Here is a 54,538-nt window from a genome sequence, read left to right on the forward strand (position 1 = left end):
CCGCGCCGCGCATGAGCCGCTCGACCGTGCAACGCGCGATGACGACGCCCTCGCGGCGCGGCTGGGCGTGGACCTTCTTCGCCCCGTAGACGCCGAAGTTCGCCGCATGGACGCGGTGGATCTCGACCAGCAGTTCCTCGTCGCGTAGTGCTCGCTTCGAGGGTGGGCGGGTCTTGAACGCGTAGTACGTGCTCGGCGCGATCTGCGTGCCCGCGCGGTCAGCGTTCGACAGATCGGCTCGACGCCGAACTCATGCCTGTACTGGTCGATGTACTCCACGATCAACGCTGTGGGCGGTCGAGCTCCGCGATGCTCCTATGTCAAGTTTGATCGCTCAGGCGGCCATAAGCGTCATCGAAGACGCGGGATCCCCGATCGCCGGCGGTGCCAATGGGGCATCGCTCCCAGGCGCCTGCACGGCAGGGGCCACGTCCGCTCTCTGCGCAAAGATAGACGCGGTCCGAGAGTCGACGTCGTAGCGACCCGCGGCGCCTCTTTGCGAGTCTTGCCGGCGGTGATGAGCTTGTCGTAGTAGGCGGCACCTTCTGCGCCCATCCGGACCTGGGTGAGGGCGGCGGGGCCTGACCCTTGTTCGTGGACACGCTGATTCCAGCATCTGCTGGGGAAGCGAGATCATGAACCATGGCCAGGAAGAACTACTCCGAAGAGTTTCGCCAGCAGGCGGTTGACCTGTACGAGTCGACACCGGGAGCGACGCTCCGCGGTATCGCGGAGGACCTCGGGATCGTCCGAGGCACGCTGCGACAGTGGCTCGAGACCCACGGGAGTGGGAAGAAGACCGCGGCTGACGGCACGCTGACCGACAGTCCGTTGCGGTCCGCGCCGACGCCCAGCACGGCCGATCCCAATGAGCCGCTCGAGCAACGCGTCGCTCGCCTGGAAGCAGAGAACGCCCAGTTGAGAGCGGAGACGACGAAGCTCACCACGGAGCGGGAGATCCTCCAGAAAGCCGCTAAGTATTTCGCTGGGGAGACGCGCTGGTGAGTCGCTTCCAGTTCGTCGCCGACCACCACGCCACCTACCCGGTGAAGCGACTGTGCGAGCTCGTCGAGATCGAGCGTTCCTCCTACTACGCCTGGCAGGCAGGCGCCCCGGCACGGGCCGAGAGAGCCGCCCACGATGCGGAGTCGCTGGAGCGGATCCGCATCATCCACGCCAAGGACGACGCTCAGGGTGTCCCACGGATCACGGCCGAGCTCAACGACGGTGCCGCACTCGAGGACCGCGTGAACCACAAGCGGGTCGCCCGCGTGATGCGGACCGCTGGCCTCGCCGGGTTCGTCAAGAAGCGCCGGCACCGCACGACGGTGCCGGAGCCTGCCGACCAGGTCGTTCCTGACCTGCTGGGCCGGGACTTCACCGCCGAGGCGCCGAACCGGCGCTACGTCGGTGACATCACCTACCTGCCGCTGTCCGAGACCGGCGGGGGTGGGAACCTGTATCTCGCCACGGTGATCGACTGCTACAGCCGCCGCCTGGTGGGCTGGGCGATCGCGGACCACATGCGAACCGACCTCGTCGCTGATGCACTCAAGGCCGCCGCCGCGACCCGTGGATCTCTGGCAGGAGCGATCTTCCACAGCGACCACGGTTCGGTCTACACCTCGAAGGCCTACGCCGATCTCTGCGCCCGGCTCGGCGTGACCCAGTCGATGGGAGCCGTCGGCTCCAGCGCCGACAACGCGATGGCGGAGTCCTTCAACGCGACGGCGAAACGCGAGGTCCTCCGCGACGCCGCGTGCTTCACCGACGAGCTCACCGCCCGCCGCACGATGTTCCGCTGGCTGACCCGCTACAACACCAAGCGCCGCCACTCCTGGTGCCGCTACCAGTCCCCGAACACCTACGAACGCACCTACACCGATAAACTCGCGCTCGCGGCGTAAACAACCCCCGTGTCCACGAACCGGGGGTAGGCCCCAGCCATGTGCAGGGCGGTGTTGATCGTGCGGTTCCCTCCACGCGAGAGCCGAACCCGGACCTTGTTGCCTGACCAGACCGGGATCGGCGCGGTGCCGTTGAATCTCGCGTAGGCATCGCGGGAGCGAAACCTGGCGATTCCCGCTGTCTCGCCGATGATCATCGCTGCGCCCAAGGCCCCCATGCCCGGGACGGCGACCAGTGAGGGATGGCTGGCGCGCACCAATCGGCTTAGACGGCTCTCCAGCGTGTTGATCCTGACGGTCAGCTCGCGAATGTCGACCAGGAGGTCTCGAGCGATCTCGGCGACCGCCCCTTCGACTGGCTCCAGGTACTCGATCAGCTCGTCCAGGAGGTGGTATCGGCGCGGCGCACGGGAGGGAATATCCAGTTCAGGATCGATTTCGTGGAGGAACCAGCGGGCCTTGGACTGCATCGCTGTGCGCCGTGCGACCAGGGTCCTGCGATGGTCTGACAGGAGCTTGATGTCCCGGGACGCGCCCGGCGACTCAGCGGTCGGCAAGCCCTCTTCGCGAAGTGCTACCCGGGCCACGGCTTCCGCATCAATGGGATCTGATTTCCCGCGTTCTCGGTCGCTGCGCCTCATGCCAGCCATCAACCTGGTGTGCACGCGCACGACTCGGTGGCCGGCCTCGAGCAGGTCCGCCTCGAGTCGACGTGTCAGGTGTCGGCAGTCCTCGACTGCGACGGTGACGTCTTCGAAGTCTTCCAGCCAGGTCATGATTTTCCGGTGCCCGGTGGCACGTGCTTCGACCGTAAGTTCCTTGATCCTGCGACCCACTTCGTCCACCGCGACGAGCGTGTGCCAGTCCTTGTGAGCGTCGATCCCGATGACAGTCATGACAGTCCCTTTCCCAGGCCGGATACTGCTCGAGCAGCGGTGCCGAACGCGGGAGGGCACGCCTCAGTTGGGCATTCGAACCAGCAGGCTCCTATCAGGCCACGCCCACCTCCAGCACCGCGGGCCCCGGCGGGACGGCACATCGAGGACAAGCCGCGAAGGCAGCGAAAAAACGAGCCAGCCCCGCCGGGACACCCTCAGTCTGGTACTGACGCGAAAAAAGCCGAGGCTGACCTCAGGATCGAGTTCGCCCTGCGCGACTCACGCACTTCCTTCTCCAGCTCGACCAGGCGCTGGGACTCGCTGGTCGTGGTCCCGGGACGGTGCCCCTCGTCAACCTCGGCCTGCACAACCCAGTTCCTCAGAGTCTCAGGATTGATCCCGAGCCGCTCGCCCACACGGCGAAACGTTCCCGACCTCGTCGATGGATCGCGCCGTGACTGAACTGCCATCCTCGTGGCTCTCTCCCGAAGCTCGTCGGGGTACTTCCTCGGTGCCGCCATGCTCCTCATCCTCCCGTGGATTCAGAGCCTCCACCAGACCCGGGATGCTTCTATGTTGTGTCAAGCCGCGGCGGCGTCCGGGACGGGGTGGGCAACTGCGAGTGATCGGAAGATCTGGCGGCTGATGTAGCGCTTGAGGCGGCGTCGGATCTCTCTGGATGTCTTGCCCTCGCTTTGGCGCCGCTCGATGTAGGTGCGGGTGGCAGGATCGGTGCGCATCCTGGTGAGCACGATGGTGTTCAGCGCGCGGTTCAGCCGTCGGTCTCCACCGCGGTTGAGGCGATGCCTCGTGGTGTTACCCGAGGAGGCCGGGATCGGGCAGACTCCTGCGATCATGGCGAATGCGGCCTCGTTGCGTATTCGGCCGGGGTGCGACCAGACCGTCAAGATCACGGCTGCGGTGACTGCGCCGACTCCTGGCAGGTCCAGCGGCTCGGGAGCTGTGGTCTCCACGAGGTGAGTGATCCGTTCACGGTTCTCGGCGAGGTCCCTCTCGAGCGTCGTGATCTGCTTCGCGAGGCGTGTCGCTTCGGCGCGGGCGGTTGCTGTCCCCAGCGTCTCTTCTCGGCGACGCCAGCTCGCGATCGTCGCGATCTGCGGTCCGGTCAAGGCCCGGCGTGCATCGATTCCAAGGTCGTGGGTTCTCACGAGTGCGGTGAGGGCGTTGATGCACCGCAATCTGTCGGCGTTCTGTTGGTCGCGGGCACCGGTGAGGACTTGGAGCGCCGACTGCAGGTCACCGGTGCGACGATCTCGCAACGTCGTCAACGGCATGACGAGACTCGATCGGGCGGCGAGTAGCGCGTCGAGGGCGTCGGTCTTGCTTCGGGCTCGTGCACGACGCGGGGTCGGTGCCTCGACGACTCGGTAGCCGACCTGCTGCGCGACGTCGCTGAGAACTGCCCCGTAAGAGCCGGTTCCTTCCACGGCGATCAGCACACCGTCGAGGTCTCCCTCGGTGCGGCGCACGATCCATTCTCGTGCGCGTCGCAGCCCTGCAGGGCTGGTCGGGAAGACATTCTGATCGATGAGGCCGCCGTTCGGAGCCTCGATGATCGCGTAGGAGTGGGTTGCGGCGTGGGTGTCGACTCCGACGACGTATCGGTAGAAGTCCCCTACGGTGGCAGGCAGACTGTTCATGACGATGTTCCTCTCGAATCGCTGGGACGGGACGTCGTTGCCGGCGTCGGCCCAGGATGAGAGTCACTACGAGGCGGGCCTGTAATGAGCCACGCCGCCGAGATCGAGCTCCCGGCGGTGGACATGCTTCTGATCAAGCCATCGTGGTGGGCCAGGGCTGGCGCCGGCACCCGGCCCCCGCCGGACAGATCCCGGGAATGACACCCCGCAGGGGTCAGCCGATTCAGGAGTCACGACGGGCGCCGGGCTACCAGCACCAACCCTGCCAGCCAGCCCCGGGCCGGCCACCACGAACACTTACAGGCGATTCAGTCCTACCTCGTTTCTTCTGATGCGGCGCCGTCGGCGCTCAAGGCCTCCGGCGGCACCGCATCAGTGGGCGGCCACGCCGCCTCGCAGGACCGAGATCTCACTCGCGGACCGACCATGACGGACCGCCGACCGTCTGGATGCGCCTGCTGAGGTCGCGGAGAGCGCGAGGCGTCTCGTGGTCGAACCGCTGGTTGCTGGCGACGACGTGGATCCTCTTCGACCTGCCGGTCCGTGCGAAGTGGTCGAGCAGGGTCAGCACATCCCTCCCGTCTTCCGAGTGGCTGAGTCCGGCGAGCTCGTCCATCACCACGACCGCCGGCACCTCCAGGAACGGTACGGAGGACGCGGGCGCGTCGAGCTCCTCGAGACGGCCGCGCGATCGTCGCGACATCGGTGAGGACAGGGGCTTCGGATCCTTCCAGGTCGATGCCTCCCTTGACGGGGTCGCAGAGGATGACGGTGCTCTTCGGGGTCAACTGCCGGACGATGTCCCGAAGAACGCGGCTCTTCCCGGACCCGGTGGCACCTTCGATGAGGAGATGGGGCTCCTCGTCCTTCTCGGGAGCCCAGGCCATTCGTCCGACGCCGGACGCCGCAGGTCCGAGGTCGACCGCCGGCATCAGCCGGCCGGCGGGGGCGGCGAGATCTCGGGATGCGTCGAGGTAGGAACGGCCGGTGGCGTCCATGTGCTGTCGGGTCGCCTTCTTGCGGGCGCTGTTGCGGACCATCACGTGCTTCTTCCTGGCATCGTCTCGCGCCCGACGCCGAGAGACGTGGGTTCGACATGTCCGGTGATCCGGTGGACCTTGCCCCTCGAGCGGCGGAGGCGCGCGAGAGCCCTTCGCCTGGGTCGAGCGTCCTGGTGCGCTCACCACGTCCAGTGGGCGGGGGATTCTCCGGCGTGCGCTCAAGCCGCCGATCGCCCTGCAGCAGCGATGCTCCCAGGGGCGAGATCGAGTGCGGCCTCCAGCCTGGGCGCCAGGGCGAGGCGCGGGTCGTACTCCCCGTCCTCGATCGCGATCACCGTCTCCACCGGCACCTCGAGCCGCTCGGCGAGGTCGGTGCGGCTGAGCTCGAGGTTCACCCTGTGCACCCGTACCGCGGCTCCGATGCGCGCCGTAGACCCTGCCGCCGAAGGCGCGTGCTCTCGGAGGGGACGCATGCTCACGCCGCATCATCCAGCGGCCGGACGACGTCACCGTCCACGCGGCAGATCCAGACTCCCGGAGCGGCCCGCATGGGCCAGCCGTGGCACTCCGGGACCACCTGGTCCGGAGAGCGCGGCTCGATCGCCTGGTGGCGATGCTCCCACGGCGACAGGGTCGATCCGCTCTCGTAAAGGGCCAGCAGCGAGGAGTACGCGTCGAAGTCTCCGCGCAGGACGAGCAGATCGAGCGGCTCCTCGGTGGACTCCGGCGCCCCGTCGGGCACGTCCTTCGCGACGCCGACCACGTCGCCGTCCTCGGCTCGCCATCGGTAGTCGGCGAGGTCATCTGTCCAGATGCGACGCATCGGGGTGCCGCAGACAGAGCAGGTCGAGATCGTGACGAGGAGGGGAGGTGAAAGTGGGGCCGTCGAGCGGGTCATGGGCGATTCCTCTCTGCTGATGCCTGGGACGACTGGGGCGGTCACCGGGCGGCGCGAAGTGCTTCTCCCAGGTCGGGAGCGCCGAACGGGGTGAACAGCGCGCGGATCGAGAGCCGGTACTCCTGCCGCGTGACGCGGAGAGGGAACGCGGCGTCCTCTGCCACGTCGAGCCGTCGGATCAGCTCCGGAAGCACGTATCCGGTGGGGTCACCACCGGCCGTGCTGATGGCGGCGAGGTGAGCGCACTTCAGGGTCTCTGCGTCCAGGCCGTCGAAGGAGTCCGCGATCGTCTGGGCTGCGACGTCGACGCCGGCACTCATCGACGTCTCCGTGAGCGTCTCGGCGATTCGCTCGAGCGATTCGCTGGCCGGGCCGGGATTAGCCTCCTGTGCCTGCGTGGCCTCGGTTGGATTGTCTGCCGGTCGCGTCATGGTGGTCCTCTCGCTGCGGTGCCGAGTCAGTGGGCGAAGTGGTCTCCTCACAGGACCGCCCTCTCGACGCCCGAATCGGCCTACTGCCCAGCGCACATCCCGAAGGAGCCCCCGATGCGTGCCGCGAACCCGAACCTCATCGTCTGGATCGACACCGAGACGACCGGGCTGGACCCCGATCGCGATCTGCTCGCTCGAGGTCGCCGTGGTCGTCACCGACAACGCGCCGCACGAGCTCGGAGCGACCTCAGTCGTCATCGCCCCGGAACAGGGAGTCGAAGACGCCCTCGCGCGCATGGATCCGTTCGTCACGGCGATGCACTCGTCCAACGGGCTCATCTCCGAGCTCGACTCCCCTGCGGCGCTCACCCTCGATGCCGCGGACCGCTGGATCGCCGCCCACATCGACCAGGTCGCCGCCGGTACTGCCGGGCCGTTCCTCCTCGGCGGCAACTCGATCACCCACGATCGAGGCTTCCTCGACCGACATGCCCCTCAGACGTTCTCCCGCCTGCACTACCGCAGCATCGACGTCTCGAGCATCGAGCAGGACATGGTCCGCGATGGGTACGCCGACGAGATCGCGGCAGAGCGGCGCCGCAATGCGCCGGCGGGGAACCATCGCGCGCTCGGCGACATCCGTGACTCCGTCAGCCAGCTCGCCTCTCTGCGCGAGATCCGCCGATCGGTGATGGCTCATGCCTGACGGCGTGGTCGACCAGGTGGCCCTCGAGCGGTTCGGGATCCGCCTGTCGATCCCTCGCAAGGGTCGGTCCGGCCGCGAGGAGGCTCAGGCAGTTCTCCGGGCGGATGGCCAGTACGAGACGATCCTCGAGCGGCCTTCGGAGAAGACGAGCCGTCGCACCTTCTACGGCCTGTCCTTCATCCCGTCGTCACCCGACCTGGAGAATCTCGCCAAGCGATGGGTCGAGGACCTCAACGGCCCGATCGAGTCCTATCTGTCCTGCAGCGAGGAGACGGTGGCGATCCGGTGCCTGAGGGCGCCCAATAGCCACGGAGTCTCGGTCGTGACGATGAGGCTGTTCTGGCAGGGTCTGTCTCGCTGGAGGCGCCTCGCGAGGCATCTCGACGCGTCCCTGGCCGCAGGCTCGCCCCTCGTGTCCGAGACGCCGTACGCCACCGAATGGTCCCCGCTCAACGGCGTGGTGCGGCCCGACATGGTCACCACCAGATCCACCGCCTTCGCTGCGCTGTGGCACTGTCCACGCTGTCGGACGGAGTGGTACATCGATCCCGGCAACCGCCGCCGCTGCGAGGGGTGCAAGGCCCGAGTGTCCGCCCCAGAGGTGCAGACCTACCTCGCGCGCAGCAGGCTGCTCGGCGCGGCCGGTGCGGACGTGGAGCTCGGCAGGGTCATCGCCACGGGACTCGGCTCCGCCACCGATATCGTGATCACGCACGAGGAGCGCCTGGTGTGCATCGAGTACGACGGCTCTCGAGCCCACTCCCGCCCGGGCATCGCCGAGCGAGAGATGAGGAAAGACGCCCAGGTCCACGCTCTCGGCGGCGTCACGATCCGCCTGCGCGAGGGGATGGCCGAGCCAGAGAACCCCGGCTCCAGGACCAAGCGCCTCGGCCCCTCGGCATTTTCGCACACGATCGATATCCCCACCCGCACTCGGAGCGATCTGGTCTACCGGATGTGGCCGCATCTGGCCGAGCGTCTCCAGCGGATCGGAGTGCCGTGCCCGACGTTGTCCGAGACCGACGCGAAGGCGATCCACATCGCCAACATCGCGGAGACAGGGCGGATCGTGGCGCGAAGCGTCGACTGGAGGACGTCGGCGAACCCCGATCTGTCTCTCGTCGCGTAGGACGTCCCGCGACGGGGCATCACCGCCCACTGACCTCCCATCACTCGAGACCGGAGGTTCCCCGTGAGCGCCCTGCGCATCTACATCGCCGGCCCCATGAGCGGGCTCCCCGACTTCAACTACCCTTCCTTCGACCGTGCCGAGCAGGACCTGGCCGCAGCGGGATACGAGCCGCTCTCCCCGGCTGTGCTCGCTCACCTCTCCCCCACCGATTCCGGTGTGCTGGCTGACGGCCTCTCCTACGAGGACGTGCTCGCCGCCGGCCTGCAGATCTTGCTGAACGCGGATGCCGTCGCGCTCCTGGGCGGCTGGGAGAGCTCGCACGGAGCACGCCTCGAGGTCGCCCTCGCCAGGCGCCGCGACCTCCTCACCGCCCCGGTGGCCCACTGGCTCTCCCTCGAGCCGGTGAGCCCTGCGCCCGAGGCCGACCGGGCGGGTGCCCCGCTGGATTCGTCCCGGGTCGCCGAGATCGAGAGGAACGCTCCGACGGTGATGGTCGATCCGCTTGGCACACCGGCGGACCTCCGCGCGAGCCTCATGCGCCTGGGCGACAAGGTCCGCGCCGACGCCCGCCGAGGTGGGAAGAACCGATGAGCACCGAGGAAGCCATGCGTGCCGTACGCACATCATGGTCGGCCGATGGTCAGCTAGGCGACCTGGTCACCGCGACGGACTTGTTCGCCGGGGCCGGCGGTTCGTCGACCGGGCTCGAGCAAGCCGGGTGCAGGGTGATAGCTGCAGCGAACCACTGGCCCACCGCGGTGCGGACCCACCAGGAGAACCACCCCGACGCGGTCCATCACACCGCGAACTTGTCCGAGACGGACTTCCGCCTCTTCCCTTATACGACCATCCTGTGGGCGTCCCCGTCGTGCGTGTGGCATGCCCGTGCCGGCGGCAGGAAGCGGCCCCCGGCGGGGAGTGAGCGGCTCATGACCGATGCCGGGGCGATCGACCGCGCGACGGCGTTCGCTGTGATCGCCGCGGCGGAGGTGCACCGCTACCCCGTCATCGTGGTGGAGAACGTCGCGGAGTTCACCCGGTGGAGCCTGTTCCCGTGGTGGCTGGACGGGCTCCGGGCTCTCGGCTACGGCGTGCAGGACACGCTCATCAACGCCGCGGACCTCGGCGAGGCGCAGTCCCGCACCCGGTGGTTCGGCATCTTCACCCAGGGCGCGCCCGTGGACCTGACCCTCCCGGTCGTGGAGCGCCGGCACGCCGACCAGATCCTCGACCCCGACCCGGGGAAGCCGGTCATGCGGCCGCTGTACGTGACGCCGCAGATCGAGCAGATCACCGAGCGAGACGTCCCGCACCTGGTGACCTATCGGCGGAACGCTCGCCCGCACCGCGCCGACCGGCATCCGCTCGCGACCGTCACGGCGGGCGGCAACCACCACGGCATCGCCACCCTCACCAGCGAGGGGCCGCGGTTCCGGATGCTCACCCCGCGCGAGCGAGCCCGCGCGCAAGGATTCCCCGACGAGTACCGGTTCCATGGCTCCCAGCGTGACGTCGTGAAGCAGATCGGGAACGCCGTCCCGGTCCGCGTCGCCCGCTTCCTCGGGGAGCGGGTCGCGGCGTCGCTCGCGGGGGCGGCGTGATGGACCTGTCGACCATCCCTCTGCCCGAGCGGCGCTGCGAGGTCACGGTCATGTCGCACACCCAGACGTACCCGACGGTGCCCGGATGTACGTCCGGGATCGTCGAGCACGTCGACGGCGGTCGCACGACGGTGCAGTGCGCCGTGTGCCTGCGCACCGCCACTGGGCAGCGGGTCTCCGATCCGATCGTCCATGCGGGCTGGAACCACGCCGGAGACGACTACGACGTGCTGATGGGGCCGCGGAACCCCGCGACCCCGTACAAGCGCCGCCCGGACTGCCAGACCGCACGCAAGCACCCCGAGAGCTGAGCACACCATGGACTTCACCGCGATCAACCACACCGACCTTGCCGCCCAGGCCGCTCGAGCGCGTGCGACCGCACGTCGGATCGAGAAGGGCAACTTCACCTCCCAGAGCGACCGGGTGCTCGCTCAACGAATCGGCTCCCACCTGCAGCGAGCCAGCGAGGAGATCGAGGAGGCCCGGACGCGGCTCCCCGAGGCCGGACTCGACTTCCACGGCGACCCCGCCTGACCTCGACCCCTCAACGCGTGGCGCTGTTCGCCCCGCCCACTGGTGCAGACGGGTAGGTCGAGCAAGGAGGTACGTCGTGGGGTTCCGCATCCAGAAGCGCGTGAAGGTCGGGAAGAAGTCGCACGTCAACGTGTCGAACTCCGGCGTCAGCACGTCGGTGAAGATCGGCCGAGTCACGCTGAACTCCCGCGGCCGCAACTCGATTCGCCTGTTCAAGGGCCTGAGCCTCAAGTTCTGAGGAGGACGCCATGCTTTCCTTCCGCGAAGCCTCCATCGGTCAGCCGATCCTCGGTCTGATCGTCGGGATCGTGCTGATCTTCGCTCTGCCCGACGGCCTCGCCGGCGTCCCCACCTCAGCCGTCGGATGGATCGTCGGGGCCTGGTCGTTGGTCTGGCCGCTCGGCGAGATCATCGCCAACGGGACTGCCCGAGCCCAGATGAACGGGAACCTCATGTTCCGCGAGGCCAACATGCGAGACCCCAGCATCCTCGGCGCGCTCGGCACCGGTCTGCTCCTCCTCGCCCCGGCCGAGGTCGCACAGATCCCCCTGCACACCATCGGCTGGATCATCCTCGGCGGCGCCGTCCTCTGGCTCGTGCTCGAGGCCATCGCCAACGGGGTCACGCGATCCCGTCGACGGGCCCGACAGCCTCAGGACCCCGAGACGTCTCCGCGGATCCTGTGAGGCCGCAGGCGTGAGTTGCGATCCTGCTCGCGCCCCCGCCCACTGCTCGGAGCATGAACACCCGCGCGCCTGACACCGTCCTCGTCCCCCTGTCCTCGAACGCGCCCCCGTACCGCATCGACGACGTCTCCACCGGCGACCACTACGTCCGCATCCGCAAGGTCGGGCCGGACGTTCTCGCTCTCGTTCCCCCCGGCGACGACGCCGCCGGATTCCGCGACACGCTAGTTGCCGAGCCGCGGGCGTACTCCCTGCGCGACATCGCCACGCGCGCTACGACCGCCTGCTGTACGCGTCGCTCTTCGTCGCCGTCCCGATGGTCGGGATGGCGTTGCTGGTGTGCCTGTCGCTGGACGTCTTCACGGTGCTTCGGGGGTCCGTCCTGGAGAAGACCGCCCAGCCGATCGTCATGGCCGCACTGGTGGCCTACGGCGCGCTGGTGCTCGCTGCCGAAGGTCGGCCTGGCCCACACGCTCACGTCGGCGCGCTACCCGGCTGATCCCGAGTACGCGGCGCGGGAGATGTCGGAGTCAGGGATCCGCTACCTCACCGAGGACGACCTTCGCGACGGAAGCGCGGCGATGGACGCTCTGCGCCATGACGTGCTCGGAGATCCGAGATCGGTGCGCGCCGAGGAATGGGCAGTGCTGTGGGTCCTCGCCGCCCGGGACGAGCTCTACGGCTCCGCCCTCGTCACCACCCGCAAGCTCGCCCAGATCCGCCTCGAGGAGATCATCGCCCGCCGATCTCGGGAGTTCTCCGCGGAGATGCAGGTGTCCCTCGAGGACCTCGAGAACACGCCGTCGCGCCCCCGCCCACTTCACCGGGTGAGGACCACGAGAGGGAGGCGGCGAAGATGAGCCAGGACAGGAAGATCCGCAAGCGCGACACCGGCGAGAAGGGGAACAAGGGCCAGTTCGGCACCGTCTCGCGGGCGGACGCCGACGTGGCCGTCCCTCAGGCTCGGTTCGTCGAGACCGACGGATCGCCCCAGTCGGCCGAGCAGTGGTGGCAGAAGGCCTCCCAGCTCACCGACAGCACGGGCACCGTCCCCACGATGGGGCGCGACGACGGCCGTCCTCAGCGCCGCACCTACAGCGGGGCCGACTACTCGATCACCATGCCCTCGCACGCTTCCGTGCGACGCTTCGCCGCGCAGGTCGCCGAGCGCACCGGTGACGAGTCGAGGCCCTTCGAGATGCCCATCGAGTACACCGGCCCGGACGGGTCCCCCACCATGAGCGCAGTCCGCGTCTCCAAGAAGGGGCGCTCCTTCGAGGTCACCATGCCCTCCGGCTTCGACCCGGAGCGCAAGGTGCAGGTGTCCGAGTCCGTGCGCGCGACCCTCGAGTCCCGGCGCCCCACCCTGACCCGCGAGCACACTGCCCAGCTGATCGCCACCTACCGCCACCGCGCCTCCGGCACCGGCGTGGAGACCCGGAAGGTCGCTTCCACCTGGATCAAGGAGATGGGCTACAACGCGGACGCCCAGCAGGCGACTTTCGTGATGAGCCCGAGCAAGAACAACCCCACCGGCGCCTACGTCTACGACATGGACCCCGAGACCTGGGGACGCATGTCTGAGTCGAGCTCCACGGGTAAGGCGTACAACACCTACGTCCGCAAGGCCGGCAACGCGAGCGTGGACGTGGCAGTCCAGTGCGAGGACTGCGGCCGCTACTACGGAACGTCGACGACCCACAGCCGCCGCACCAAGGTGTCCTGAACGTCCCGCGAGGTGCCCATACCGCCCACTCCTCCCACGAACTCACAGAGAGAAAGGGCAGGACATGGACACCTCGCAGGACACTCCGGTCCACTGGACCAGCCGGCTCCCGGCACAGATCGCCGCCCTCCTGGCCATCCTGTGCGCCACCGTCGCGTTCTTCTGGAACCACGGCCTGTCCTCCTTCCTGCTGTCTTTGGTCGGGGTCGGGTTCGCAGTCGCGATGACGCGGCTGACGGTGGACGGCTGGTCGCTGGGTGAGGAGAAGGAGTGAACTCCACCGGCACCATGAAGGCCGCTGAGGTCGCCGCCCAGCACCGGGAGCAGGCCGCCCGGACCGGCAAAGCGATCCGCCGCATGTCCGAGACCCTCCCGAGTCTGCATGCCCGCGAGAAGCTGTTCGTGTGGGTCGAGAAGGGCAGAGTGTGCACGTCCGACGGGCCGATGAAGGGCCGGGACATCGCTGCAGTCCTGATGAACACCGACAGCGACTCCGAGTCGCGGCGCGAGGTCGTCCTGCCCACCCTCCGAGACCTCCGGATGCTGGTCCGAGCGTTCTCCAAGGCGCGCTTCAACACCATCGACGAGCGCAACGCCGTGCTCGCGGCCCGCCGAGTCCTCGACGCCGCCCTTGCCACCCCCTGGTACTCGACGCTGACGGTCATCACCCGAGGACTGGCGGCACGGTACTGGGCGCCGTTCGAGGACACCGACGACCTGTACGCCTGGGCGAGGGCGCGCAGATCTCCGACCCCCGCTCAGTGGGCGGCATGAGCGACCTCTACCGGCTCGCGATCCGCGGCACGGTCACGCACGGGGACCTGTGCGGCAAGATCACCACCGCCAGCGATCGCATCACGCGGTCCCGCTCCTTCCCCAGCGCGCTCAGCGATGCTCAGGCGTACGTCGCCATGGAGGGGCTCGGCGACCAGTGGCGTGCCCTGTGCGCGATCGACGAGACCTTGCGCCCCTTCAACCTCGCCGGACGCCGCACGGTCGGCGCGATCCCCCAGAGGCCCACCCAGGAGAGGACGGTGGAACGGTGCGTGATCCCCGCAGGGGCGATCCCGTTCCGCGACTCCTCGACCGTGTGGGTGGTGGACCCCCAGAACCCCGGTGCGGGTCTGCACGGTGGACGGGTTGCCGGATTCGGCTACGACAGCGGCCAGTTCGTCCTCGAGGTCGATCCCGACCGCAAGGGAACCTGGTCCTTCCGATCCGCATACGGCAGGGAGGTCTTCTTGGTGGAGGCTCCGTTCGGTGGAGCCCCCCGCTTCACCACTCAGGAGCCCTCTCCGTGGGACGGCGGGGTCCCGCCTGAGGATCCTGTCGAACGGATCGTGCCTGCGGAACTGGCCCTGGCCGGGATGGACGCCGCGCCCGTGTGATCGTCCCATGGGCGTGGCGTCCCGCCCACTGTCGGAGCATGACCAGCACCCAGGAAGCAGTGTTCCGCGCCGCTGTGGCGGCGAACGTCCCCGTCTTCATGAAGGGCCTCTCGGGCATCGGGAAGTCCTCGATCGTCCGCGACTACGCGTCCGCGTCCCGTCGCCACCTCGAGTCGGTCATCATGGCCCACAAGGAGAAGTCCGACGTGGCAGGTATCCCGTCGCTGCACGAGGAGACCCACACCACCGAGTTCGCCGTCCCCGGATGGGCGACACGCCTGATCGAGGCCACCAAGGGCCTGCTGCTGCTGTCCGAGTTCAACCTCGCCGACGAGGACGTGCAGAAGGCCTGCATGAACATCCTGCAGGAGCGCCAGGTGGGCGAGAACGCCTACCTCCCCCAGACCGTGGCGATCGTGCTGGACGGCAACCCTCCCGAGTACTCCGCCGGAGCGAGCGACCTCACCGGCCCGATCGCCAACCGCATGCTTCACCTGAACTGGGAGCTGGACCGCGACGCCTGGCTGAACGGCATGGCCGAAGGGTTCCCGATGAGCACCGAGCGGATCGTCGACGACGCCGATGTCCGGCCCGAGAGGATCGCCCGCGAACGGTCCCTGGTCCTGTCGTTCCTGGACAACCATCGCCCGTTCATCCACGACCAGCCCATGGATCCGGCCCGCGCCGGTGGCCCCTGGCCCTCCCCGCGTTCCTGGGACAACGCGATTCGCGTCCTCGCCCGCATCGACGAGTCCCGCACCGACGCCCAGAACGTCGCGCTGACCGGTCTGGTCGGGGAGACCGCCGCGCAGAGCTTCCTGCGCTGGCGGATCGAGGCGGCGGACTTCGATCTGCAGGCCGTACTCGCCGACCCTGCCGCCGAGGACTGGACCGACCACCACCCCTCCAAGACGCTCACGGTTCTCGGCGCCGTGGCCTCCTTTGCCGTCGACCGCGGGGACCTGGACACCTGGAAGGCGGCGCGCGTGTGCTCCTCCACTGCGCCGAGGCCACCGGGCGCAAGGACGTGTGCCTGCGCTCGGCCCGCCTGCTGCTGTCCCGCGCCCCGAAGGGTGCCCAGATCCCTCGCCGCGCCGAGGAGACGTTCGGCCCGATGCTCCGCGGCGTCGGCGCGTGGCGCTGAGGCCGTCCCGTCGCAGGCGGCCTCCGCCCACTGATCAGGTGTCCCACTCGAAGGAGAACACCCATGTCCGGTCACGCACGAAAGCTCACCACCGAGCAGGAGGACCACCTGGCGGTGTGGCGCGTGCTCGCGGAGAAGCGAGCCCCCTACGCCTCCGCGCTCCTGTACGCCGCCCGCTACGTCAACGTGCCGGGCATCGAGACGCTCGGCGCCGTCGACTCACGCCTGCGGGTTTTCCTGGACGTGGACGAGATGCGCAGGTCATGGAGCGATGACGAGAGCGCCCAGGTGCTCATCCACCTCATGTACCACGTCATGTTCGACCACCACGCGCTGGCCGAGCAGAAGTTGCAGGTCGACGGGGACCTCTCTCCCCGACCTGTGGCGTATGGCGGCCGACGCTGCGGTGAACGACGACCTCGAGGACGCGGGGGTCCCCTTCCCTTCGACCGTGTCGAGCACCGCCGAGTCGCTGGGTGCGGAGCGCGGTCTCAGCGCCGCCGAGTACTACGACGAGCTGGCTCGCAGGGCGCGTGACGCCGAGATGGACCTCTTCCACGTCGGCGAGATGGTCGACGGCCTGCTGGACGGCGCTCTCGCACTCGGCACCGACCTGCGGGACCGTGCCTCGCTGGACTTCCTCACCCGCACCTGGGAGGACCTGGACCTCCTCGCTCCCCCGGCGGAGGACTTCGAGGTCGTCGCCGCCGTGCACACCGTCGCCGAGGAGATCCTCAAGGGCAAGGGGGTCGGCGCGGGCCGTCTGGGGCGCTGGGCATCGGAGGCCACCGCTCCGAGCGTTATCCCGTGGCAGACGATCATCGGCGGGTACCTGCGCAAAGCCGCTCATCGCAAGCCTCGCGGCATGTACAAGACGTTCTCCCGCGCCTCGCGTCGACAGGCGGTGCGGGTGCGCATGCCCGACGGCTCCAAGGGGCGAAAGATCCTCCTGCCGGGCACGTTCCGGCCCGAGCCCACGGCAGTTTTCATCCGCGACACCTCCGGGTCCGTCGAGGACCGCGAACTCGGCGAGATGGGGCGCGAGATCGAGGCGTTGGCCGTTCAGTGCGGCATCCATGAGGACCGGGTGCTCATCCTGGACGTCGACGCCGCGGTCTACAAGGCGCGTCGCCTCTCCGAGAAGAACGTGCGCGCTCGGCCTCCGGTGGTGGCGGCACGGACATGCGTCTGGGCCTCGCCGCGATCCCCGAGCTGTTCGACAGGGAGCCGGATCTCGTCATCGTCGGCACCGACGGCGGCACCCCGTGGCCGGAGTCGCCGACCACGTTCCCCACCATCGCTCTGATCACCTCGGACGGCACCGACAGCACGCCCGACTGGATGCCGTCGGTGTCCACGAAGGGCCAGGTCGTGTGAGCCCCATCGGGCGGGGCCATGCGTCCTGCGGACGTGCGGGTCCGCCCACTAGGTGGAGGAACCAGTCAATCGGCGAAGGAGACTCCCCGTGGCGCTGAGCGCGAAGGACCTCAACACCCTCGGCATCGACACTTCGAGGGCGCCGAGGGTGGAACCTTCTCCCGAGGAGGTCAAGGCCGCGCGGGATCTCCCGCCCTGGCGGCGGCTCGTCCCCGGCTCCGTCCTGTCCAAGGCTCTGTACGAGACGGCGTCGGGGCGCAGGGTGACGGTCATCGACTCCCCGCCCGGCTCGGGGAAGACCACCTTGCTCGTCAACGCGGCGCTGTGGCTCGGCGCGAACACGGACCTCACCCTCACCATCGCCACCCCGACCCGCGCAGCGGCCAACTCGGTGGCCGAGCGCATCGCGGCGGTGAACCACGATGCGTCCGTGGTCCTCGCTATGAATGGGGTCGACAGTGCCTCCACGACCGCGATCCACACTCCTGGCAACGGATCCTTCCAGGGCGAGGCGGGAGACATCGTCGTCAAGACCATGGCGTCTCTGGGCATGGGCACGAAGTCCCGTGCCGAGCCGCTGATCGTCGATGAGGCGTACCAGTCCACGTTCGCGGCTCTCGCCGCCGCCGCAAAGAGCAGCGAGCAGGTGCTCATGGTCGGCGATCCGGGGCAGATCGGACCAGTCACGACCGCCGACACGTCCATCTTCGAGGACAGCCAGTACCCGCCCCACGGGCGCGCTCCCGACGTTCTGCGCAATCATCCCTCCGCGCGGGTGCTCCACCTGCCGACCTCGTACCGGCTCGGGCGGCGCACGGTGGACGCGATCACCCCCTTGTACGACTTCGCCTTCGACTCCGGCCGCCCGGACCGCTCCGTGGCCGGGCATGAGGAGATCGAGGCGGTGCAGGTGAGTCACGCCGACCCCGTCGATCTGTACGCGGAGGTGGCCCGCCTGGCGCATTCCTTCGTCGGCAAGGAGGTGACAACCGAGGACGGGACCCGTCCGTTGACGACGAGCGACGTGTGCGTCGTGGCCGGGGACAACATGGCAGTCAACGGGATCGCGGGGTTCCTTTCCACTCTCGGCGCGTATCCGGGAATCACGGTGGGCACCGCGGACCGGCTTCAGGGCGGGCAGTGGCATGCCGTGGTCGCGGTCGATCCGCTCGCCTCCGCGTCGACCGTCTCCGACCACCACCTGTCCTTGGGCCGCCTGTGCGTCATGGCCTCGCGCCACATGACTCACCTGACGTGGATGCACGGACCGGACTGGCGGTCCCTGATCGACGCCCAAGAGGTGGAGGACGCCGACCGAATGGTGTCCGTCCGAGAGAACCTCGGAGCCTGATGTGGATGGAGGTCAGCCGGCGGCCACGCGTTGGGCAGCGGCGAGTAGCTCGGCGCGCGACCCCTCGAGGCTCGTGGCCAGGGCGACCTCCTCCCTCACCTGCTTCGAAGCGCCGTCGACGGTGATCGTCCCGGCCAGCACGATCCGGTCGCCCTCGCGGAGGATGTCCAGCTCGCCGTCGGCAACGCCGTCCCCGTTGACATCGATCTCGAGGTCGTCCTCGAGCTCCATCTCCTCGATCGCCTCGATGAGGTCGCTGTCGCTGATCGCGGACAGGTCCAGCCTGGCTTCGGAGCGCGCTGTGCTCCCGAACTGCCCTCCGTTTCCCTGTTCGCCGGTGTCACGCTTGCGGGTCTTCGCCATGGGGTTCGCCCTTCACTGGGGGTGCGTTCTCTTCCTGGTCAGTGGGCGGGGACCGACACCTCGAGGATCTCGCAACGCGGGACGAGCTCCGCCGCCGGTGCGCGGCTCCCAGCGCTCCCGCCCACTTCACCAGTTGCATACCCGGTGCCGGAGATTCCGGCGCCGTCGCCCCTTCGAAGGAGAGAAATCCCGATGACCGTCACGCTCTACTCCAAGCCCCTCTGCGTGCAGTGCGATGCGACCAAGCGCGCTCTGAACAAGGCCGGGGTCCCCTACGACGTCGTCGACATCACCGAGGACGCCGATGCGCTTGCGAAGGTCAAGTCGCTCGGATTCGCCCAGGCACCCGTCGTGATCACCGATGAGGACCAGTGGTCGGGCTTCCGCCCCGACAAGGTCAAGGCGATCTACGCCCTGGCCGCCGCCTGACCGATCTCGCGACAGCGGCCCGCCCACCGGATCGGTGGGCGGGTCGCTCGCTGTCCCGCGATGGACTGGTCCCGCCCACTTCAGGTGTCGAGGCCGCACTGAGGAGGATGGCGATGGCGAGCACGAAGATCCGCAGGAAGGACACCGGAGAGCTGGGCAACGGAGGGCAGTTCGGGACCATCCCGCGCCCCGAAGCGGCCGTGGAGGTCGAGCCCCGACCGGACGCCGCGCCCGGGCGCACGATCTCCCTCTCCCCTGCCGGACGAGAGCTCGCTGAATCCGTCGAGTCGTCCTACGACGACGAGGGCCGCACCGTGGTCGCCGTGCAGGCTGCGCCGGGACCAGCCGCCCACCTCAGCGTTCCATGTCGGGTCCGCACCGTGGGAGGTCGCCGACGAGGAGGTGCCCGATGAGCAGGTCGACTCCTACCTCGAGGAGTGCGGCGACGACCCCGACCGGTTCGCCGAGGACCTCGGATTCCCTGGCCAGGCCCGCTGGAACTCGGCCAGCGGCACCCTCGAGCTGACCTACACCGGATACGAGGGCGCAGAGGACGGTGAGGTCTCCGTCCTCGTCGACGACGCGTTGCGGGATCTGAGGGAGGACCTGCAGGTCCACGACTGGTCCTGAGACCTCCGTCCTGCCAGATCCTCGGCCCGCCCACTTCACCGGACGAGACCTTGATCGCGACGAAGAGGAGCGGACCATGGCAGAGAAGGCCCAGAGGGTGCGCAAGCGCGACACCGGCGAGCAGGGCAACGGAGGCCAGTTCGGGTCGACCCACCGCGGTGAGGCGGACGTCGAGGTCTCCTACGATCCGCTGGACGACTCCCTGGAATGGGACCACGATGACGCCGGCATCTGCTGGGACTACCCAGCCGCCGGCACCACCCACTACGACAACGGGCTGGTCGCCGACCGGGTCCTGCTCGATGGCACCGTGGAGCACCACGACGAGGACGGCACTCTCTCCCGGGTGACGCTCGACGACGGGTCGACGGTCGTGATCGACGGCAACATGGACCACCCCTACGTCGTGCACCGCAAGCTCTCCGAGTTCGCCTTCGAGACGCACGAGCTCTCCCCTGTCCAGTCTCGGGCACGGTTCGCCGAGATGAGCCCAGCCCTGTCCGCCCAGGATCCGCAGAACGCCGACCGATTCGCCGACGCGATCGCCGAGCGCGTCGCTGCTGATGACCTCTACGAGGTCGAAGAGCTGTGCGAGTCCGCGACCCAGCAAAGACGCCCTCGCGACGTGGTTCCGGGCTCACCCTCGGCCGCGGGCGGAGGAGCTTCTCGACGCGAATGCACCGGGGACACCGCGTGGAGCACGCGCCATGCGCGACAGGCTGTTGGAGGTCTTCGACGCCGATGTCCAGTCCGAGCACCTGCCGAGCGGCCCGGGGTACACGCCGATCATCACCATGGAGAAGGGGCGCATGCCGTCGCTGACGGTCGAGGTGCGCAACGTGCCCGACGCGCTGACGCGCGACCGCTACGACGACGGCGCGGGGTTCAGCCCTCCCGGGCAGGAGCCGCGGGATCGCGTCGAGGAGGCATGCCGTCGTGTGGGCGTCAGGGTGGACGAGGTGACCCTCGAGTCCGACTGCCGGCGCGCCATCCGGCGCCTGCGCACCCACCGCGACACCCTGCTGCGTGAGGCCGCGGCATGATCGTCGCCGGAATCGACCTCTCCCTGGCGTGCACGGGCCTCGCCCTGGTCCGCTCCCCGGAGCGCGTGGAGACGTCCACCGTGACGTCGAAGCCCCCGAAGGCCGGCACGGAGACTCTCCGCTCCCGCTTCGAGCGGATGGAGCAGATCTCCTCGAACGTGCTCGAGGCGGTCGCCGGTGCCGACATCGTCGGGATCGAGGCACCTGCCTACGGGATGCGCAATGCCGGGAAGATGCACGATCGCTCGGGCCTGTGGTGGCGGATCGTGGGCGCGCTCGAGGACCGCGGGATCCCGGTCGTGGAGGTCTCACCGACCTCGCGGATGATGTACGCGACGGGGAAGGGCAACGCCGGCAAGGATCTCGTGCTGGTCACGGCCGCGGCGACCTACCGGCAAGCCGAGATCACGGGCAACGACGTCGCTGACGCCGTGGTGGTCGCGGCGATGGTGTCTCGACTGGTGGGGCGACCGATCGAGCGCGCGAGCCCGCGCAGGCGAAGATGAAGGCGCTGGGCAAGGTGCATATGCCCGCGATCGTGGAACCGGCGGCGTGAGTGGCAACGATCCAGTCCCGCGCGCCCACCCGAGGCCGCCTCGCGCGACCCACGATGGTCTCTCAGCGGTCCTTGAAACTCTTGAGCGCCTTCCTTCCCCCTACGGGTGTGCCTGGGTCCTCCCCGCGCGGCTCGGCGTCGATCTGCTCGGACGAGTAGCCATGTTCGATCAGGTCGACGGCGTAGATCTTCTTCGCAGTGGTCGAGACGGAGTCGACCTCGGCGCGGAGCTCAGCCAGACGCTTGCGCAGAGCGGCGCTGTCGTCTGGCAGGCGGGTGAATGCCTCCGGATGGCGTGCCGCGTAGCCGGGCATGGCGTAGCGCGTGGACACCTCTGCGGGAGTGCCGGTGTAGTCCCCGACGGTGACCTTGGCGGTCTCGACCTCTCGCCGTTCCTCGGTGGGGAGGGTGTAGCGGTAGGTCCAGGCCAGGTGCATGCGGACGGCGTCGCGGACGGCGAACCGGTCGAGCTCCTCGGGGATGTGAGCCTTCCACTGCGCATGTCTCTCGTTGTGCTGGTCCGCAGACTCCCGGACTCGCGCCTCAAACTCCGCCTTGCTCCAGTCGGGTACGCCGCTTCGGGGCTTCCCACTTGCCCACGATGGAGTTGACCGTGACCGTTCGCGAGTTCTTGTAGTCGTCCATCACGGACTGCAGGACCTCGTCCGGGACCGGCACGCTCGACCACCACGCCAGGTGCTCCTCGGCGCTGTGCAGGCGCTCAGGGTAGTAGATCGATCCGTCCGACGCGTCGGTGCTCATGGGCACGAGTGTGGCATCCGCGCCCACTTCGGAGCGAGCTTTCGACGCGAAGCGCCCACCCTCTGGCGCTCCCGCCGGCATCCTCGGTCGCGTACTCATCGCTCATCCCCTCTCATCTCGTCCGAACACTCCTCGTTCGGTCAGCTCTCCTCGCCCGTAGGCTCCGGCGCCCGATGACGGCCGCCGGACGAAGCGCCCGAGTCCCCTGCCGGCGCTCCCCCTGAGAGGTCGAAGGGAGCCTGTGCCGGGGCGGCGGTCGTCACGGGAATCGCGACAGGCTCCTGTGCGGACAGCGGGTCGAAGGACCGTCCGTCGAGCGCCGGGGCTCCCACGCGGGGGCGGAGGCGTTGCCCAGCCCCGGCATCTCGAGCGACCCCTGTCGAGGGTCGAGCCCTCGCACCGACTGTGCGTAGAAGGGAAGGTCCCGCGTCGCCTCCAGCATCTGCTCACGCCGCATCTGCTCGCCATCTTCGCTGCAGGTGGGTCTCGAAGATCTGTCGCGCCTGAGCGGTCTCCTCGGCGGTCTTCTGCTCGAACAGTCGCCGCGGCTGCGGGTCGTCGTTCATCGACGAGTAGAACGGCAGATCGTCGACCATGGCGGCTCGCTCCTGCGGCTCCGGGGACCGTCCGTTCTCGGCTTCGAAGGCGTCGAAGGACGCGGTGGCATCGCGGCTCGGCGGTCAGCTGTCGCTCCTGCACCACCGGCAGACCATGGGCGAGCTCCGTGATCGGAGTGGGCAGATCCTCGCTCTGGTCGCGGCGGATGCGGGACTCGAGCTCCATCGACTGCGCGCGTCCTGGCGGTCGCTCTGGCTCATCTCCGGCACCCCTGCCCGGTACGCGCTCTTGGCGATGCCGGTGAGGGCATGCGCTCCCACACCGGCGGCACCCGCCGCCCCAGCGGCCAGAGTGTTGCGGTGACGGAGCAGGGCACGCCCGCCGAGCACGGCAGCAGGCACGGCCAGGCCGCCGGACGCCAGAGTGAGGCCGCCATAGAGTGCGGCGCCCTTCAGGGCCCTCTTATAGGTTGCCGGGTCCTTGGCGGCCGCGGCGAGCTTGCTGCCCGCGGTGCCGACGACAGAGGTGGCGGCGCCGAATCCCTTGGTGGCGAGGTACTGCCCGACCAGCGCCTTGTCGTTCCACAGTGCGCGCGTGCGGCCTTCCCGTCTGCCCAGCGCTGGCGCAGTGCCTGTGCGCCGCCTGCGATCTGTCGGCGCACGTTGGAGGGGATCTGGGAGGCGCGAGAGATCGCGAGGCGTCCGTCCCGGCCGAGGTTCGTCACCCCGGTCCCGACGGCGGTCGCGGCACCGGCGATGCCTGCGGCGGTCCTGTCGATCCGGTCGTCCTGGCGGCCATTCGCGTCGAAGTCGGCCACGCGCTGGGCGAAGCTCGATCGAGCCTCCTGCGCGTCGGCGCCTTCCTCCGACGGGTTCAGCGCGCCTGCGACCATAGCGGCGTCAGCGACGTAATCCTTCACGTCCCCCTCCGCAGCGTCGTCTGCACCGGCGCCGACAACGCCTTCTCCGATGACGCCATCCTGCGCGCTACCCTCCACGCCAGCTCCACCGGCGGCACCCGAGTTCACCGCGTCCTTCGCGGAGTCAGTGCCCAGGCCCTCGGTCGGGACCGGGTTCTCGGCGTCGCCGAGGATCTCCTCGTTCGCCGCCGCGGACTTCGAGTCGGCAGAGACCTTGCCGCCGCCGAACCTACTCCCGACCGACTTGACCGCGGAGCTGGTCAGCTGACGGCGGCCTCGATCCAGGAGTTCCTTCGCGATTCCGCCACCCGCGAGAGCAACACCACCGATCAGCGCCGGGTTGCCTGCCATCGCCTGCATGCCGCGCGCCGTGAAGGGGGAGTTGGTCTTGAAGAGTCGCCGGAACGCCCAGTTCAGAATGAAGATCGCCAGTGCGGGACACAGTCCGATCCATAGCATCATCGCAAGCGACCACTGGCCGAGGACACTGTCCCCTGTGCGCACGAGGGCGAGGGCAACCATCTGCACGAAGGCGAACAGCGGCGTGGTCACCGAGGTGATCGCGGTGTAGCCGATCCAGTTCTTGAGGAAGGCCACTGAGGAGCCGAAGCCCTGACTGACGATGCCGGCCAGGGCTGCGATGATCAGGAAGAACGCCATCACGTAGCTGAGGAGCTTCATGATGAAGAGGACCCCGGCGAGGATGACCATGGCGATGCCGCCGATGAGCGCGCCGATTGCGTAGACGATGACGTTCATGGTGGTGGTCGTGCGGATCGTTCCCGCCGCGTTCGAGACGTAGTAGTACGCCTGGTCGCTGTCCGCGAGCCCGTTCTCGGGGTCGTCCAGGGTGCTCTTGTCGCCGACGACGGCGAACTGGACCTCGGCGAGCTCCTTGACGGTCGTGTCCGCCGAGACGGCGTCCGAGAACGGCGGCGAGAAGACGAACCCCGTCTCGTGCTTCGCCCCGTCTCCGGTGAAGATTTGCGTGCACGCTTCGGGAGTCAGGGGGCCACCGATCTTGCCGCCCTCGATCCCCTCTGCGGGCAGGTCCGAGCGCGGCGTGTATGCACCGTTGGCGTCCACCTGGCACAGTCCCCATGCCTGGTTCTGGCGGCCGAGGCGGTTGGCGTTGGTGTCCCCGCCAGTAAGCATGGGGGAGCCCGTCGGTGGGACAGCCGCGGAGAAGTCCTCCTCGCCGCTGCTGTAGGCGCCGGTGAGGATGGAGTTCCGGGAGGCGTTGCTGACCTGCGCCTGGGTCTCGAGCCGCTGGCAGGCGGCGTAGTCGGGGCCGAGGTTGGACTGGTCGCCGTACTGGACGTCGCTGAATGCGCGGTAGGCCGTCTCCTCCCACCAGCGGGACATCACTGCGAGCGCGGCGGGTGCGGACTGCCCGTTGCCCCTGTAGTAGCCGGTGTACTGGTTGTGGAGCTCGTCGATGTAGCTCTTGCAGGAGGTCGGGTCCCGCTTCGCGTCCGAGGAGAAGACGGTGGAGGATTCCGAGGAGCGGTCGGAGAGCGGGGTGGCGATGGCATCGGAAGCCGACGAGAAGGCCCCGGAGACCTCCTGGACGAGCCACGCCGGGGAGCCGGTCCCCGGGACGTAGTCCGTGCCCTCGCCGGCATCGTTCATCGACCCCCAGATGAGCACGAAGAACGCCGAGAGGGTCGCCGAGCAGGGCGAGGAGTCGGCGGACGTTGAAGCCGCCGCGGGTGGCGGAGAAGACGATGCCGGCCGCTCCAGCGAGCAGGACCAGGAAGATCGCCCCGGAGTCGACGATCGACGTGCCGAAAGTGGCAGCGAAGTCGTTCAGCGGCTTCACCAGCTGGGCGCTCGCCTTGTAGTTCGTCGCGGCGTTGACGATCAGGGCGACCACCAGCCACACCATGTTGCCGAAGGTGAGGATGCCGGTATAGCTGGACTTCTCGATGATGTTGACTTCGACGCCGCGCGGCGGCTGGGTCACGTTGAACTCGACGGTGTTGCCCAGGTCCATGGCCATGGCCCATCGCACGATGGGCAGGCACTTGATCGGGTCCGTCTCGCCTGCGACCGTTGCGCACGCCGGGACGGATCCGGTATCAGGCCGGTCGACGCCGCCCTGGGCGCCCACTGCCTGCGCGACGGTCTCACCGGGGGCGACCTCGAGGCTCTGCCCAGGGGAGGTCAGGTCCAGTGCGTTGGCCGGCGACAGCAGGAAAGTGAACGCCGCGGCGAGGATCGCGATCGGGCCGAGCACTCGCGCCCACGCCTTCACCCGGTGGCGGGTCTGGGTCCTCATTCGGTGACCTCCTCGAGGATCAGTTCGGTGTCCCAGTCCCGGGCGAGGGTGTTGGGGGTGCCGGCGGGGACGATCCGCAGGGGCGTCGAGGCCAGTGGGTCGACGACGGTGCCGTACTGGATGAACACCCCGACCTGCGCCCGTCGGCGGTCCCAGAAGGCTTGCCACTGGGCGACACGGAGTCCGCGGCGGGACCGGTAGAGCATCGCCCACAGGACCAGGGCGTAGACGACCATGCCGATCACGAGGAAGGACCAGATCGGCACGAGGGGGATGACGCGCACGATGGGGAAGGAGATCAGCATCGAGATGGCGGTGACGAGCACCGCGAGGATGTTCGCGTTGCGGGTGGCGCGTCGCATCTCGATCGTGAAGTGGACGTGGCGCCGGTCTTCCTGCGCGCCCTTCCCCGTCATGTCGGTGAGGTTGTACAGGAACACCTCGCGCTCCTGTTCGTCCTTGATCTCCTTGTCGCTCACGCGCCCCGCCTCCCTCGCTGGTTACTCATCACGGTGTCGCTCCGGCTCACCCCGCGAGACTGACGACCACGATGAGGAGGTTGATGAATCCGTCGGCGATGATCAGGAGCAGAGGGATCAGCGCCGCGGGCGCAGCGATGAGACCCGCGATCAGGAGCCAGACGGTGAGGGATCGCGCGGCGCCTCCCGCGCCGCCCTGCCGGCGGTTAGCGAGGATGAACGAGGCGATCTGCCAGACCGCGATTCCGATGGCCACGAAGACCAGGAAGACTGCGAAGCCTTCGATCTCCGGGCTCACCTTCGTCCAGATCTCACTCCATGCACCACTGAGGTTTGCCCTCTGGTTATCCATACCTGTCGCGGTCTCCCGCTTCCCCCTTCGCTACGTATGTCCTGGCGCGGTTCTCGCCTCGTCTGACGTAGTGGGCGGGAGATTCTGTGTCGTGCGACGAAGCCTTCGCGGGGCGCCGAAGCGGGTGGCGTGGACGAGTGGGGCACTGCCTGATCCGCACCGTGCGTCCCCCTCCTGCCTCGTCACGCCTGGTCGTCCATCTGGGAGGGGAAGTCGAAGTTCTTCAGCTGGGGGTCCGCGCGCCGCGCCGCCGATCCCCACAGCTCCTCGGCGTAGGCGTTGTTCTCGAAGCGGGACGCGAACGCCTCTCGCCGCTCCTGGTCGATGTCCCCGAAGGGGAGGAACAGCGCCTCGGTGCGCTCGTCTCGGACGCCGTCGAGGTAGTCAGCGCACACCCCCTGGACTCCGCGCTCGTGTCCGCGGACGATGCGGCCAGCGCCAAGCGCCTGGCGGTGGGTGATGGAGTCGGGGCGAGCAGGAGGGACCCGCATGGACTGAGCGAGGGTGTTGTAGATCGTCGTGCCCGTGCCGCGGGAGTGGATCGGCACCGGGGACTCGTCCTTGTTGCGGACGAAGTAGAGCATCTCGGCCGCATCCATCTGGGAGCGATCGATCGCCTCGGGGAACGGCTCCTCCGCACTCGGCTCCAGCGCGCTCTCGTCCGCCGACACCGACAGGGCGGACTGCAGGGAGCGACGGGTCTGACGGTCCAGCCAGCTCTCCTCGTCGAAGCCCGTCTCGGAGACGTCCTGCTGGACGAAGCGGTCCCTGTGGCTCAGCCAGAAGTCCTCCGGGGGACGGTTGTTGGCCGGGAAGGACATGCGCACCTCGGCGGCGAGCTGGGAGCGCTCTCGGGCCGAGAGGTCGCGGCCGAGCTCCTGCCGCCGCTGTGCTTCTCGCTGCGCAAGGCGCACCTGCCCGGAGCGGACCTCGGAGCGCTGGATCTCGCCGGTGAGACGGTGGTTGAGGTGGCCGTTGACCATGCGGCGCACCAGGGATGCCGTGGCGACGGCGCGAACCTTGGAGTCGCGGTCCTCGCTCTCGCGGATGCGCTTGATGACGTCGTGGGCGGTGTCCATCACGACGTCGTCGATGTGCTCCATCGCTCCGCGGCGCCGGCACAGCCGTTCGGCGTCCTCCCGGATGCGGTCGAAGACCGAGTTCTCGTCGAGGAGCTCCCGATTCGCATCGACCTCGGCGCGGGTCAGCAGGGCGCTGGCGTCGAAGTGGTTCCGGAGCTTCTCGTTGAACCAGCCGACGGTGAGGTAACGGGTCTCGGGGTCGTTGGCGGAGGTGATGGACAGGTTCGCCTCGCAGCGAGCCAGGGCGCCGAACTGGCCCCCGTTGCCCTGTTCCCCCGTGTCCTTCTTGCGGACCTTCCCTCCGGTCGCGGAGTCCCTGCGGTTGTTCCTGGCGATCTCGCTCATCGCGTCCTCCCACTCGATGGCCTGTGCCAGGGGTAGTGGGCGGGAGCACGCGGGAGACGTCGTTCAGTCGCGGGCGAGGAGCGTGTGGTCCGGGGGGCCGATCTTGGTGACCGTGCCCTTGCAATCGATGGTCCACGGGCGGCTCTTGGGCGGCGCGGATCCTGCGAGGAATGCCCATCGCAGACAGGTCGTGCACTCGGCGACGGTGGTGATCACGGAGGGGCGGTCGCCGACTCCTCGGCGGAGGCCGCGCACGGTCTGCTCGTGGGCGTCGAGGTTCTCGAGGTCCTCGAGGGGGAGGTTCACCCCGAGGCGGATGGAGGAGGCGCGCTCCGGGTCGGTGCGCATCACCTCGGCCAGCTCGTCCCAGGTCGCCGTCTTCGAGGCCTGCAGGATCACGAGCGCGTGCTGGACTGCCCGTGCCCGATCGCTGAGCAGGTCCTCGAGCGCCCACTGGATGCTGAATCCGGACACGCTCATCCCTCGCTCAGCAGGGAGTCCCAGTCGATGGGGTCGACCATGGTGCCCAGCGCCGCCCGCTGGGTGCGTGCGACGGAATGCGGGTCGGAACCGAAGATGTTGGCGATGGCGGACAGCATTCCGGCCGAGACCAAGATCAGGTTCTTCGTGGTGTCCTCGACGCTGAGGCCGCGGGCGATCGCGTCGTAGAGCGGGCTGAGCGACCAGGAGGAGGAGTCCTCGAGGCAGACGACCTGGGTGATCGCGAGCGGCTCTTGCGGGTGGTAGGGCACCGACCTCGATTCGAGTCCGGAGACGACCAGCCCGGCGATGAGGTACGGGGCGAAGGACTCGGAGATCCCCTGGCTGTGGGCGAGCACGTCGTATCGCACGACGCGGGCGTAGTTGAACGCCCCCTCGGCGTCGAGATCGGCTGTCGGGGAGAACTCCTGGGCATCCAGGGTCGCCAGTGCCGAGCCCACGGCGGCATTCATGGAGAAGACGGATTCGTTCATGCCGCCATAGTGGGCGTCCGGGCGGTCTCGCGGGACAGCGCCACCGGTTCGCGGTAGGTCTGCTCGCAGTGAGCGATGCGCGGGAGCAAGACGCCTTCGACGACGTCCCCCTCGTCCAGGGCGATGCCCGTCACGCGGCGGCCACCGCCGTCGGCGTCATTCAGGGCCATCGCGACCTCGAGGCACGTGCCGGAGCCGAGGAACGGGTCGAGGATCCGGGCGTCAGGGCCGGCGACCGTCGCGAACCAGCGGGCGAGCACCTCGACGTCCTTGGGGAAGGGGAACTCGCCGGCACCGGGGACCTTGGCCAGGTGACGAGCTCCCTCGCGCTCCTGGCGGAAGACCGATCGGGGGACCACGGTGGAGTTGTCGGCGAGCATCCGCTTGAGCTTGGGCTGGGTGGTGTGGTCGGGGCCGAACTCGACGAGCTCTGCGGCGAGCATGCGGTCCATGGACACGTCGCTCATCCGCCAGCCACGCTTGGGCACCGGGCACTCCTGTCCCGTCGCAGGATGCACCAGAGGGCGGAAGGAGCGCCCGGCCTGCACCGAGGGAGCTCCGGGGTCCGAGACCCGGTAGAGGCGGCCTTTCGGGTCGATCCGGTCGTACTCGGTCAGCCCGCGAGGCGGCGTGGCGCGGCGCGGGCGCGACCAGGCGCGGAACTTCTCCTGCGCACTTTGGGCGTCGTGGCGAGCGGCATTCCAGGCGGTCTCTGCTTTGCGTCGAGCATTGCCTGGGCGTCCGGGCGATCCTGCCGCCAGCGGGCCCCGGATGCCTTCAGCGCGGCGAGGTCCTTGGCGTAGATGACCAGGTAGTCGTGGGAGACGCTCAGCAGGTGCGAGGAGTTGATGGTCGACCCGTCCCACACCACCGTGCCGACGTGATTGTGGGCACCGAGCAGATCGTCCAGCAGGACTCGCAGGTGGTGGACTTCTCGGTCATCGATGGAGGCGACGACGATGCCCACGTTGGCCAGGAGGCGGGGAAGGTGCGCGAGGCGCGGCGCCATGAACCCGGTCCAGTCGTCGAAGCGGTCGGCGTAGGCGGTCACCACCTTCCCGCCGGTGTTGTAGGGCGGGTCGAGGTAGACGAGGTCGAACGGCCCGTCCAGGTCGGGCAGGACGTCGAGGTTGTCACCGAGGTGGACCGTATGGGAGGGCGTGGCGCTCATACCCTTACCAATGGGCGGGGGCCGGGCGGACCCGCGATCCTTCGGCGTTCTGCCTGGTCACCAGGATGCGCGGGAGCGATGGGCGGAACCGTAGCTGTGCCGTCGCACTCCGATGCCGCGAAGATATGCGTCGCGCGCCGCCTCGTCGGGGTCCTCGAACGACTCGCTGAGCTTGTCCCGGGCCGAACCGTCGTCTTCGGCGGTCGCGCGGAGAAACCTACCGACCGGCTCGCTGTCGCCGTCGGGCGTGAACCCGTCGTCGATCTGAACGTCGAGCGGGCTCAGGGTGTCGTCGGAGTCGAAGGCGTACGTCGAGAAGACCTCACCAGTCTCGAGATTGATGGTGGCCTGCGTCAGCACACCATCGTTGGTCCGCTGGTTGTAGAGGTACTCGACGTGGATCTCGTCCTTCCCCGAAGGACGGAGGTAGAACTCGCGGGCGCCGACCCCCTCGCCGGCGGTGAAAGCACCGGCGAAGCCCCCACCTCGTTCGACATCGATCTCGGAGCACAGGTCGGCGATGACCACCCCGGAGTTTCCCTGGGCTCGCAGTTCCGTGGCGTGATCGGGCTCCACGATCGTGGCGCTCACGTCCACGTCGGCGTCCTGGCGGGCGACCGATCCGAACTCGCCGCCGTTGCCCTGTTCGCCGGTCTCACGCTTCCTCACGATGCTCATCTCGCTACCTCTCTTGTCCCGGTGCCCCTCGGTGGCGACAGTGGGCGGGGCCGGATCGAGCAAGCAGTGCGGGGGGCACAACGACTACCGCCTCGGGAGCGGCACGAAAGGGCACATGGACCACGGAGTACACTTCGCTACACTTGAGTCAATATGTAATCAAATGTAGGAGCCGTGTTCGTATGCGGCTCAGCCCATACACCCCCGGTCGTGTAGCCCACGAGGTCCCCGGCCGTGAGGCACAGCTTCAGGAGATCGGCGGGATGCTCGCACTTCCCGCTCTCCATGGCCTGTTCTCCGGGCGCATCCGGGTGGATATTGGCCCTCGCGGCGTCGGGAAGACCAGCCTGCTACGCAAGGTGCGGCAGGACGCACTGACGATCGGTCTCTCCCCGATCTACGTCACTGCCGGCAACGGGCCCCTCTCCGCTGTCATCGCCGACGAGGCTCGCTCTCAGATCCAGCGTTGGGGTATCCCCGGCGGCCCCGGGGACTGGCTGGACCGCCTCTCACTCACCCTCGGCGTACCTGGAGTTGCCAGCGTCACCGCCCAGGCCTCACCCCATTCCCCTCTCCCCCAGGCGACTCGCGCCTTCCGCGAGCTCATCGAGCGCACCGCCTCGACCGCCAGGGAGCAGGGGCACAAGGGGGTCGCCGTGCTTGTCGACGAGCCGCAGGATGCCGACGACGAAGGACTGAAGACCGTCGCCTACGCCTGGCAAGAGCTCCAGGACAGCAAGACCCCCGCCGTCTTCCTCGCCGCCGGCCTCAGCCATACCCCGGACGTGGTGACAGAGGCGGTGACCTCTGCGGAGAGATTCGCCTTCCGCCCCATGCGGGACCTTCAGGACCACGAAGTGCGCGAAGCGCTCACCGACCCCGCCTCCGCCCTCGGCGTGCGCTGGGAGACGCGCGTCCTGCAGGACGTCGTGGCGACCACCTGCGGGTATCCGTACGCGGTGCGGCTCTGGGGCGATGCGATGTGGTCGGCGGCGGGGTCCCCAGACTCCGGAGGCGTGCTGGGCGCCGGAGCGTTCGACGCCGCGCGGGCGTCCGTCGACCAGGACATGAACTCCCTCCACCGGGCGCGCTGGTCCAAGACCAAAGGCCGTGAGCGAGAGCTCCTCACCGCCATGGCACAGCTGGGCGGAATCGATGTCGCGCGCAGCGAGATCGCTCGCGTGCTCGGCCTGGCGTCCTCCGCTCTGGGACCTGCCAGGCAGTCCCTGTTGGACAAGGGCATCGTCCAGATCGCAGGCCACGGCCTGCTCTCCTTCACGGCGCCGGGATTCGCCGAGTACGTCCTCGCGCTCGAGTAGGGCGAGCCCCGGCGGCGCTCAGGCGGGCGCTAGCTCCCGACGTCGTGCACTAGCCTTTTCGCACTTGCGCAGCGCAGCGGCTCCGCGAGCTCCCACATCACGTCGCCGATGGCGAGGGAGTTCATGTCCTGGTCGTGGACCGCGACCCGGTGGCCGGTACCGCCGATGACCGCATCGAGAACCTCGATGTTGGAGCGGAGCACCTTCTGGATCGTGTGGTCCAGGGTGCCGGGGGCGACCATGGTCGTGACCATGACGGTGCGGTCCTGGCCGATGCGGTGCTGGCGGTCCTCCGCCTGGGAGATCAGGTCGGGAAGCCATTCGGTCTCCACGAACAGGGCGTCGGATCCGCGGGTGAGGGTGATGGCGACACCGGCGGCGACGATGTTGGCGAGGATCACCGCGATCTTGCCGGCCTGGTAGTCGTCCTTGATCCGGTCGCGCTGAGCCATGGAGGTCTTGCCGTTGATCACGGCGTGGGCGACACCGAGCTTGTCGAGGTGCTCGTCGAGCGCGTCCATGACCACCTGGTGGATGCCCCAGACGATCAGCGGGCGGTCGTAGACGGTCGTCCCGTCCTCCTCGTGGCTGGTCGATTCGACCCACTCGGCCACGTGCTCGGCGGCCGCCGGGATCTTCGCCAGTCCTGCCGCGCGACGAAGCTGGGAGACGCGGCCCATCTGATCCGAGCACCAGGCGCGCAGTTCCTTCTCGGAGGGAGGGGCTCCGAGTTCGCGAGTCCTCTCCCGGAGGTAGTCGGCGATCTTCTCCCGCACCTCGCGGGTCGCCTTCCGGTACTCGGTCGGCGGGACGTCGACGATCATCGTCGAGTGGGTCTTCTCGGGCAGGTCGCGGAGGACCTGATCCTTGGTGCGGCGGACCCACACCTTCTCGCGCAGGATGTCGCCGAGCTCGCCCAGATGCTTCTTCGCAGGGACGATCTTCTGGATCGTCTGGTTGCCGACGTGGATGTCGTAGCTGCGGGTGTAGCGGCCCATGAACGCGGTGCGCGAGCTGAACGTGGGCTTGAGCCGTCCGGCGATCGCGAGGATGGAGGGGAGGTCGGCGGGGTTGGACATCATCGGGGTGCCGGTCAGGACGAGACGGTCCTTCGCGGTGACGGCGAGCTCACGCATCGTCCTGGCCCGCTGGGACTCCCAGTTCTTCGCTCGGTGCGCCTCGTCGTAGATCAGCAGGTCCGCGCTCTGCGCCTGGAGGTCCTCGAGCAGTCCTCGCCGGGACGGCGCGGCCAGCAGTGAGTCGGTGACGATGACCATGCCGGTGCGGGGGCGGCTCCGGCACCTTCCGCCCCGGGCGGATCACGGCGATACCCGCCTCGGGGTGGAGGTTCTCCGGGACGCGGCGGCGCTCGATCTCCGCGGCCCAGTTCGACTGCGCGACAGGGGGACACACGACGATCCAGCGCCGCGCGCCGAGAAGGACCCCGGCGAGGATCGCCTGGACGCTCTTGCCCAGGCCTGGGGCGTCGGCGAGCAGGCGCCGGCCCCCCGCGGCGATGCACAGCGCGCCGATGCGCTGGTAGGGGTAGGGGTCCATGCCGAACCAGTCGGGCACGTCCCCGACGGCGGCGGTGAGGATGTCGATCTCGCGCTCGTAGCCCTCGATGCCGGGGGCGACGGAGGCGTTGTAGGCGGCCTCCTCCGGGGTAGTCGGGTTCAGGATCCGCGCAACCTCGGGTGCCGTCTCGGCTTCGGGTGCCTCAAGGACGCGCGTGGGCCCTGTGCTCTCCTTCTGCACCGCACGCAGCGATGCGGGGAGCATGCTGATGGGCCAGTCGGAGACGGCTCCTGCTGGTGCGAGGAATGCGCCGCGGCGGGCGTCGAACGTGGCCTCCTCCCCCAGGTCGAAGGCGACATCTGTCGGGTCGGCCAGTCGGGGGTACACCTCGATCCGGCCGCGGCCGATGTCGTGGATGATCGGCTGGTGCAGGGAGGAGAGGGTCTCGGGGAAGTCGAACGCGTCGATGGCCACGCCCGAGTTGAGCGTGACTCGGCAAGCTGGGCGCCGGTCGGTGCGTCCAGGGACCAGGTGCCGAGGTCCTCGTGGAGTGTCGCGTTGCGCATCCCCTGCAGGAGCTCGTGGAGTCGGGACCCGGGAGCGGCGGCGAGCTTCAGTCGGGGGCGACTCACGGGTCCCGGTGAGCACCGCGTAGCGCACGGGTCAGTCCTCGTCGTCCTGCAGGGCGTGCGGCCAGCGGCGGCGCCAGGCCCGAGCCAGGACGATCCCGTACCCGCCGATCAGCGGCGCCACCCCGTACAGCGGGACGGAGGTGAAGAACATCAGCCACACCAGGGCGTACTCGTACCAGTGCCGGCGACGCTCGCTGCGCGACAGGGCCATCACCACGACTCCGGGCAGGGCGACCATGACCAGCACGAGGAGCGTGTTGGCGGTGGCTTCGGTGACGGCGGCGATCGCGGCGAGCCACACCGTGGCCGCACCGATGCTGACAGCGAAGGGCAGCAGGTAGACGCGCAGCAGCCAGGAGGTGGTGGCGAGCAGCGACATCGCGCTCGCGCTGGCGCGCGGCCCAGGGTCGACAGCTTGCTCACGAGCGGAACCTCCAGGGGGTCGGGGTGAAGTAGATCGGGTCAGCGACGGGCAGCGGGTCGATGAACAGGGCGGTCAGCCCGGACCGGAGGTCGAGGTCGCTGACTCCCATCGCCGCCGCCGCTTCCTTCAGTCGGGCGGGGAGGCGCTGGGCGGAAGCGGCGCGCGCATCGACGTCTGCCGAGGACAGTGGGCGGCGGATGCGGTCGAAGTCGGTGTGGGTCTCGACCTCGGTGTCGAGGAAGGCGTCGAAGGCCGCGGCGGCCGCGCTCTGGGCGGATGATGGGGCGGCATCGAGCACCCGACGGCGGGCGCGGGCGAGATCTCCGTTGCGGCTCTGGGGGCGCGGCAGGGGGCGCGCGCGGCGAGGCAGAGCAGGTGCGGGATGTCGCGGGTCGGGGTGGACTTCTCGAGCATCGCGGCGAGGTCGTCTCGGGACCATCCCGACCACAGGGAGGTGAGCGCTTCGTCCGCTCCGGCGACGTTGCGGTTAGCGGTGAGGGAGCGACGGGCAAGGGTCGGGTCCTCGTTCAGGCGGTGGGTGAGCTCGATCCGGTGCGCGGAGGTCAGGCGCCACGAGCGCAGGGGAGGAAGGCCGAGCAGCTGGTGCAGGGCGGAGGCGTGGACGAGGCGGATCGTGGCGCTCGTGGCGGGGAGACCTCTGGTCTGGTCCTCGACGTCGACGGTGTGCTCGTCCAACGCCGTCGCCTCTGCGCTCGAGGCGGAGGCGGGGTCTGTGTCGCCGAGCAGGTCCACGCGCGTGGTGGCGTCCTCGTGCATCCCTCGGAGGATCCGAGAGGCGCGCATGGCGCCGATCACCTTGCCGACCCACCCCGAGGCGGAGGAGGTGCCGTCGGCGAACCGCGCGACCTCGAGGTGGCCTGGTCGCTCGCTGTTGGTGAGGGCGTAGCCGACGAGCATGGTGGTGACGGTGCCGGTGATGTCGTCGATGCTCCAGCGCGAGGCGAGCTGGCGGTGGTGTCGGGCGCACATCTGTCGCACGACGCCGCTGTCGACGGCGGTGGCGAGCACCTGGCAAGCGCCTCGTCCGCGTCGAGCTCTTCGGCGGCGACGCGGAGGCCGAGCTGTCGCGCATGCTCGTCGAGCCGGGCGGGGCCGGCGTCGAGGGTGCTGGTGCGCGGGATGTTCACGCGACCGCAGTGGGCGGGGCGGCGGTCTCGTAGGACACGCGCTCCGCCTGTCGCGGCTCAGAACACCTTGCGGCCTTCTCGCCGGGCCCGGTCCAGGGCGTTGGTGGAGGTCTTGGCGAGAAAGTCGCTCGGGATCTTGATCTCCACGTCCACGGCACGGTCGTCGAGGTCGCAGTACAGGCCGATGGCTCCGCGCAGCGGCTCGGTGCGTTCCCCGGCGTCGTCGTAGCGGAACAGCGGCTTGCGGGAGCGCCAGTTCGCCCCGCCCTTGCCGATCCGTTCCGGGGCGGTGGTGAAGCTCATGCGCTCCTCGGTAGCGTCGACGCCGAAGAGCTGGAACGCGGCTCGTGCCTCCTTGGGGTCCTTCGTGTGCAGGATGATTCCGCGCGCGATGTGGTTGGTCAGGTTCGCCTCGAGCAGGTCGGAGATGCGCTGGGTGAACAGGATCGGGAACACCTCGAGGGAGCGGGCGAGGCGCCCGAGGCGCTCGACCTCTTCGGCGCCGGCGTCCAGGAAGACCCATGCCTCGTCCAGCAGGAGCACGCCGCGGCGATCGCGCGGCGCTTCGGCCGAGCCATAGACCATCATGCGGATGAGGGTCGCGGAAACCCTCTGGGTGAGGCTGAGGGAGCTCTGGTCCACGCCGGGAGGCGGGAGCTCGAGGTTGGCGTTGCCGACCTTGATGTAAGTGATGCCCTCGGAGGCGCTGAGGATCTCTCCCTCGTCCTGCAGGCCGACGATCGCGCCGAAGAGGGGGTCGTTCTGGGACTGGCGGATGATCGGATCGGCCAGCTCGGCGGTGGCCTTGCCGTCGCGCTTGGCGATCATGAGGGCAGTTCCGATGGCGCGGGCGCCCTGGGAGATGCCCCACTTGAGGGCGGCCTGGAGGTCCGCCTCGAAGTTCTGCGTGGAGTTGTTCTCCCAGACGCGGGCGAAGTGGAGCATCGACACTGCGGTGTTCACGCCGTCCGCTGGGGTCTTCGAGAAGCGCAGCGGGTCGAAGACCCCAGTCCCTCCCACTCCCCCGGCGCCGGTGGCATCGCCGGAGAACGAGTCCAGGGAGTACGTCGTGACCGACTCCCCGAAGCCTTCGGAGAAGTCCGACCCCTTCTTCGGGTCGATGATGATCACAGGGCGGCCCTCGCCGTGCTCGGGGTCCCCGTACTGATGCCCCAGGAAGGTCATCAGCTGCGACTTCCCGGATCCGGAGCCGCCGACCACCGCGGCCAGAGGATAGGTGTCCTGGTCGGAGGACGCGGTCGCCGACATGAGCGCTTCCTGGCCGTCGCGGACCGTGAATCCGACTGTGGCCCCGCTGGAGTCCCCGACGGTGGCGAGGTTCGGCAGACCCGAGTAGGCGACCGCAGAGGAGGGAAGGTCCATCAGGTTCGGGTTCGAGCGCACCGGTGAGCCGACCCAGCTCTCGGCGAGGGCGATGGCCTGGCGGTTGTCCATCGGGGCCACCTCGAAGGCCGTGCCGTGGCCGAGGGTCTCCAGCCGCTTCTTCCCGTCGGTGTTGAAGGCGGCCACCACGCTGGTCTCGACCAGCGTCGGGAATGCCTTCCCGCCGGCGTAGGCGGCCTCGACCGATTCGATCGTGCGCGACCGCTCCTCCTGCTCCTGATCATCCATCTTGCCCTCTGCGCGAGCGTTGCGGATGTCGGCGAGGTAGCGAGCCCGCTGGCGGCGCGGCTCCTTGCGGGTGATCGGGCTGGGCTCGACCTTCCCGCGGATCGACACCATCACCGCGCCGCGGTCCAGCAGGGACGTCACCCAGGCGCTCAGCGGTTCCTTTGCGGCCTGGAAGGGGAGGTCCAGGCCGTACACCGATCCCATGCGAAGCACGTGGTGGCCTTCGATGCCGGTGGGCCACGACTTGCAGGATTCGACGTCCAGACGTGCCGCCGTCTGCGCGCCGGCAACGGTCTGGAAGACGTGGAAGTGGTCGGCGTGCGGGAGAAGGGTCGCGCCGGTGGATCCGCCGGCCGCCCACCAGGACTCCGCGAGGTGGAAGTCCTTGGTGGTGGGGATCGTGAACCCCGAGCGCGTGAGCATGTCGTCGACGTCTTCGAGGTCCTGCTGGTAGTCGCTCATGGGCACCTCGTAGGTGGCCAGGGAGGTGGCGATCGAGTCGACGACGTCCCGGAAGGACCGGTCCGCTCCACCGACAATGTCGTTCAACCGGGTGCCGAACAGGACGAGCCGGTCCTGGACCCGCTCACCTCGGAACCACTCCTGCTGCTGACGGGCGTGGCGAGACCGCGGCGGAGGACTGTAGCGACGAGGGAGGTTCACCGCGAGCAGGTGAAAGGGCCGGTAGCGGGCCCGCGCCATGGACCGCCGGGCGGTCGCGTAGGTGGTCTCCGACGCGATCTCCTCGAACGCCTGGGCGATGGGGTCTCCGACCAGGAGCGCGTCACCATGCGTCTTGGCATCCTTGACCGGTGCCAGGGGGATCTTGCGGTAGAGCCAGAGCCCGCCTCCGACAGGAAGGATCCGCCCGTCGCCGTATCGGACCTTCGTGGCCGTGGGCATGTGGGGGACGGTGTGCTCCTCCAGGTGGATGTCCTGCCTGGTCGTGGTCTTCGCCATCACTCGCTCCCCTCGGTCGATGCGTCGCCGGTATCCGCGGCCGGGTCCTCTCCGCCGCCGTCGGAAGCGCCTCCGGACGGGCCGGTGGGGGCAGAGTCGACGGCACCGTCCAGGGAGACGGCGTTCTCGTAGTCGCTCAGTCCCGTGCCGGAGCCGACAGGTCCCCAGGCGGTCACGTAGGGGGCGGCGGTGTCCGCCTCTCGCACGAGCACGTCGTAGGTGACGGTGGTCCGGGAGGACTCGTCGTCTTCCTCGGCGTCTGCGTCCAGCGACTCGATGGAGACGGTGGCGACGAGGGTGGATTCGTCGACTTCTCCTCGGTCGTTCTCCGGGATCCAGGCGGTGCTCACCGACACCTCTGAGGTCGTGACGCCGGTGAGCGTCCCGTAGACGTGGTCGCTGTCCCCGTCGCGGGTGGCGAGCTTGAGTTCGCTCGGAGAGGTCGTCAGGGCTCCGGCCCACGAGGTGATGGCGGAGGTGGCGGCTTCGTTCGCCCCGGTGGTGGTCCAGCCCGTGGTCGGCTCGACCGGGTCCCATTCGGAGACGGCGCTGGGGTCGACCGGGGTGATCGTCGGGGCGCTCAGGACCTTGACGCCCCTCGTCGGGGCGTAGGCGGTGCGCACGGCCGCGTGGTAGGAGACGCCGTCCGGGGTGCGGATGGTGAAGTCGTGGGTCGTCAGCTGGTAGCCGATGTCGTCCTGGGAAGCCTCGACGTTCTCGGTGCCGCTGGTGCCGTCCCAGGACGTGATCGTGGATCCGCCGAAGACCGTGTCGTCGGAGCTCAGCCACTCCTGCAGCGAGCTCTCCGCTTCGGTGCGGCCGGTCTGCGTCGCCGAGATCTCGACGGCGGCGCCGGAGGAGTTGTCGACCCCGTTGAGCACCAGGCTGACGGCGGCGACCAGGCCGAGCGCGTTGAGCGGGGCCAGCAGCAGTGCGAAGACCAGCAGACGGCGGGTCAGCCGGTAGCGGCGCTTGGGCTTGTCCGAGACGGAGCTCGAGGGGACCACATCGGCAGAGTCGTAGATGTCGTCGGTCTGGTTGCGCTGGCGCTTGTTCCGGGCCATCAGCGTGTGCTTCCCATCTGGTCGGTGCCGGAGTCCTCGATCTGGTCGGCGGCGAATCGGGCGATGCGGTCTCGGGCTGCGAAGGACACGGGGGCGTCCATGTCATCGGTCATGTCCTCGAGCACCTCGAGCGGGATGTCGTCGCGGGAGACGACGGCGGCGCGCACGGCGACCGATCGGTGGGTGGCCAGGCGCGCCAGCAGTCCTCGCAGAAGCTCGTCCCAGGACGGCGGGCGGCGAAGCAGGGTCGCCAGCAGAGTCGACAGGTCCCCGGATCGTGCGAGAACGGGTGGTCCTCGCGCCGTTCGGCGGGGCGCCACGCCTGGCAGGTGTTCCTCCCGGCGGTGAACGGGTTGCGCATCGTCGAGCGCTCACTTCGCCAGCAGTCGGACCAGCCGATCGACCGCCGCTTCGTCGATCTGGGCCGAGCGCACCGGGTCGACGAGCACGAGGGTCGCGTCGGTGGACTTGGCGGGGATCTTCTCGGGCAGGGCGACGTCGGAGAACGTGGAGACCAGCTGGTGCAGGGCCTTCAGCTCGTCCTTGGACATGCCAACCAGGTGCACGACGGCCTCTGGGATCTCGCCGTCCTGGATGATGGTGAGGTCGGCGACGGCGGCCTCGACCGGGGTCCTCTTGGCCTCCATGATCGCCGTGGTGAGGTCGGCGACGCCTGAGGAGGCGGCACCGGTGAGGTCTGCGACGAGTCGCCGGGTGGATCCGTCGGTGTCGACGATCTCCTCGGCCTTCTCGGCGATGCGGCGGACGGAGGCCCGGGACGTGCGGCCGGGCGAGCGTCCCTTACCTCGGGCGCTGCGACGGGTGGGGGCCTTGGCCTGGGCGGTGGCTCCCTCCGCGTCGGCGTGGGAGTCCTCCGGCGGGGTCTCGAGGGTGGGCACCTCGTCGGCGAGCTGGTCGGTCATGGTGCTCCTCTGCGGTCCAGGGGGTCGGTCACTTGTCCCAGTGGGCGGGGGATCTGCGATCGGCAGGTCTGCCCCATCTGTGAGGGGTGGACACCCGGGCATGCGAAGGGCCACCTCGCGGGCGGGGTAGCTCGCTGCGGGTGGCCCTCCGAAGCCGTCAGGCGTCGATGGTCTGGGTCTCGGCGTCGTACCGGCTGTCCTCGCCGAGGTCCATGAGGTGCTGCAGCACGCGGGTCTTCTTGTTGGGGTTGTTGGTCCACGGCTCGAGGATGATCCACAGCAGGACGCGGTGCCCGACCAGGGCCTTCGACTCGGAGGCGACCATGAACCCCTCGGGGTCGTCGGTCCGCTCGGTGCGCACGACCTCGTAGCCGGCGGGGAGAACCCGTTCGGTTCCGTCGGGGTTCTTACCGTCCTTGACGTCCTGCTTCGTGCCCGTGTACAGCAGGAGCTTCCCGCGGGTGGAGGACTTCTCCTTGGTGACCTTGACGATCGTGCCCACGAAGCGCTTGAGCTCGACCCCCTCGGCGTTACCGGTGAGGCGGTCGATGAGCTTCCACGAGGCGGACCCCTCGGACAACTCGGCGACGAGCTCGCGGATCGACTTGGACACGGCCACCTGCCGCGGGACTGCCTTCTCGATCCCGGGGATCTGGACGAGTCCGTCCTCGGTGACCTCGAGCTTCGCAACGCGATCGTGTGCCGCCATGATGATCTGGGCGTGGTCGGTGGCAGTCATGGGTCAGTTCTCCTTGTCCACGGGGGCGATGGTGGCGAGGGTGGCGAGGTCGGCGTCCCGGTCCTCGGCCTCGGCCAGCCGCACAGCGGCGGCCGCGATCGATCGGGTGTGCCCGGTGACCTGCTTGATCCACATCGACCAGGTGTCCTCGTCCTCGCCGAACGGCGGGGGACGGCATCCAGCACGGTGCGCAGGACGCCCCGGACGCGGGTGTTGGTGCCGTCCTGGAAGGAGGTCGACCCGGTCAGACCGTCCTGGACGGTCGCGACGATGCCGGCGAGGGTCGTGGTGAGCGCATCGACGGCGACTCGCTGGATCGGGATGTGGTGCTTGTGCAAGACCTCGTAGGCCAGGGAGGCCATCCCGAAGTACCCGATCGCGGCGTAGGAGGTGCCGTTGAGCTTGTCGTCGACGAACTCATCCCAGGGCTTGCCCTCGGAGAGGGGATGCGGGGCCATGTGCTGTCCTTCCATCGGAGGCTCGAGGTCGTCTCCCGGCTCGTCCGGGGACACCTGAGCAGTGGGCGGGTTGTGTGCCTCGTGGGACGCCGGAGCGTCGTCGATCTCGATCAGGTCCGTGGAGCACAGCGCGGTCTGGCTGTCGGTGCGATCGGTGTCGAACTTCGATGCCTGGGCGGCCGGGCAGAGCTGGACCAGGGGGCACCACCCGCACAGGGGCCCGACCTTGGTGGGGAAGACCTGCTGCTCGACCATCTCGTTGTGGGTGTCCCAGGCGCGGGTGAACTCCCCGACGGTCTGGGCGACCCGCTTCTCGGAGACGGCGACGATGGTGCTCTTGCCGTGCAGGGTGTAGTAGACGCGCCCCTCGAGCACCGGCTCGTCCTGGAGCTTCCGCAGCGCCGCCGCGTACAGGCGGATCTGGTCTCCGTGGTCATCGCCGTAGCGCTCGATCTTGCGCTTGTCGGGGATGGTGCGGGAGGTCTTGTAGTCCACCGGCCGCAGTCCGGTGCGACCTCGGGAGGTGACGCGCTGGGTGAGGTCGACGAAACCAGTGAAGGGCACGCCGCCGAGCTCGATGTCGCTGAGAGGCCACTCGGTGCGCACCACGTCGATCTCCCGAGGGTCCTCGATGTCGAAGATGCCCTGGTACTTGCCGATCACGTCGGAGATGAACAGTCGCCGGGTGACTTCGTTCTGCAGGCTCTCGTAGGTGGTGTGCTTCCACTGCGCCACCAGGGCGAGCAGGATGTTCGCGGCCCGCCGTCGGGTGCGCTTGCCCTTGGGCAGGTTGTAGAGCTCCTCGAGCACAGCGTGTGCGGCGGTGCCCTGGCTGGTCGCGGCGAACGGGTCGGTCTCCCGCTCCCCGGAGATCTTGCCGAACGCATAGCTTGCCGCGCAGTTGTGCGCCAGGGACTTGGCGGTGGAGGCCGACAGCGCCGTGCGGCGTACCTTGGCGACGTCCTGCACGTCCAGATGCAGGCCCTCCCGGGTCAGCGTCGAGGACACCGGTCCTCCCTTCGTCGTGATCTGCTCCTCCTTGCCAGTGGGCGGGAAGACGCTCCGGCGGGACGGCACATCGCCGCGGCCGGGGGCTTTACTCGTCCTCGCCGTAGAGGGTCGTCATCGCGATCGGCACGCCTCGGAAGCGGGCTCCCCCGGCGCGGGTCTCGATGTCACCGGTGCGCGAGCCGTCGCGTACTCGCGGCTCCCAGATGCCTTCGGCGACGAGCCCTTCGTGCCAGACGGCCTGCCAGCTGGTGCGAGCGGTCTGACCGGCTGGGATCAGGTGGCGAGCGTGCTGGCGGGCGACCTGGAAGGCGTCGCGGGAGAAGACGACGACGTCGGTGCCCTTGCCGCGCGCGTCGGGGACGTACCGCCCGAGGATCTCGCCCCGGGGGTCGCGGCCGGCGGGCCAGCCCAGGCGGAGGTTGGTCGCGACATCGCCGGTGGGCGGGTCGCCGGCGTCCGCCGGGACGAGGGATTCGACGTAGCCCTTCTGGGACTCCAGCAGGTAGCGCAGGGCGTCGACGAGGGAGTGTCCTGCGGTGCGTCCCTGCTGGGTGCGGGAGAGGTCGACGGTCAGGGATGAGAGATCCTCGCGCATGGCAGAGATCCGGTCGCAGAACTCCTCGTCCATCTCGAGGTGCGCGCGTACTGCTCGAGCATGGTCACGGCCAGGAGGTACTCGCTGACGATCTGGGCGTGGCGGGTGGCGTTGACCTTGCTCCCCAGCTCTCGTTCGACGTGGCGGCGCGCATCGGCGGCCGCGTCGTCTCGCTCGGCGACGAAGGTGGAGCGGACGGTGGTGTAGCCATCGTGGGCGAACCAGTCGCACATCCATCGCAGCATCTGCGCGGACAGTTGCGCCTGGTCACCGCGCTTGAGCATGCCATTGAGGGTGGACAGCGGGTCGTCGGAGGCCGAGTTGATGAACCCGCCGCCGCTGTCGCTGTAGAGGGTCAGCATGCGGTCGCGCACGGAGTCGACCTGCGGCTCGTTCTCCGCGGTGACGACGACGAACGACCGCGGCGGGTTCTGCACGCGGGTCTTCATGTCGGCGGTCATGCGGCCCTTGCCGGTGCCGTTGAACGCGGACCGGACCATGGACTCGAGATAGCTGGTCTGCTTCTCCCACTGACGCTGGTCGGAGTTCGGTGCGAAGTCGTCGATGACCCACAGCATCGACTTCGACACGGAGTTCTCCATCCAGGCACGGGTGTCCTCCGCGGACCCGGGCAGGCGTTCGGTGCTCCACGCCCCGCCGCGGGACTGCCAGAACCCCTGGATCATCGAGGCGAGCCAGGACTTGCCGGAGCGACGCCCGCCGACGATGTAGAGCACGCTGTGCGGAGTGATCGGGACGATGGGGCGCGACCCGGCGAGGAGGCCGACCATGCCGAAGCGCGGGTCCACGAAGGTCTCGGCGGAGGTGTAGGCGTCGACGATCTCTCGCAGGAGCTCGCGCCGCTGGGAGAGGGAGAGGGTCCGGTCGATGACGCCGAAGTCGTCGATGCTGGGGAAATCATCGGCGGTGAGTCCGGCCTGGGCGCGCTCGTCGCCCTCACCCTCGGGTCCGATCACCTGGCGTCCGGCGATGAAGGAGGGGATACCGTCCTTGGTGGGGACCCATCCCTGGCGACCCCAGAGGACGTCGTCGGTGGACTCGGAGGCGCGGAACGCCTTGATGGCGCGGGTCCAGGCGAGGCCGGAGCGGGGGGGCCACGAGGGCAGGGCGGAGACCTTGGTCGGTACCTCGGCCTTGTAGCGGGTCTCCCACCGAGCGGGATCCTCGTCGAGCATGCCCTTGGGGCCGCGGATGATGGCGGAGTCGACGAGGCCGTCGGGGGTGCGCCACTGGACCGAGATGGCGACCTGCCGCTCGGAGCGGGAGACGGCGCCGGGGATGATGCGTCCCCCTTCGAGCTCGTCGGAGGTCGGCATGCGGAACTCCTCGAAGCTCAGCGACCGTCCGCCGATGTCGTCGACCTTCTGCCAGGTCTTGATGTCGGGCCCGCCGTGGGGATCGGAGCGAACGTTGCACACCTCGACCCGCAGACCGTCGGAGGTCACGCGGGTTTGCCCCTTCTCGCCGGCGTCGTCGACGGGGCGGGCGGGCGACTCGGTGATCTGGAGCTCGAGGGCGTCCTTCCAGCGGCCCGAGAAGGCCAGGAAGTCGTCGATGCCCCTCTTGGGGTCGACGGAGTCGTCCCCGCGGGGTGAGAGGTCGATGAAGTGGATCGAGGAGGTGTTGCGCTTGCTGAGGAACTTCTCGAGGCCGAAGGCGGCATCCCAGACGTCGCCGTTGCGGGCGATATCGCCGTCGAAGCAGATGATCGCTCGGCGGTCGCGGAGGTTCAGGGTGTTCCACTCGTCGTTGCGGCGCCAGGACTGCACCCCGGGGATGGCGAGGATCAGGATGCGCTTGTCCTCGGGCGCCCGCTCGAGCGACCCGCGCATTCCCTCGAGCGGGTCGATGGCGCCGACGGCGGTGCGCAGGGCCTTGTCCTCGACTCCGGCGTCGCGGAGCATCGCGGTCAGCGCGGCGTCGGCCTTGACGACCCCCTCGGTGAACATGATCGGGATCGAGGTGTCGGAGAACCAGGAGGTGGGGGTCGCAGGGTGGGCGTCGATGGCGGTGCCGGCCCCGGCGAGGAACATGTACTTCGCCCAGTGGGAGCCTTCGGGCGGGTCGTTCTCGGGGCGCGGCTGCAGGGTGCCGAGGATGGGCTCTCCGCGAGCGATCGAGTCGAGCCGGTAGTAGGGGATCTCCATCCAGGCGCCCTTGCGAGCGAGGTCCAGGAGGTGACGTCCGGGGTTGCGACGACCGTCGAAGCCAAAGCGTCGCAAGGCGTCGCGACCGTCGTCAGCACCGGCGATGGTGCGGTAGCCGCGGGCCTGCGCGACGAGCGGGGCGACGATCGAGGAGCGGAGCTTGGCGACGGAGACATCGCCGATGGACCCCGGATAGTGCGCGACGGGGAACGGGGTCTCGCGCATGGCGCTGAGGGCGGTGTCGATGTCGGCGATCGAGGTGCCGTCCTCATCACCGAAGGACGCGTCGTCCTCGAGCTCGTCGTCGCGGGAGGGTTCCGGAGTGCGCGGGTCGGCCTGGGGCTCCTGGTCGGCAGGACGCTGGGCAGCGGCGGAGTGGTCCTGGGTGCTCATGGTCGGGACAGTGGGCGGGAGAGTCGCCTCGCGGGACGTGCGCCCTCGTGCGCCAACGTCGCGTGGTGCGACTGTCAGCCCAGGCCAGAGGAGCCTTCCGGGGCCCGCTACACCCCCAGAGCCACCGTGTGCCGACGACGCTCCACCCATCGAACGTGCAGGTCAGTCCGGGAACGCCACCATATCCCTCCCCCTCTCTATAACTCCTAAAGAGAGATATGTATGTATGTATGAGGGGGATATGAAACCAGATATCCCTCATAGGTCATACGGGGACCGGTGCGATGGGGGATCCGGTGTCATTTCCGTTCCGACCTGCGCTTCCTGAGGCGCCGGCGGGGTGGGAGAGGGGTGCGCGAGGGTGGAGAGAGGCTCAGCGGACGGGCTCCGGGGCGACTGTCACTGGTCGCTGGCGGGCAGATCGTGGATCACCCCTTCGGCCTCATCCAGGCCCGCAGCGGCTCGGTAGTCGCTGTCGGGGATCGCCGCGGTGAAGACGTCCGGGTCGACGACCTCGTGAGGAACGGGACGGCCGTCCTCGATCATCTGGGCGTAGGAGAGCCACCCGTACATCATCGACAGCGGAAACTCGTCGTCGACACCGCGGTAGATACGCCGGCGCCACAGCGCCCACAGCACGATCGCCTGGGCGATGTCCGCCGTGACGGCATCCGCCCGATTCGGCTCGCACCGCTTGCGCACTTCGGTGAGGGCGAACTGGCCGTCCTCGGCGGACGCAAGACAAGCCGCCATCACCCGCGCCCCGCCTGGGGGCAGTCCGCGGGTGAGCGCGGCGAGATCGAGATTCAGCAGGAGCTTCTGCTCATCCCACTCGTCCTCCTCGTCAGGGACGAAGGTGACGTCGTCGGCGTCGCGGAAGGTCCCGAACCCGGGTCTCGGTGCGCGCCACGGGTCGCTGGGGGGCAACGTGTCGAGGATCGCGGCGGTCACGCCCGTGGCCCAGGCGATCGTGAAGGAGGGGGTCCGACGTGCCCAGCTCCGATACCGGCGATCGATCTCGACCCGGGAGGCCAGTGGCATCAGGGGCTCCTTGGTGGCGACCGACCATTGCGCGAAGGTGCGCCGTCTGGCTGTCGCCTCCTCGCGAGTGATCTCCATGATCCCGCCTGTCCGTATCTGATGACGCCGCATAGCGCCATGGTTCCATGTTCGAGCATCATGCCTGAGAGGGCACGACCTGCACTTGATTTGCCGCCTGTTGGCATATAGCCAGCATGAGCAACAACCTCGTCGGCATCGTCGGATTGCCGGACGTCCGAGACGCACTGCAGGAGCTGGGCGTCGAGGTCGTCTCCGGTGACACATTCCCAGAGGCTTCCCGCCGCATCAGGGAAGCCGCCAAGTCCCCCACCCTCCCAGTCCTCATCGAGGACCACAAGCGGCCTGGGCCTCCCGCGGCTCATCTCCCGGATCGAGCAGAGCGGCACGATCGTCATCGTCCGCCGAGACGCCCCCGTCCTCGAGGACCACTGGGGCTCGGTGCCGATCACCTCGAGCCTGGGCGCCTACCTCCGAGCCGCCGGCATCGAGCCCAGCGACCCGCTCCTGGACGACATCTACGTCGATGCGGACGGGAAGATCGCCGAGGACGCCCCGATCCCCACCGACGAGGACCCCGCTGCAGAGCAGGAGGAGCGACCGCCCCTCGAGACCTCGCCGCACGCGACAAGCATCAGCGACTGGCTGGAGGACGAGGACGACGACTCGGCCCAGGGGGCGACCACCGATGCCCCCGCTCTTCCCCACGCCGCTCCCGACTCCCCCTTCTCGCCCTCGACGGACACGTCGCCCGACTGGCTCTCCGACGAGGAGAAGGATGACGAGCCCAGCCCGTCCCCCGACCTCGCGCAGGAGCGACCTGACCCGGACGAGGACGACGAAGAGGAGGACTTCGAAGGGATCTTCACTCCCACTCGCCCCGCTCCTGCCCCCGAGGCCCAGCACCCCGCCACCGCGAAGACGGGCCGGCGCCGTGCCGAGGGCGACCAGCCGGCGACAGATCCGGCCCAGCGTCCACGGCGCAGGATCTCCATGCCGCAGTTCACCGAGGCAGGAGCGGGAGCCGAGACCGCCCCTGACACCGATCCCAGCCCGTTGGACGAGGAGCTGTTCTCCGGCCTCCCCGCCGAAGCCCCTGTCGAGGGGGTCGAGGATGAGGACTCCTACGACGTCGACGACATCATGGAGGACACCCTCGCCCCCCGGACCAGTCTTTCGGCCCACCGTCTCAACACCCCCCTGGGACACGTCATCGTGTCGTATGCCGGCAAGGGAGGCGTCGGGAAGTCGACCGTCTCGCTGTGCCTGGCTCAGGCCGCCGCCGAGGTCGGCGGGCTCTCCGTGTGCCTCATCGACGGCAACCGCGGGCAGGGCGACCTCGGCCTGTACCTCAAGGTCCGCAAGTCCGACCTGCCCTCCATCTACGACGCGGTGACAATCGGCGATCTGAGCTCCGCATTCCTCTCCCCCGAGCAGATCGCAGCCGCGCGCGCGGGACCGGTGACCGCATCTCGTTCTCCTTCGTGCAGGCGCCGCGCCCGATGCACGACGGAGAGCTGTCCCAGCAGATCGCCGCCGTGCGCCGCGAGCACTACGCCGAGGTCATCCGACTCGCCCGCCAGCAGTTCGACCTGGTCATCATCGACACCCAGATCACCGAGGGCCTGGACACCTCCGGGGTGATCGACAACGTCATCGGCCCCGTGCTCAGAAGCGGCGGCTACGGGCTGGGCATCGCCGAGTTCACGACCGTCGGCGTCGAGAACCTGCTGATCGCGGCCGCGTACCTGCGCAGCGTCGGAGCGGACAGCGCCCGGATGATGTCCACCGCCAACAAGGTCTCCCCCTCCGTCGGCGACTACGGCAAGCTCCCCCAGTCGCTGGGGCGGGAGTCGAAGTGGAAGGGCGCCATCCAGCTCGACGACCGGATCGAGGACGACATGCGGTCGCGCCACGTGCCCTATGCCGTGCCCACGATGCGCGCCGTCGTCCTGGACGTCGCCGCACTCCGTGACCGGGCTGGCCGAGTTCAGCCCGAAGGAAGCACCAGAGCCGAAGAGGAGCAAGCTCGCGTTCTGGAAGCGCTGGTTCACCCGATGACCACCGCCACCTCCGAGGATCTGTGCACGCTTCTGGATCACATGAGCTGGGGCCACATCGCCACCCGTCTCTCCCGACCCAGTCGGCCAGTGCGGATGCACTCCCTACCTCCGACGATGTGGATCCGGCCCGAGGGTCGCGTGGGGGGAAGCAAGGCGGCGGCGACCGGTCTCCTCCCGGTCACAGTCGACTGGCAGGCGGGCGCCGTCTTCATGGCGGATCCGGATGCCGTCGGCGTCGAGGAGGTGCGGTGGGTAGTGGACGGCGCCGGGGCACACCTGTCGGGGAGCATCCGGCTGACCGAGGGCCCCTCGGTGACGGGCCGGCCGACGCGGGACATGTGGGAAGCGCACTCCGCCCCCGTGCTCACCTCCCATGCGGCCGGACGTGCCCTGGATGCGCTGATCGAGCAGGGTGAGCTGGCGAAGTGGTCGATGCTCCAGCGGCTCGAGGAGTTCGCCCACGAGAAGGTCCAGGCGATCGCCACGTCGATCTGCCGGGAGGTCGCCGATGTCGACGACGAGACCATCGCCCCCTCCCTTCTGGACGCACAGCAGCTGGACCTCGTGGTCACGAATGTCGTCTACGGAACCCGCGGTGACAGCGACCGCATCCTGCGCCGCTTGGACCGATGCCTCGACCCGGCCACGACTCGCCGAGTGGATCCCATCCGGTACCTGACCACCCAGATCCGTCGCGATCTCGGGGACGAGGTCCGCGTCGCCATCGGAGACCCACAGGTGGGATCTCGCGTGCGACGGGTGGCGCGAGGCCTCGGCACCGGCGCCACTCTGGAACGGATCGTCGAGCGCTACAACGAAGTCCACTCCTCCGACCGGATCTCCACGAGCCGGGCCGTGCGCGCCCTGACCGTGGCGCCCTCGATCGAGTCCGTCGCCCTACCCATCGGATTCGAGGTCTGCCATGTCTGAGATCCGCACCGCGAGCCTCGACATGTCCCAGCTGATCGAGGAGCGCCGCGCCGCCAATGCGATGCGCGGGGAGTCGCTGCGGCTGATCGCCGAGGACGCCCTGACGCCCTGGGAAGCCGTGGTGGCCGTGGCGACCAGTGGTGAGCGTCCGCTGATGCGCTTGACCCTCGGGCAACTGATCACGGCCTCGGACGGGGTCGGTCGAGCCCGCGCGCGCGCACCGTCGACCAGGTGCTCAGCATCCTCGGCACCACGGAGGCAGGGGTCTGCGGCGGCCGCGTGACGCTCGCGTTCCTCCTGGACGAGCAGGCCCGCGGACGTCGACTCCTGGCGGTGCTGGACGCCTTCATCTCCCACGGCTTGATCAGCGCCAAGGAGGACCTCGCGATCTGGCCCGGGTTCCCCTTCTCCCCCGTGCCCGATGCCCCGAAGGAGGAGCGATGACGCCCGCGCTCTTCGAGACGTCCGTGCTGACCCGCCGGAGGGCACGGCACCATTCCCGATGCGAGTGCGACCGGGACACCTTGGATTCGCCGTGGAAGGCGGAGATGTGCGAAATCGTGCATACCGTGGACCGCGACCGAGCCCGCATGCTTTCGCTCGACCTGTTCCTTTCCGAGCACCTGGTCGAGGTGGATCGGATCATCAAGAGGGTGCGCGCGGCGCACATCTGGACTACCGCGACAAGAACGAGCCGTTCTCCTACTTCGGGGAGGCGCTTCTGCGCATGGTCGATCGCAGGTGGCGGGCAAAGGATGGCGATGGCGGCGCGAGCCAGGTCTTCAACAAGTCCTGGAACATCCCGGCGATCCTGGAGGCCGAGACGCGTGATTCGCTCCGGACCGATCGCAAGCGGGGCCTGCTGAACGGCACCCATGAAGTGCCAGGTCAGGCGGCGAAGGCCGACAAGCAGAAGTACGTCGGTCGCTCGAGGGAGCTGTTCTCCCTGGAGTACGACCGTGAACCCTCCGATGCTGAACTCGTAGAGTTCCACAACTCCCGCATGCTCGCCACCCGCAAAGACGCCGCACGGCAGGCCGTCCTGATCACGGCGGCGGACCTGCGGGCCGTGGAGGCCGTGCCGGTCGACGACCCAAAGCTGGGAGGAGAGCACCGCCTCACCTCGACCGATGCTCCCGACATGGATCAGCGCCACCGTCACAGCCTCCTGGAGGGGATCATCACGGCCTGCGCGAAGTACGACCTCGAGGTAGAACGTGCCCGCCGGCGCCAGCTCAATCGCGAACCGGTGCGGCGCGCCGAGGTTGCCCGGGCAATGTTCGAGCCCCACATCCGCGGCCTGCACGAAGGAGAGCCGCCGTTGCGCGAAGAGGTCGTCGAGGAGCTCGGTGCAAGGTCGGCGCCGGCGCGTCGTGAGGTCGGATCGCATTACAAGGCGATCATCGAACTCGCTCGCGAACGGTTTGCAGATCAGCGACCCGCCAAGTAACAGGCGAGCTCGCTCGACACATCGGTCGGACCCCCTATGCTTCCCGGAGGACTGAACGTATGGACGAATCCTCGGAGGATGGCATGGCTCGAAAGACGAAGGTTTCCCTGATCGATGACCTGGACGGCTCCGAGGCATCGACGACGGTCCCTTTCGGCCTCGATGGCGTGAGCTACGAGATCGACCTGAACGATTTGCACGCGGAAGAGCTCCGCTCCCTTCTCGCTCCGTGGACGACGGCAGGGCGCCGAGTCGGAGGCCGTCGTCGCCGTGACTCGTCCTCCGCCGAGGAGGCGCGGAAGATCCGGAAGTGGGCACTCGAGAACGACATCGAGGTGCCCGCGCGCGGGCGTGTTTCCGCCGCCGTGCGCGAGGCGTACGCCACCGCGCACTGACCACTCCCCGTCGAGTCCGCCGGCGCGGCGGGACCTCGAGGAGGCCTCAGAGGCCGATCTTCCCGGCGGTGGAGTCCTCGACGGCGGACGTGGGGCGCACGTAGCGCGCCAGCGAGTCGAGGCGCTTGTGGCGGGTGGTCCGCGCGATGGACATCGGAGAGAGCCCGGCCTCTGCCGCAGAGGTGGCATGGCCGGCGCGCAGCGAGTGTCCTGAGACCCAGGACTGGGCGCCGAACACCTGGGAGTACTCCTCCCCCGTGATCCCGGCCGCGCTCGCGCGGAGCTGGATGATGCGCGCGATCGACCGGTCGGAGATCGGTGTCCGGGCGATCGTGGCGCGGTTGAAGATCCTGGAGAACAGGGGGCCTTGGGCTCCGATGCGACGACGGCTTGCTTCGAGCCAGTCCTCGACGGCGAGCACGGGGCAGGTCTCGGGGTGGCCCCCCAGCGGGATCCCGATGACCTCACCCTTCCCGCTCTGGTCGGTCTTGGAGCGTCGGATGCGCAGGAGGAGGCCGGCGTCCAGGCGCGTGAGGTCCTTCGTGCTGAGCTGGGCGACTTCGCTGCGTCGCTGGGCCGCAGCGAGTCCGAGCAGGAGGATGGCGCGGTCGCGCTTGCCGACGACGGTATCGAGATCGTCCATCGCCTCGATGATGCGGCGCATGGCTTCGGTGGTGACCGGGGCGGCGCGGCGTGAGGGGGCGGTGCCCAGGGTGCGACCTGCGGAGCGGAGCGCTTGGCGGACGCCGTGGTGGCTCGTGGGGTCCTCGAGGCCGGCGTCCAGGTGCGCCGCGGCGATGGCGGCGACGTCGCGGGAGATGGTCGAGTGGGAGACCAGGCTGGCGCGGTGGGCGATGTAGGCGGCGACGACGTCGGGGGTGGTGGGGTGGACGGGGTAGTTGCGATCAGCGCACCAGACGGCGAAGGTGCGGATCGCGGACGAATAGGAGCGCTTGGTTTCCTCGGACCGACTGGAGGTCAGGAGGTCCCCGACGAGGGCCGCATCCTCGCGGGTGATGGTCATGCACGGGGGAGTTCTGCGCTGGATGTCGCTGCTCATCCATGCCCCCTTCCGACGCTCGTGTCGAGCAGAATACTGAAGCTAGCGGGCCGACTTGCCGGACACCCCCTGGCGCGGGCATGGGTCAGCCCATCCCGCGTCAGCCGGCCACCTTCCTCTCCTGCTCCGCAACCCAGTCGTTGACGCTCGAGACGCGATAGCGGACTCGGCCTCCAACCTTGACGAAGCCGGGTCCCATCTCGAGACTGCGCCAGTTCGCGAGGGTCCCGGTGGACAGGCCGAGGGCGTCGCCGACCTCCTGTGCGGTGAGCAGTTCGTCCATCCTGACGATGTCCGGCGATTGCGCCTTCCGAGCCATGGTGGCCTCCCGTTTCAGACGGGGTCGCGGATCGACCCTTGTGCTCACGTAAGTGGGCGGGGGATCACGGAACTTGTCGCGAAGGCAACGGCGGGTGCTCTTTTCGCCTGGTGGGTACCGCAAACTCACGGGAGGTCACGGGCCGTCACAGGTGACGTGCCGCCGCCCTGCCACGCCGGACGACTACTTGGCACCTCTCATGGACACCGAGTCACCAACAGGAGGGCCACCCTTGCCCCAGGTACGAGTTAAGTACGACTTACGGTGGGAAGCACCGTGAAAACCGGTGAACCGTCATGACGAGAGGTGAGGTCGTTCGGCTACGTAACACCAGTCCACAGCGGTACGATGGGCCTACCACCAGGCAGACCTCTCGGTCCGTCTCGACAATCCGTAGGTTGCAGGTTCGAGTCCTGCTGGGGGCGCCGTTCGCCCGCACCGCCGACGAGGAGCATCGATGATCCTGAAGGTCCTCACGTTCGGTGCGATCGGATTGCTGGTCGTGTCGCGGCTGGCCCGCACGCGGTTCGGCTCGCGTCTGCTCGGGGTCTCGTTGCGGGTGCTGAACATCGTCTATCTTGACGCGCTCGTGATCGCGGGGATCCTCGCCGTGGTGTTCGAGCAGTGGATCCTGCTGGTCGTGGTGGCGGTGCTCGCTTGTGGTCAGCCTGGTCGAGGAGATCCGTCGGCGCTTGGCGGCCCGGGCCGCGCGCATCAGCCGGCGCTGACCTCGACGCGGGTGGTGACCGGGGTCGGGTTCTGGAAGAGGTCGAGGACCGGGCAGTGGGCGTCCACGGCCGCGCGGAGCTCCTCGTAGCGCTCGGCGCTCTCCGGTCCGGTGAGGCGGACGAGCAGGCGCACGTCCCCGAACCCGGCCCGCACGGACTCGTCCTTGCCGAAGAGCCGCGCCGCGTCGAGGTCGCCGTCGGCGGTGACCTCGATGTCGTCGACCTGGATGCCGAGCGCGTGCGCGTAGAGCCGGTAGACCACGACCTGGCAGGAGATCAGCGCACCGAGCGCGACCTCGACGGGGCTTGCGGCGAGATCGTCGCCCGCGAGGGCGGCGGGCTCGTCCACGGCGAATTCGTGGCGGCCGGCGCGGAGCGTGCTCGCGACGGCGCCGACGCCCTGCCCGGTGACGGTGTAGGTGAGGTGTGCGGAGTCTCGGCGGGCGTCGATCCGCTCGCCCCAGGCGGTCCCCGCGGCGTCGAGGCGGTCGGCGCGGGCGGCCG

65 protein-coding genes and 1 other annotated feature (2 of these 66 running past the window's edge) are annotated in these 54,538 nt (G+C 68.9%); of the genes, 29 read left to right on the top strand and 36 right to left on the bottom strand.

The features are described 5' to 3' along the window. Positions 1–232, bottom strand: the beginning of a protein-coding gene (locus tag WKH84_RS05060; RefSeq protein WP_341856778.1) for an IS3 family transposase. It extends 647 nt beyond the left edge of the window; only the first 232 of its 879 coding nucleotides appear in the window; it begins with the start codon at positions 230–232; its stop codon lies beyond the left edge, outside the window. Then, positions 194–314, bottom strand: a sequence feature (AL1L pseudoknot). (Overlaps the previous gene by 39 nt.) 328 nt (positions 315–642) lie before the next feature. Between WKH84_RS05060 and WKH84_RS05065 the strand changes: the two genes are divergently transcribed. Next, a protein-coding gene (locus tag WKH84_RS05065; RefSeq protein ID WP_341855851.1) for an IS3 family transposase occupies positions 643–1,907 on the top strand; the annotation gives its coding sequence in 2 pieces (ribosomal slippage) (positions 643–991 and positions 991–1,907; 1,266 coding nt in all). On the opposite strand, the gene WKH84_RS05070 is transcribed toward WKH84_RS05065, so the two are convergent. From WKH84_RS05070 to WKH84_RS05095, 6 genes are all read right to left on the bottom strand, one after another. Then, positions 1,877–2,803, bottom strand: a complete 927-nt coding sequence (locus WKH84_RS05070; protein WP_341855852.1) for an IS110 family transposase — start codon at positions 2,801–2,803, stop codon at positions 1,877–1,879. The two genes, WKH84_RS05065 and WKH84_RS05070, sit on opposite strands and share 31 nt — an antisense overlap. A gap of 563 nt (positions 2,804–3,366) precedes the next feature. Continuing rightward, positions 3,367–4,446: an IS110 family transposase gene (locus WKH84_RS05075; RefSeq protein ID WP_341855853.1), complete on the bottom strand. Its 1,080-nt coding sequence runs from the start codon at positions 4,444–4,446 to the stop codon at positions 3,367–3,369. A 409-nt stretch (positions 4,447–4,855) separates the two neighbouring features. After that, positions 4,856–5,149 carry a hypothetical protein gene (locus WKH84_RS05080; RefSeq protein WP_341855854.1) on the bottom strand — a complete coding sequence of 98 codons (294 nt, stop codon included), beginning with the start codon at positions 5,147–5,149 and terminating at the stop codon, positions 4,856–4,858. Positions 5,150–5,665: 516 nt separating this feature from the next. Then, complete coding sequence (locus WKH84_RS05085; protein ID WP_341855855.1) at positions 5,666–5,851, bottom strand: helix-turn-helix domain-containing protein; 186 nt, start codon at positions 5,849–5,851, stop codon at positions 5,666–5,668. Between the two features lie 71 nt (positions 5,852–5,922). Then, complete coding sequence (locus WKH84_RS05090) at positions 5,923–6,345, bottom strand: hypothetical protein (RefSeq protein WP_341855856.1); 423 nt, start codon at positions 6,343–6,345, stop codon at positions 5,923–5,925. 41 nt (positions 6,346–6,386) lie between these two features. After that, on the bottom strand, positions 6,387–6,776 hold the full coding sequence (locus tag WKH84_RS05095; protein ID WP_341855857.1) for a hypothetical protein: 390 nt from the start codon (positions 6,774–6,776) through the stop codon (positions 6,387–6,389). A gap of 118 nt (positions 6,777–6,894) precedes the next feature. Here WKH84_RS05095 and WKH84_RS05100 point away from each other — a divergent pair, with 118 nt between their 5' ends. The 16 genes from WKH84_RS05100 (at position 6,895) to WKH84_RS05175 (ending at position 18,424) form a co-directional block, all read left to right on the top strand. Beyond that, positions 6,895–7,482, top strand: coding sequence for an oligoribonuclease (locus WKH84_RS05100; RefSeq protein WP_341855858.1), 588 nt, complete (start codon positions 6,895–6,897; stop codon positions 7,480–7,482). 4 nt (positions 7,483–7,486) lie between these two features. Next, positions 7,487–8,611 (top strand): zinc-ribbon domain-containing protein, encoded by a 1,125-nt coding sequence (locus tag WKH84_RS05105; RefSeq protein ID WP_341855859.1) that lies wholly within the window; start codon positions 7,487–7,489, stop codon positions 8,609–8,611. A gap of 63 nt (positions 8,612–8,674) precedes the next feature. Next, a complete protein-coding gene (locus WKH84_RS05110) occupies positions 8,675–9,205 on the top strand; it encodes a DUF4406 domain-containing protein (protein ID WP_341855860.1) in 531 nt (176 codons plus the stop codon). Between the two features lie 14 nt (positions 9,206–9,219). Then, positions 9,220–10,215 (top strand): DNA cytosine methyltransferase, encoded by a 996-nt coding sequence (locus WKH84_RS05115; RefSeq protein ID WP_341856779.1) that lies wholly within the window; start codon positions 9,220–9,222, stop codon positions 10,213–10,215. Between the two features lie 50 nt (positions 10,216–10,265). Continuing rightward, positions 10,266–10,526 (top strand): hypothetical protein, encoded by a 261-nt coding sequence (locus WKH84_RS05120; RefSeq protein ID WP_341855861.1) that lies wholly within the window; start codon positions 10,266–10,268, stop codon positions 10,524–10,526. A 7-nt stretch (positions 10,527–10,533) separates the two neighbouring features. Beyond that, entirely contained in the window at positions 10,534–10,752 is a 219-nt protein-coding gene (locus WKH84_RS05125; protein ID WP_341855862.1) for a hypothetical protein, read from the top strand. 76 nt (positions 10,753–10,828) lie between these two features. Further along, positions 10,829–10,990 (top strand): DUF4236 domain-containing protein, encoded by a 162-nt coding sequence (locus WKH84_RS05130; protein ID WP_341855863.1) that lies wholly within the window; start codon positions 10,829–10,831, stop codon positions 10,988–10,990. A gap of 10 nt (positions 10,991–11,000) precedes the next feature. Continuing rightward, positions 11,001–11,438, top strand: a complete 438-nt coding sequence (locus tag WKH84_RS05135; RefSeq protein WP_341855864.1) for a hypothetical protein — start codon at positions 11,001–11,003, stop codon at positions 11,436–11,438. 53 nt (positions 11,439–11,491) lie between these two features. Further along, a complete protein-coding gene (locus WKH84_RS05140) occupies positions 11,492–12,298 on the top strand; it encodes a hypothetical protein (protein ID WP_341855865.1) in 807 nt (268 codons plus the stop codon). Further along, positions 12,295–13,164: a hypothetical protein gene (locus WKH84_RS05145; RefSeq protein ID WP_341855866.1), complete on the top strand. Its 870-nt coding sequence runs from the start codon at positions 12,295–12,297 to the stop codon at positions 13,162–13,164. Before WKH84_RS05140 ends, WKH84_RS05145 begins: the two co-directional genes overlap by 4 nt. Before the next feature lie 64 nt (positions 13,165–13,228). Then, positions 13,229–13,438 carry a hypothetical protein gene (locus WKH84_RS05150; protein WP_341855867.1) on the top strand — a complete coding sequence of 70 codons (210 nt, stop codon included), beginning with the start codon at positions 13,229–13,231 and terminating at the stop codon, positions 13,436–13,438. Further along, positions 13,435–13,938 carry a hypothetical protein gene (locus WKH84_RS05155; RefSeq protein WP_341855868.1) on the top strand — a complete coding sequence of 168 codons (504 nt, stop codon included), beginning with the start codon at positions 13,435–13,437 and terminating at the stop codon, positions 13,936–13,938. Before WKH84_RS05150 ends, WKH84_RS05155 begins: the two co-directional genes overlap by 4 nt. After that, a complete protein-coding gene (locus WKH84_RS05160; protein ID WP_341855869.1) occupies positions 13,935–14,552 on the top strand; it encodes a hypothetical protein in 618 nt (205 codons plus the stop codon). Before WKH84_RS05155 ends, WKH84_RS05160 begins: the two co-directional genes overlap by 4 nt. Before the next feature lie 38 nt (positions 14,553–14,590). Then, the gene (locus tag WKH84_RS05165) at positions 14,591–15,730 is read left to right on the top strand and encodes an AAA family ATPase (protein WP_341855870.1); all 1,140 of its coding nucleotides are present in this window, start codon (positions 14,591–14,593) and stop codon (positions 15,728–15,730) included. A gap of 354 nt (positions 15,731–16,084) precedes the next feature. Further along, a complete protein-coding gene (locus tag WKH84_RS05170) occupies positions 16,085–17,002 on the top strand; it encodes a hypothetical protein (RefSeq protein ID WP_341855871.1) in 918 nt (305 codons plus the stop codon). A 159-nt stretch (positions 17,003–17,161) separates the two neighbouring features. Then, the gene (locus WKH84_RS05175) at positions 17,162–18,424 is read left to right on the top strand and encodes an AAA family ATPase (RefSeq protein WP_341855872.1); all 1,263 of its coding nucleotides are present in this window, start codon (positions 17,162–17,164) and stop codon (positions 18,422–18,424) included. 12 nt (positions 18,425–18,436) lie between these two features. Here the strand turns inward: WKH84_RS05175 and WKH84_RS05180 are convergent, their stop codons facing one another. After that, positions 18,437–18,787, bottom strand: coding sequence for a hypothetical protein (locus WKH84_RS05180; protein ID WP_341855873.1), 351 nt, complete (start codon positions 18,785–18,787; stop codon positions 18,437–18,439). 192 nt (positions 18,788–18,979) lie between these two features. Here WKH84_RS05180 and nrdH point away from each other — a divergent pair, with 192 nt between their 5' ends. From nrdH to WKH84_RS05205, 5 genes are all read left to right on the top strand, one after another. Beyond that, entirely contained in the window at positions 18,980–19,216 is a 237-nt protein-coding gene (nrdH, locus tag WKH84_RS05185; RefSeq protein WP_341855874.1) for a glutaredoxin-like protein NrdH, read from the top strand. A 113-nt stretch (positions 19,217–19,329) separates the two neighbouring features. Further along, complete coding sequence (locus WKH84_RS05190; protein ID WP_341855875.1) at positions 19,330–19,629, top strand: hypothetical protein; 300 nt, start codon at positions 19,330–19,332, stop codon at positions 19,627–19,629. Beyond that, positions 19,619–19,846, top strand: coding sequence for a hypothetical protein (locus WKH84_RS05195; protein WP_341855876.1), 228 nt, complete (start codon positions 19,619–19,621; stop codon positions 19,844–19,846). The genes WKH84_RS05190 and WKH84_RS05195 overlap by 11 nt, the downstream gene beginning before the upstream one ends. 76 nt (positions 19,847–19,922) lie before the next feature. Further along, positions 19,923–20,876, top strand: a complete 954-nt coding sequence (locus WKH84_RS05200; RefSeq protein ID WP_341855877.1) for a hypothetical protein — start codon at positions 19,923–19,925, stop codon at positions 20,874–20,876. Between the two features lie 9 nt (positions 20,877–20,885). Then, positions 20,886–21,395, top strand: coding sequence for a hypothetical protein (locus WKH84_RS05205; protein ID WP_341855878.1), 510 nt, complete (start codon positions 20,886–20,888; stop codon positions 21,393–21,395). A gap of 112 nt (positions 21,396–21,507) precedes the next feature. Here the strand turns inward: WKH84_RS05205 and WKH84_RS05210 are convergent, their stop codons facing one another. The 12 genes from WKH84_RS05210 to WKH84_RS05265 all read right to left on the bottom strand — a co-directional run bounded on the left by WKH84_RS05210 (position 21,508) and on the right by WKH84_RS05265 (position 31,109). Then, positions 21,508–21,882 (bottom strand): hypothetical protein, encoded by a 375-nt coding sequence (locus WKH84_RS05210; RefSeq protein ID WP_341855879.1) that lies wholly within the window; start codon positions 21,880–21,882, stop codon positions 21,508–21,510. Positions 21,883–21,988: 106 nt separating this feature from the next. Further along, positions 21,989–22,207 carry a hypothetical protein gene (locus WKH84_RS05215; protein WP_341855880.1) on the bottom strand — a complete coding sequence of 73 codons (219 nt, stop codon included), beginning with the start codon at positions 22,205–22,207 and terminating at the stop codon, positions 21,989–21,991. 446 nt (positions 22,208–22,653) lie between these two features. Further along, a complete protein-coding gene (locus WKH84_RS05220) occupies positions 22,654–22,803 on the bottom strand; it encodes a hypothetical protein (protein WP_341855881.1) in 150 nt (49 codons plus the stop codon). 413 nt (positions 22,804–23,216) lie between these two features. After that, positions 23,217–25,334, bottom strand: a complete 2,118-nt coding sequence (locus WKH84_RS05225; protein WP_341855882.1) for a hypothetical protein — start codon at positions 25,332–25,334, stop codon at positions 23,217–23,219. 627 nt (positions 25,335–25,961) lie between these two features. Next, positions 25,962–26,444: a hypothetical protein gene (locus WKH84_RS05230; protein ID WP_341855883.1), complete on the bottom strand. Its 483-nt coding sequence runs from the start codon at positions 26,442–26,444 to the stop codon at positions 25,962–25,964. Between the two features lie 46 nt (positions 26,445–26,490). Further along, complete coding sequence (locus WKH84_RS05235; RefSeq protein ID WP_341855884.1) at positions 26,491–26,796, bottom strand: hypothetical protein; 306 nt, start codon at positions 26,794–26,796, stop codon at positions 26,491–26,493. Between the two features lie 182 nt (positions 26,797–26,978). Next, positions 26,979–28,223 (bottom strand): hypothetical protein, encoded by a 1,245-nt coding sequence (locus tag WKH84_RS05240; protein ID WP_341855885.1) that lies wholly within the window; start codon positions 28,221–28,223, stop codon positions 26,979–26,981. Positions 28,224–28,286: 63 nt separating this feature from the next. After that, positions 28,287–28,703 carry a hypothetical protein gene (locus tag WKH84_RS05245; RefSeq protein ID WP_341855886.1) on the bottom strand — a complete coding sequence of 139 codons (417 nt, stop codon included), beginning with the start codon at positions 28,701–28,703 and terminating at the stop codon, positions 28,287–28,289. Further along, positions 28,700–29,197, bottom strand: coding sequence for a hypothetical protein (locus WKH84_RS05250; RefSeq protein ID WP_341855887.1), 498 nt, complete (start codon positions 29,195–29,197; stop codon positions 28,700–28,702). Before WKH84_RS05250 ends, WKH84_RS05245 begins: the two co-directional genes overlap by 4 nt. Beyond that, positions 29,194–29,664, bottom strand: coding sequence for a hypothetical protein (locus WKH84_RS05255; protein WP_341855888.1), 471 nt, complete (start codon positions 29,662–29,664; stop codon positions 29,194–29,196). Before WKH84_RS05255 ends, WKH84_RS05250 begins: the two co-directional genes overlap by 4 nt. A 146-nt stretch (positions 29,665–29,810) precedes the next feature. Continuing rightward, on the bottom strand, positions 29,811–30,368 hold the full coding sequence (locus WKH84_RS05260; RefSeq protein WP_341855889.1) for a DNA methyltransferase: 558 nt from the start codon (positions 30,366–30,368) through the stop codon (positions 29,811–29,813). A gap of 57 nt (positions 30,369–30,425) precedes the next feature. Further along, entirely contained in the window at positions 30,426–31,109 is a 684-nt protein-coding gene (locus tag WKH84_RS05265) for a hypothetical protein (RefSeq protein WP_341855890.1), read from the bottom strand. A gap of 119 nt (positions 31,110–31,228) precedes the next feature. Here WKH84_RS05265 and WKH84_RS05270 point away from each other — a divergent pair, with 119 nt between their 5' ends. Continuing rightward, on the top strand, positions 31,229–32,365 hold the full coding sequence (locus WKH84_RS05270; RefSeq protein ID WP_341855891.1) for an ATP-binding protein: 1,137 nt from the start codon (positions 31,229–31,231) through the stop codon (positions 32,363–32,365). Positions 32,366–32,394: 29 nt separating this feature from the next. On the opposite strand, the gene WKH84_RS05275 is transcribed toward WKH84_RS05270, so the two are convergent. The 13 genes from WKH84_RS05275 to WKH84_RS05335 form a co-directional block, all read right to left on the bottom strand. Then, positions 32,395–33,594, bottom strand: a complete 1,200-nt coding sequence (locus tag WKH84_RS05275; protein ID WP_341856780.1) for a DEAD/DEAH box helicase — start codon at positions 33,592–33,594, stop codon at positions 32,395–32,397. After that, entirely contained in the window at positions 33,494–34,357 is an 864-nt protein-coding gene (locus tag WKH84_RS05280; protein ID WP_341855892.1) for a hypothetical protein, read from the bottom strand. Before WKH84_RS05280 ends, WKH84_RS05275 begins: the two co-directional genes overlap by 101 nt. Before the next feature lie 189 nt (positions 34,358–34,546). Next, positions 34,547–34,894 (bottom strand): hypothetical protein, encoded by a 348-nt coding sequence (locus WKH84_RS05285; protein WP_341855893.1) that lies wholly within the window; start codon positions 34,892–34,894, stop codon positions 34,547–34,549. Positions 34,895–35,065: 171 nt separating this feature from the next. After that, positions 35,066–35,968, bottom strand: a complete 903-nt coding sequence (locus WKH84_RS05290; RefSeq protein ID WP_341855894.1) for a hypothetical protein — start codon at positions 35,966–35,968, stop codon at positions 35,066–35,068. A gap of 176 nt (positions 35,969–36,144) precedes the next feature. Further along, entirely contained in the window at positions 36,145–38,679 is a 2,535-nt protein-coding gene (locus WKH84_RS05295; protein WP_341855895.1) for an ATP-binding protein, read from the bottom strand. Then, on the bottom strand, positions 38,679–39,743 hold the full coding sequence (locus WKH84_RS05300) for a hypothetical protein (protein ID WP_341855896.1): 1,065 nt from the start codon (positions 39,741–39,743) through the stop codon (positions 38,679–38,681). Before WKH84_RS05300 ends, WKH84_RS05295 begins: the two co-directional genes overlap by 1 nt. Then, the gene (locus tag WKH84_RS05305; RefSeq protein WP_341855897.1) at positions 39,743–40,063 is read right to left on the bottom strand and encodes a hypothetical protein; all 321 of its coding nucleotides are present in this window, start codon (positions 40,061–40,063) and stop codon (positions 39,743–39,745) included. Before WKH84_RS05305 ends, WKH84_RS05300 begins: the two co-directional genes overlap by 1 nt. A gap of 51 nt (positions 40,064–40,114) precedes the next feature. Then, positions 40,115–40,666, bottom strand: a complete 552-nt coding sequence (locus WKH84_RS05310) for a hypothetical protein (protein ID WP_341855898.1) — start codon at positions 40,664–40,666, stop codon at positions 40,115–40,117. 157 nt (positions 40,667–40,823) lie between these two features. Continuing rightward, positions 40,824–41,405 carry a hypothetical protein gene (locus WKH84_RS05315; RefSeq protein ID WP_341855899.1) on the bottom strand — a complete coding sequence of 194 codons (582 nt, stop codon included), beginning with the start codon at positions 41,403–41,405 and terminating at the stop codon, positions 40,824–40,826. Continuing rightward, positions 41,402–42,871: a PD-(D/E)XK nuclease family protein gene (locus tag WKH84_RS05320; protein ID WP_341855900.1), complete on the bottom strand. Its 1,470-nt coding sequence runs from the start codon at positions 42,869–42,871 to the stop codon at positions 41,402–41,404. Before WKH84_RS05320 ends, WKH84_RS05315 begins: the two co-directional genes overlap by 4 nt. Positions 42,872–42,959: 88 nt before the next feature. Continuing rightward, the gene (locus WKH84_RS05325) at positions 42,960–43,469 is read right to left on the bottom strand and encodes a hypothetical protein (RefSeq protein WP_341855901.1); all 510 of its coding nucleotides are present in this window, start codon (positions 43,467–43,469) and stop codon (positions 42,960–42,962) included. Beyond that, positions 43,445–46,030, bottom strand: a complete 2,586-nt coding sequence (locus WKH84_RS05330; RefSeq protein ID WP_341855902.1) for a hypothetical protein — start codon at positions 46,028–46,030, stop codon at positions 43,445–43,447. The genes WKH84_RS05325 and WKH84_RS05330 overlap by 25 nt, the downstream gene beginning before the upstream one ends. A gap of 399 nt (positions 46,031–46,429) precedes the next feature. After that, on the bottom strand, positions 46,430–47,071 hold the full coding sequence (locus WKH84_RS05335; protein WP_341855903.1) for a hypothetical protein: 642 nt from the start codon (positions 47,069–47,071) through the stop codon (positions 46,430–46,432). 1,502 nt (positions 47,072–48,573) lie between these two features. Here WKH84_RS05335 and WKH84_RS05340 point away from each other — a divergent pair. From WKH84_RS05340 to WKH84_RS05360, 5 genes are all read left to right on the top strand, one after another. Next, the gene (locus tag WKH84_RS05340) at positions 48,574–50,082 is read left to right on the top strand and encodes a hypothetical protein (protein ID WP_341855904.1); all 1,509 of its coding nucleotides are present in this window, start codon (positions 48,574–48,576) and stop codon (positions 50,080–50,082) included. Continuing rightward, positions 50,075–50,365, top strand: coding sequence for a hypothetical protein (locus tag WKH84_RS05345; RefSeq protein WP_341855905.1), 291 nt, complete (start codon positions 50,075–50,077; stop codon positions 50,363–50,365). Before WKH84_RS05340 ends, WKH84_RS05345 begins: the two co-directional genes overlap by 8 nt. Then, entirely contained in the window at positions 50,362–50,526 is a 165-nt protein-coding gene (locus tag WKH84_RS05350; RefSeq protein WP_341855906.1) for a hypothetical protein, read from the top strand. Before WKH84_RS05345 ends, WKH84_RS05350 begins: the two co-directional genes overlap by 4 nt. A 283-nt stretch (positions 50,527–50,809) precedes the next feature. After that, entirely contained in the window at positions 50,810–51,532 is a 723-nt protein-coding gene (locus tag WKH84_RS05355; RefSeq protein ID WP_341855907.1) for a hypothetical protein, read from the top strand. Positions 51,533–51,615: 83 nt separating this feature from the next. Continuing rightward, positions 51,616–51,927: an Lsr2 family protein gene (locus WKH84_RS05360; protein ID WP_341855908.1), complete on the top strand. Its 312-nt coding sequence runs from the start codon at positions 51,616–51,618 to the stop codon at positions 51,925–51,927. A gap of 46 nt (positions 51,928–51,973) precedes the next feature. Here WKH84_RS05360 and WKH84_RS05365 read toward each other — a convergent pair whose 3' ends face one another. Together WKH84_RS05365 and WKH84_RS05370 are read right to left on the bottom strand one after the other, a co-directional pair. Then, entirely contained in the window at positions 51,974–52,987 is a 1,014-nt protein-coding gene (locus WKH84_RS05365; protein WP_341855909.1) for a tyrosine-type recombinase/integrase, read from the bottom strand. Positions 52,988–53,087: 100 nt separating this feature from the next. After that, positions 53,088–53,270 (bottom strand): helix-turn-helix domain-containing protein, encoded by a 183-nt coding sequence (locus WKH84_RS05370; protein WP_341855910.1) that lies wholly within the window; start codon positions 53,268–53,270, stop codon positions 53,088–53,090. A gap of 493 nt (positions 53,271–53,763) precedes the next feature. On the opposite strand from WKH84_RS05370, the gene WKH84_RS05375 reads away from it, so the two are divergent. Continuing rightward, positions 53,764–54,123 carry a hypothetical protein gene (locus tag WKH84_RS05375; protein WP_341855911.1) on the top strand — a complete coding sequence of 120 codons (360 nt, stop codon included), beginning with the start codon at positions 53,764–53,766 and terminating at the stop codon, positions 54,121–54,123. Here WKH84_RS05375 and WKH84_RS05380 read toward each other — a convergent pair. Beyond that, positions 54,021–54,538 carry the 3' portion of an OsmC family protein gene (locus WKH84_RS05380; protein ID WP_341855912.1) on the bottom strand. It continues 82 nt past the right edge of the window, so 518 of the gene's 600 nt are visible here — the last part of the coding sequence; its start codon lies off the right edge, out of view; it ends in the stop codon at positions 54,021–54,023. The genes WKH84_RS05375 and WKH84_RS05380 overlap by 103 nt on opposite strands.

Origin of the sequence: Brachybacterium sp. GPGPB12 (assembly GCF_038396325.1) — a bacterium.
Lineage (GTDB): Bacteria > Actinomycetota > Actinomycetes > Actinomycetales > Dermabacteraceae > Brachybacterium > Brachybacterium conglomeratum.

Bases quoted from the DNA above. Each gene is read 5' to 3' on its own strand.
- WKH84_RS05075 (WP_341855853.1), bottom strand. From the start codon at position 4,446: ATGAACAGTCTGCCTGCCACCGTAGGGGACTTCTACCGATACGTCGTC.
- WKH84_RS05120 (WP_341855861.1), top strand. From the start codon at position 10,266: ATGTCGCACACCCAGACGTACCCGACGGTGCCCGGATGTACGTCCGGG.
- WKH84_RS05270 (WP_341855891.1), top strand. From the start codon at position 31,229: ATGCGGCTCAGCCCATACACCCCCGGTCGTGTAGCCCACGAGGTCCCC.
- WKH84_RS05095 (WP_341855857.1), bottom strand. From the start codon at position 6,776: ATGACGCGACCGGCAGACAATCCAACCGAGGCCACGCAGGCACAGGAG.
- WKH84_RS05125 (WP_341855862.1), top strand. From the start codon at position 10,534: ATGGACTTCACCGCGATCAACCACACCGACCTTGCCGCCCAGGCCGCT.
- WKH84_RS05355 (WP_341855907.1), top strand. From the start codon at position 50,810: ATGGTCGATCGCAGGTGGCGGGCAAAGGATGGCGATGGCGGCGCGAGC.
- WKH84_RS05165 (WP_341855870.1), top strand. From the start codon at position 14,591: ATGACCAGCACCCAGGAAGCAGTGTTCCGCGCCGCTGTGGCGGCGAAC.
- WKH84_RS05260 (WP_341855889.1), bottom strand. From the start codon at position 30,368: ATGAGCGCCACGCCCTCCCATACGGTCCACCTCGGTGACAACCTCGAC.
- WKH84_RS05160 (WP_341855869.1), top strand. From the start codon at position 13,935: ATGAGCGACCTCTACCGGCTCGCGATCCGCGGCACGGTCACGCACGGG.
- WKH84_RS05285 (WP_341855893.1), bottom strand. From the start codon at position 34,894: ATGTCGCTGCTCGCCACCACCTCCTGGCTGCTGCGCGTCTACCTGCTG.
- WKH84_RS05360 (WP_341855908.1), top strand. From the start codon at position 51,616: ATGGCTCGAAAGACGAAGGTTTCCCTGATCGATGACCTGGACGGCTCC.
- WKH84_RS05345 (WP_341855905.1), top strand. From the start codon at position 50,075: ATGTCTGAGATCCGCACCGCGAGCCTCGACATGTCCCAGCTGATCGAG.
- WKH84_RS05150 (WP_341855867.1), top strand. From the start codon at position 13,229: ATGGACACCTCGCAGGACACTCCGGTCCACTGGACCAGCCGGCTCCCG.
- WKH84_RS05135 (WP_341855864.1), top strand. From the start codon at position 11,001: ATGCTTTCCTTCCGCGAAGCCTCCATCGGTCAGCCGATCCTCGGTCTG.
- WKH84_RS05180 (WP_341855873.1), bottom strand. From the start codon at position 18,787: ATGGCGAAGACCCGCAAGCGTGACACCGGCGAACAGGGAAACGGAGGG.
- WKH84_RS05325 (WP_341855901.1), bottom strand. From the start codon at position 43,469: ATGCGCGAGGATCTCTCATCCCTGACCGTCGACCTCTCCCGCACCCAG.
- WKH84_RS05330 (WP_341855902.1), bottom strand. From the start codon at position 46,030: ATGAGCACCCAGGACCACTCCGCCGCTGCCCAGCGTCCTGCCGACCAG.
- WKH84_RS05245 (WP_341855886.1), bottom strand. From the start codon at position 28,703: ATGAGCGTGTCCGGATTCAGCATCCAGTGGGCGCTCGAGGACCTGCTC.
- WKH84_RS05365 (WP_341855909.1), bottom strand. From the start codon at position 52,987: ATGAGCAGCGACATCCAGCGCAGAACTCCCCCGTGCATGACCATCACC.
- WKH84_RS05080 (WP_341855854.1), bottom strand. From the start codon at position 5,149: ATGTCGCGACGATCGCGCGGCCGTCTCGAGGAGCTCGACGCGCCCGCG.
- WKH84_RS05200 (WP_341855877.1), top strand. From the start codon at position 19,923: ATGGCAGAGAAGGCCCAGAGGGTGCGCAAGCGCGACACCGGCGAGCAG.
- WKH84_RS05235 (WP_341855884.1), bottom strand. From the start codon at position 26,796: ATGGATAACCAGAGGGCAAACCTCAGTGGTGCATGGAGTGAGATCTGG.
- WKH84_RS05210 (WP_341855879.1), bottom strand. From the start codon at position 21,882: ATGCACCTGGCCTGGACCTACCGCTACACCCTCCCCACCGAGGAACGG.
- WKH84_RS05220 (WP_341855881.1), bottom strand. From the start codon at position 22,803: ATGGTCGACGATCTGCCGTTCTACTCGTCGATGAACGACGACCCGCAG.
- WKH84_RS05370 (WP_341855910.1), bottom strand. From the start codon at position 53,270: ATGGACGAACTGCTCACCGCACAGGAGGTCGGCGACGCCCTCGGCCTG.
- WKH84_RS05140 (WP_341855865.1), top strand. From the start codon at position 11,492: ATGAACACCCGCGCGCCTGACACCGTCCTCGTCCCCCTGTCCTCGAAC.
- WKH84_RS05255 (WP_341855888.1), bottom strand. From the start codon at position 29,664: ATGAGCGACGTGTCCATGGACCGCATGCTCGCCGCAGAGCTCGTCGAG.
- nrdH (WP_341855874.1), top strand. From the start codon at position 18,980: ATGACCGTCACGCTCTACTCCAAGCCCCTCTGCGTGCAGTGCGATGCG.
- WKH84_RS05170 (WP_341855871.1), top strand. From the start codon at position 16,085: ATGGCGGCCGACGCTGCGGTGAACGACGACCTCGAGGACGCGGGGGTC.
- WKH84_RS05335 (WP_341855903.1), bottom strand. From the start codon at position 47,071: ATGCCACTGGCCTCCCGGGTCGAGATCGATCGCCGGTATCGGAGCTGG.
- WKH84_RS05315 (WP_341855899.1), bottom strand. From the start codon at position 41,405: ATGACTGCCACCGACCACGCCCAGATCATCATGGCGGCACACGATCGC.
- WKH84_RS05145 (WP_341855866.1), top strand. From the start codon at position 12,295: ATGAGCCAGGACAGGAAGATCCGCAAGCGCGACACCGGCGAGAAGGGG.
- WKH84_RS05375 (WP_341855911.1), top strand. From the start codon at position 53,764: ATGATCCTGAAGGTCCTCACGTTCGGTGCGATCGGATTGCTGGTCGTG.
- WKH84_RS05310 (WP_341855898.1), bottom strand. From the start codon at position 40,666: ATGACCGACCAGCTCGCCGACGAGGTGCCCACCCTCGAGACCCCGCCG.
- WKH84_RS05090 (WP_341855856.1), bottom strand. From the start codon at position 6,345: ATGACCCGCTCGACGGCCCCACTTTCACCTCCCCTCCTCGTCACGATC.
- WKH84_RS05240 (WP_341855885.1), bottom strand. From the start codon at position 28,223: ATGAGCGAGATCGCCAGGAACAACCGCAGGGACTCCGCGACCGGAGGG.
- WKH84_RS05295 (WP_341855895.1), bottom strand. From the start codon at position 38,679: ATGGCGAAGACCACGACCAGGCAGGACATCCACCTGGAGGAGCACACC.
- WKH84_RS05070 (WP_341855852.1), bottom strand. From the start codon at position 2,803: ATGACTGTCATCGGGATCGACGCTCACAAGGACTGGCACACGCTCGTC.
- WKH84_RS05215 (WP_341855880.1), bottom strand. From the start codon at position 22,207: ATGAGCACCGACGCGTCGGACGGATCGATCTACTACCCTGAGCGCCTG.
- WKH84_RS05115 (WP_341856779.1), top strand. From the start codon at position 9,220: ATGCGTGCCGTACGCACATCATGGTCGGCCGATGGTCAGCTAGGCGAC.
- WKH84_RS05190 (WP_341855875.1), top strand. From the start codon at position 19,330: ATGGCGAGCACGAAGATCCGCAGGAAGGACACCGGAGAGCTGGGCAAC.
- WKH84_RS05205 (WP_341855878.1), top strand. From the start codon at position 20,886: ATGATCGTCGCCGGAATCGACCTCTCCCTGGCGTGCACGGGCCTCGCC.
- WKH84_RS05250 (WP_341855887.1), bottom strand. From the start codon at position 29,197: ATGAACGAATCCGTCTTCTCCATGAATGCCGCCGTGGGCTCGGCACTG.
- WKH84_RS05300 (WP_341855896.1), bottom strand. From the start codon at position 39,743: ATGGCCCGGAACAAGCGCCAGCGCAACCAGACCGACGACATCTACGAC.